This is a genomic window from Streptomyces bluensis, from assembly GCF_014650715.1.
Taxonomy (GTDB): domain Bacteria; phylum Actinomycetota; class Actinomycetes; order Streptomycetales; family Streptomycetaceae; genus Streptomyces; species Streptomyces bluensis.
Genome location: NZ_BMVM01000009.1, coordinates 227785 through 284092, shown reverse-complemented (window position 1 = coordinate 284092; position 56308 = coordinate 227785). Strand labels below are relative to the sequence as shown.

Annotated in this window: 49 protein-coding genes and 2 pseudogenes (2 of these 51 running past the window's edge); 24 read left to right on the top strand and 27 right to left on the bottom strand. The window is 68.7% G+C overall.

Annotation, left to right across the window (positions count from 1 at the left end; genetic code table 11):
- Positions 1-2213, bottom strand: the 5' portion of a protein-coding gene (locus tag IE262_RS23185) for a transglycosylase domain-containing protein (RefSeq protein ID WP_373305111.1). Its footprint begins 157 nt before the window's first position; 2213 of the gene's 2370 nt are visible here — the first part of the coding sequence; it begins with the start codon at positions 2211-2213; the stop codon falls past the left edge of the window.
- A gap of 857 nt (positions 2214-3070) precedes the next feature.
- Between IE262_RS23185 and IE262_RS39575 the strand changes: the two are divergent.
- Positions 3071-3208, top strand: a pseudogene (locus tag IE262_RS39575) (ABC transporter permease); the annotation flags it as partial.
- 69 nt (positions 3209-3277) lie between these two features.
- Positions 3278-4162 carry a DUF1707 SHOCT-like domain-containing protein gene (locus tag IE262_RS23180; RefSeq protein WP_134035511.1) on the top strand — a complete coding sequence of 295 codons (885 nt, stop codon included), beginning with the start codon at positions 3278-3280 and terminating at the stop codon, positions 4160-4162.
- Positions 4163-4260: 98 nt separating this feature from the next.
- On the opposite strand, the gene IE262_RS23175 is transcribed toward IE262_RS23180, so the two are convergent.
- The gene (locus IE262_RS23175; RefSeq protein WP_134035513.1) at positions 4261-5592 is read right to left on the bottom strand and encodes an SGNH/GDSL hydrolase family protein; all 1332 of its coding nucleotides are present in this window, start codon (positions 5590-5592) and stop codon (positions 4261-4263) included.
- Positions 5593-6068: 476 nt separating this feature from the next.
- Here IE262_RS23175 and IE262_RS23170 point away from each other — a divergent pair, with 476 nt between their 5' ends.
- Together IE262_RS23170 and IE262_RS23165 are read left to right on the top strand one after the other, a co-directional pair.
- Positions 6069-7331, top strand: coding sequence for a DUF445 domain-containing protein (locus IE262_RS23170; protein WP_134035963.1), 1263 nt, complete (start codon positions 6069-6071; stop codon positions 7329-7331).
- Between the two features lie 89 nt (positions 7332-7420).
- Positions 7421-7882, top strand: coding sequence for a hypothetical protein (locus tag IE262_RS23165; RefSeq protein ID WP_189876175.1), 462 nt, complete (start codon positions 7421-7423; stop codon positions 7880-7882).
- A gap of 38 nt (positions 7883-7920) precedes the next feature.
- On the opposite strand, the gene IE262_RS23160 is transcribed toward IE262_RS23165, so the two are convergent.
- Entirely contained in the window at positions 7921-8508 is a 588-nt protein-coding gene (locus tag IE262_RS23160; RefSeq protein ID WP_189876173.1) for a protease, read from the bottom strand.
- A 208-nt stretch (positions 8509-8716) separates the two neighbouring features.
- Between IE262_RS23160 and IE262_RS23155 the strand changes: the two genes are divergently transcribed.
- The 6 genes from IE262_RS23155 (at position 8717) to IE262_RS23130 (ending at position 14885) form a co-directional block, all read left to right on the top strand.
- Positions 8717-9712: a GlxA family transcriptional regulator gene (locus IE262_RS23155; RefSeq protein WP_189876171.1), complete on the top strand. Its 996-nt coding sequence runs from the start codon at positions 8717-8719 to the stop codon at positions 9710-9712.
- Between the two features lie 55 nt (positions 9713-9767).
- Complete coding sequence (locus IE262_RS23150; protein WP_189876169.1) at positions 9768-12176, top strand: serine/threonine-protein kinase; 2409 nt, start codon at positions 9768-9770, stop codon at positions 12174-12176.
- Between the two features lie 122 nt (positions 12177-12298).
- Positions 12299-12568 (top strand): hypothetical protein, encoded by a 270-nt coding sequence (locus IE262_RS23145; protein ID WP_189876167.1) that lies wholly within the window; start codon positions 12299-12301, stop codon positions 12566-12568.
- Positions 12561-13304: a DUF6879 family protein gene (locus IE262_RS23140; RefSeq protein WP_229877407.1), complete on the top strand. Its 744-nt coding sequence runs from the start codon at positions 12561-12563 to the stop codon at positions 13302-13304. The genes IE262_RS23145 and IE262_RS23140 overlap by 8 nt, the downstream gene beginning before the upstream one ends.
- A gap of 106 nt (positions 13305-13410) precedes the next feature.
- The gene (locus IE262_RS23135; RefSeq protein WP_134035533.1) at positions 13411-13620 is read left to right on the top strand and encodes a hypothetical protein; all 210 of its coding nucleotides are present in this window, start codon (positions 13411-13413) and stop codon (positions 13618-13620) included.
- 74 nt (positions 13621-13694) lie between these two features.
- Entirely contained in the window at positions 13695-14885 is a 1191-nt protein-coding gene (locus IE262_RS23130; protein ID WP_189876164.1) for an MFS transporter, read from the top strand.
- A gap of 151 nt (positions 14886-15036) precedes the next feature.
- Here the strand turns inward: IE262_RS23130 and IE262_RS23125 are convergent, their stop codons facing one another.
- From IE262_RS23125 to IE262_RS40565, 3 genes are read right to left on the bottom strand one after another with little or no spacing between them, the layout of a single operon-like run.
- Positions 15037-15939, bottom strand: coding sequence for a MauE/DoxX family redox-associated membrane protein (locus tag IE262_RS23125; protein WP_189876163.1), 903 nt, complete (start codon positions 15937-15939; stop codon positions 15037-15039).
- A gap of 28 nt (positions 15940-15967) precedes the next feature.
- Positions 15968-16585, bottom strand: a complete 618-nt coding sequence (locus tag IE262_RS23120; protein ID WP_189876161.1) for a cell wall protein — start codon at positions 16583-16585, stop codon at positions 15968-15970.
- A gap of 14 nt (positions 16586-16599) precedes the next feature.
- Positions 16600-16770 (bottom strand): RlpA-like double-psi beta-barrel domain-containing protein, encoded by a 171-nt coding sequence (locus tag IE262_RS40565; protein ID WP_351079790.1) that lies wholly within the window; start codon positions 16768-16770, stop codon positions 16600-16602.
- Between IE262_RS40565 and IE262_RS40560 the strand changes: the two genes are divergently transcribed.
- Entirely contained in the window at positions 16763-17047 is a 285-nt protein-coding gene (locus IE262_RS40560) for a hypothetical protein (RefSeq protein WP_351079792.1), read from the top strand. The genes IE262_RS40565 and IE262_RS40560 overlap by 8 nt on opposite strands.
- A gap of 351 nt (positions 17048-17398) precedes the next feature.
- On the opposite strand, the gene IE262_RS23110 is transcribed toward IE262_RS40560, so the two are convergent.
- Positions 17399-19030 carry a DEAD/DEAH box helicase gene (locus IE262_RS23110; RefSeq protein ID WP_229877406.1) on the bottom strand — a complete coding sequence of 544 codons (1632 nt, stop codon included), beginning with the start codon at positions 19028-19030 and terminating at the stop codon, positions 17399-17401.
- Between IE262_RS23110 and IE262_RS39570 the strand changes: the two genes are divergently transcribed.
- Entirely contained in the window at positions 19029-19169 is a 141-nt protein-coding gene (locus IE262_RS39570) for a hypothetical protein (RefSeq protein ID WP_229877405.1), read from the top strand. The genes IE262_RS23110 and IE262_RS39570 overlap by 2 nt on opposite strands.
- 146 nt (positions 19170-19315) lie before the next feature.
- Here the strand turns inward: IE262_RS39570 and IE262_RS23105 are convergent, their stop codons facing one another.
- Positions 19316-19519, bottom strand: a complete 204-nt coding sequence (locus IE262_RS23105) for a cold-shock protein (RefSeq protein WP_023544341.1) — start codon at positions 19517-19519, stop codon at positions 19316-19318.
- A gap of 218 nt (positions 19520-19737) precedes the next feature.
- A complete protein-coding gene (locus IE262_RS23100) occupies positions 19738-20340 on the bottom strand; it encodes a hypothetical protein (protein WP_189876157.1) in 603 nt (200 codons plus the stop codon).
- A 235-nt stretch (positions 20341-20575) separates the two neighbouring features.
- On the opposite strand from IE262_RS23100, the gene IE262_RS23095 reads away from it, so the two are divergent.
- A complete protein-coding gene (locus tag IE262_RS23095; protein WP_134035553.1) occupies positions 20576-20875 on the top strand; it encodes an NIPSNAP family protein in 300 nt (99 codons plus the stop codon).
- Positions 20876-21068: 193 nt separating this feature from the next.
- On the top strand, positions 21069-21599 hold the full coding sequence (locus tag IE262_RS23090) for a flavoprotein (protein WP_229877404.1): 531 nt from the start codon (positions 21069-21071) through the stop codon (positions 21597-21599).
- A gap of 156 nt (positions 21600-21755) precedes the next feature.
- Here the strand turns inward: IE262_RS23090 and IE262_RS23085 are convergent, their stop codons facing one another.
- The 8 genes and pseudogenes from IE262_RS23085 to IE262_RS23050 all read right to left on the bottom strand — a co-directional run bounded on the left by IE262_RS23085 (position 21756) and on the right by IE262_RS23050 (position 27049).
- Positions 21756-22313, bottom strand: a complete 558-nt coding sequence (locus tag IE262_RS23085; protein ID WP_189876154.1) for a class IV adenylate cyclase — start codon at positions 22311-22313, stop codon at positions 21756-21758.
- A 138-nt stretch (positions 22314-22451) separates the two neighbouring features.
- Positions 22452-23624, bottom strand: a complete 1173-nt coding sequence (locus tag IE262_RS23080; protein ID WP_308432779.1) for a methyltransferase domain-containing protein — start codon at positions 23622-23624, stop codon at positions 22452-22454.
- Complete coding sequence (locus IE262_RS23075; RefSeq protein WP_166681621.1) at positions 23625-23762, bottom strand: hypothetical protein; 138 nt, start codon at positions 23760-23762, stop codon at positions 23625-23627.
- A 551-nt stretch (positions 23763-24313) separates the two neighbouring features.
- Positions 24314-25205: pseudogene (locus IE262_RS23070) on the bottom strand (helix-turn-helix domain-containing protein).
- Positions 25183-25626 (bottom strand): DUF6879 family protein, encoded by a 444-nt coding sequence (locus tag IE262_RS23065; RefSeq protein WP_229877403.1) that lies wholly within the window; start codon positions 25624-25626, stop codon positions 25183-25185. Before IE262_RS23065 ends, IE262_RS23070 begins: the two are co-directional and overlap by 23 nt.
- Positions 25627-25669: 43 nt before the next feature.
- Entirely contained in the window at positions 25670-25897 is a 228-nt protein-coding gene (locus IE262_RS23060; RefSeq protein ID WP_134035564.1) for a hypothetical protein, read from the bottom strand.
- A 91-nt stretch (positions 25898-25988) separates the two neighbouring features.
- Complete coding sequence (locus IE262_RS23055) at positions 25989-26204, bottom strand: DUF397 domain-containing protein (RefSeq protein WP_189876149.1); 216 nt, start codon at positions 26202-26204, stop codon at positions 25989-25991.
- Positions 26201-27049 (bottom strand): helix-turn-helix domain-containing protein, encoded by an 849-nt coding sequence (locus IE262_RS23050; protein WP_189876147.1) that lies wholly within the window; start codon positions 27047-27049, stop codon positions 26201-26203. The genes IE262_RS23055 and IE262_RS23050 overlap by 4 nt, the downstream gene beginning before the upstream one ends.
- Before the next feature lie 226 nt (positions 27050-27275).
- Here IE262_RS23050 and IE262_RS23045 point away from each other — a divergent pair, with 226 nt between their 5' ends.
- Complete coding sequence (locus tag IE262_RS23045) at positions 27276-27965, top strand: ATP-binding protein (protein WP_189876249.1); 690 nt, start codon at positions 27276-27278, stop codon at positions 27963-27965.
- Positions 27966-28110: 145 nt separating this feature from the next.
- Here the strand turns inward: IE262_RS23045 and drmB are convergent, their stop codons facing one another.
- The 4 genes from drmB to IE262_RS23025 are packed head-to-tail and all read right to left on the bottom strand — an operon-like array spanning position 28111 to position 39897.
- The gene (gene drmB, locus IE262_RS23040) at positions 28111-29976 is read right to left on the bottom strand and encodes an MrfA Zn-binding domain-containing protein (RefSeq protein ID WP_189876146.1); all 1866 of its coding nucleotides are present in this window, start codon (positions 29974-29976) and stop codon (positions 28111-28113) included.
- Entirely contained in the window at positions 29973-33239 is a 3267-nt protein-coding gene (locus IE262_RS23035) for a helicase-related protein (RefSeq protein WP_189876144.1), read from the bottom strand. The genes drmB and IE262_RS23035 overlap by 4 nt, the downstream gene beginning before the upstream one ends.
- A complete protein-coding gene (locus IE262_RS23030) occupies positions 33236-35140 on the bottom strand; it encodes a UvrD-helicase domain-containing protein (RefSeq protein ID WP_189876142.1) in 1905 nt (634 codons plus the stop codon). The genes IE262_RS23035 and IE262_RS23030 overlap by 4 nt, the downstream gene beginning before the upstream one ends.
- Positions 35137-39897, bottom strand: coding sequence for a DEAD/DEAH box helicase (locus tag IE262_RS23025; RefSeq protein ID WP_189876140.1), 4761 nt, complete (start codon positions 39895-39897; stop codon positions 35137-35139). Before IE262_RS23025 ends, IE262_RS23030 begins: the two co-directional genes overlap by 4 nt.
- Before the next feature lie 609 nt (positions 39898-40506).
- On the opposite strand from IE262_RS23025, the gene IE262_RS23020 reads away from it, so the two are divergent.
- The 3 genes from IE262_RS23020 to IE262_RS23010 are packed head-to-tail and all read left to right on the top strand — an operon-like array spanning position 40507 to position 44518.
- A complete protein-coding gene (locus IE262_RS23020; RefSeq protein WP_189876247.1) occupies positions 40507-42654 on the top strand; it encodes a helix-turn-helix transcriptional regulator in 2148 nt (715 codons plus the stop codon).
- Positions 42651-43646, top strand: coding sequence for a hypothetical protein (locus IE262_RS23015; protein ID WP_189876138.1), 996 nt, complete (start codon positions 42651-42653; stop codon positions 43644-43646). The genes IE262_RS23020 and IE262_RS23015 overlap by 4 nt, the downstream gene beginning before the upstream one ends.
- On the top strand, positions 43643-44518 hold the full coding sequence (locus tag IE262_RS23010; protein ID WP_189876136.1) for a DUF6339 family protein: 876 nt from the start codon (positions 43643-43645) through the stop codon (positions 44516-44518). Before IE262_RS23015 ends, IE262_RS23010 begins: the two co-directional genes overlap by 4 nt.
- 9 nt (positions 44519-44527) lie before the next feature.
- On the opposite strand, the gene IE262_RS23005 is transcribed toward IE262_RS23010, so the two are convergent.
- The 4 genes from IE262_RS23005 to IE262_RS22990 form a co-directional block, all read right to left on the bottom strand.
- Positions 44528-46069, bottom strand: coding sequence for a DNA cytosine methyltransferase (locus tag IE262_RS23005; RefSeq protein WP_189876134.1), 1542 nt, complete (start codon positions 46067-46069; stop codon positions 44528-44530).
- A 46-nt stretch (positions 46070-46115) separates the two neighbouring features.
- Positions 46116-47102 carry a DNA cytosine methyltransferase gene (locus IE262_RS23000; RefSeq protein ID WP_189876132.1) on the bottom strand — a complete coding sequence of 329 codons (987 nt, stop codon included), beginning with the start codon at positions 47100-47102 and terminating at the stop codon, positions 46116-46118.
- A 10-nt stretch (positions 47103-47112) separates the two neighbouring features.
- On the bottom strand, positions 47113-47541 hold the full coding sequence (locus IE262_RS22995; RefSeq protein WP_189876130.1) for a very short patch repair endonuclease: 429 nt from the start codon (positions 47539-47541) through the stop codon (positions 47113-47115).
- A gap of 294 nt (positions 47542-47835) precedes the next feature.
- Positions 47836-49038 carry an IS110 family RNA-guided transposase gene (locus IE262_RS22990; RefSeq protein ID WP_189876245.1) on the bottom strand — a complete coding sequence of 401 codons (1203 nt, stop codon included), beginning with the start codon at positions 49036-49038 and terminating at the stop codon, positions 47836-47838.
- 491 nt (positions 49039-49529) lie between these two features.
- Here IE262_RS22990 and IE262_RS22985 point away from each other — a divergent pair, with 491 nt between their 5' ends.
- A complete protein-coding gene (locus IE262_RS22985) occupies positions 49530-49835 on the top strand; it encodes a hypothetical protein (protein ID WP_189876128.1) in 306 nt (101 codons plus the stop codon).
- Positions 49836-50031: 196 nt separating this feature from the next.
- On the opposite strand, the gene IE262_RS22980 is transcribed toward IE262_RS22985, so the two are convergent.
- Both IE262_RS22980 and IE262_RS22975 read right to left on the bottom strand, forming a co-directional pair.
- The gene (locus tag IE262_RS22980) at positions 50032-51042 is read right to left on the bottom strand and encodes an SEC-C metal-binding domain-containing protein (RefSeq protein WP_189876126.1); all 1011 of its coding nucleotides are present in this window, start codon (positions 51040-51042) and stop codon (positions 50032-50034) included.
- A gap of 154 nt (positions 51043-51196) precedes the next feature.
- Positions 51197-52756 (bottom strand): glycoside hydrolase, encoded by a 1560-nt coding sequence (locus IE262_RS22975; RefSeq protein WP_189876124.1) that lies wholly within the window; start codon positions 52754-52756, stop codon positions 51197-51199.
- A gap of 312 nt (positions 52757-53068) precedes the next feature.
- On the opposite strand from IE262_RS22975, the gene IE262_RS22970 reads away from it, so the two are divergent.
- The 5 genes from IE262_RS22970 to IE262_RS22950 all read left to right on the top strand — a co-directional run.
- Positions 53069-53872 (top strand): class E sortase, encoded by an 804-nt coding sequence (locus IE262_RS22970; RefSeq protein WP_189876122.1) that lies wholly within the window; start codon positions 53069-53071, stop codon positions 53870-53872.
- A 76-nt stretch (positions 53873-53948) separates the two neighbouring features.
- The gene (locus IE262_RS22965) at positions 53949-54254 is read left to right on the top strand and encodes a DUF6412 domain-containing protein (RefSeq protein WP_229877401.1); all 306 of its coding nucleotides are present in this window, start codon (positions 53949-53951) and stop codon (positions 54252-54254) included.
- A gap of 126 nt (positions 54255-54380) precedes the next feature.
- Positions 54381-55163, top strand: a complete 783-nt coding sequence (locus tag IE262_RS22960; protein ID WP_189876120.1) for a YidC/Oxa1 family membrane protein insertase — start codon at positions 54381-54383, stop codon at positions 55161-55163.
- Between the two features lie 131 nt (positions 55164-55294).
- Positions 55295-56152 (top strand): fumarylacetoacetate hydrolase family protein, encoded by an 858-nt coding sequence (locus IE262_RS22955; RefSeq protein ID WP_189876118.1) that lies wholly within the window; start codon positions 55295-55297, stop codon positions 56150-56152.
- A gap of 118 nt (positions 56153-56270) precedes the next feature.
- Positions 56271-56308, top strand: the start of a protein-coding gene (locus tag IE262_RS22950) for a Uma2 family endonuclease (RefSeq protein ID WP_189876116.1). Its footprint extends 589 nt past the window's final position; the window shows 38 of its 627 coding nt (coding positions 1-38); the start codon lies at positions 56271-56273; the stop codon falls past the right edge of the window.

Sequence of the window (56308 nt, the reverse complement as noted above, 5' to 3'; positions counted from 1 at the left end):
CCGTCAGTGGGACCGCCGCCTGCGGTGGTGCCTCCGTCCGCGCCGGGGGTGCCGCCGGTCTGGCCGCCGTTGTCCTGGCCCTGGCCGGCCGTGGCGCCCTCGGTGTTCTCACCGCCGGTGGGGGAGCCGTCGCCGTTGTCCTCGTCGCCCTTGCCGGGGGCGCTCGGCTCGCCGGTGTCCTCGCCGGGCGGGATCACGACCTCGCCGGCGCCCTCCTGGAGCTCCAGGTCGAAGTCCGTCACCGGAGTGCCCTTGAGCGCCGCCTTGGTGAACTGGGCCCAGATCTCCGCGGGCGCGCCACCGCCGTTGATGCGGGGCAGGCCCATGGCGCCGTACAGCGGCTTGTGCACGCCGGTGTCGGGGTCCTGGCCCATGACGGCGACCACGGTGGCGAGGTCGGGCGTGTAGCCGGCGAACCAGGCCGCCTTGTCCTCCTCCGCCGTACCGGTCTTGCCGGCCGCGGGGCGGCCCGCCGCCTGCGCGGCCGTGGCCGTGCCGCTGTCCACGACGGACCGCAGGACCGACGTGGTCGTGTCGGCGGCCTCGCGGGTGACGACCTGCTGGACGTTCTGCTGGGGGAGGCCGATCTTCTCGCCGTCCTTGGTGATCTTGTTGACGAGCGCGTACGTGCCGTGCCTGCCGTGGTTGGCGAGCGTCGCGTACGCCTCCGCCATGTCCAGCACGCTCGCGGTGGCCGTGCCGAGGGCGATGGACGGGTACGGCTCCATGTCCGGGGTGGACTCCGGGACGCCGAGGTCGATGGCGGTCTGCTCGACCCGCTGGGGGCCGACGTCGACGGCCATCTGCGCGTACACCGAGTTCACGGACTTGTCGGTGGCCTGGCGGACCGTGACGTCGCCGTAGGAGACCTGGTCCTCGTTCTCGGGGGCGTACGCGCCGCCGCTCCAGCCCTGGACGGGGCGCACGTTGGAGCCGTCGTAGACCGTGTTGGGGGTGATCGGGGTGCCGCTCTGGGTGACCGAGTTGTTCTGGACCGCGGAGGTGAACACGAACGGCTTGAACGTCGAGCCCACCTGGTAGTCGCGTCGCGTCGCGTTGTTGTAGTACTGCTGGGTGAAGTCGATGCCGCCGTACATGGCGAGCACCTTGCCCGACTTGGGGTCTATGGAGACGCCGCCCACGCGGACGTACTTGTCGACCGAGCGGTTCTTCTTGTCGAGCTTGTCCATGACCTGGTCGTCGACCGCCTTCACGAAGGCGTCCTGCTTGCTCTTCTGCAGGGTGGTCGTGATGCGGTAGCCGCCGGCCCGCAGAGTGTCCTCTTCGATGACCTCGCTGTCGTACAGGTACTGCTTGACCGCCTCGACGAGGTAGCCGCGCTGGCCGGACATGCCCGCCGAGACCACGGTCTGCTTCGGCGTCGGGAACGTGGTCTTCGCCCGCGCGGACTCCGACAGCCAGCCCTCCTTGACCATGCCGTCGAGGACGTACTTCCAGCGGGCGAGGGCCGCGTCCTTGTTCTCGGGGTGCGCGACGACGTCGTACTCGCTCGGGGCGTTCAGCAGTGACGCCAGGTACGCGCCCTGTCCGGCGGTGAGTTCGTCGGCGTCGACGCCGTAGTACGCCTGGGCGGCGGCCTGGATGCCGTACGCGTTGCGGCCGAAGTAGCTGGTGTTGAGGTAGCCCTCCAGGATGTGGGCCTTGGTCTCCTCACGGTCCAGCTTGATCGCGATGAAGAACTCCTTCACCTTGCGGGTGACGGTCTGTTCCTGCGCCAGGTAGTAGTTCTTCACGTACTGCTGGGTGATCGTCGAGCCGGACTGTTTGCCCTTGCCGGTCGCCGTGTTCCAGGCGGCGCGGAGCGTCGCCTTGGGGTCGATGGCCGACTCGCTGTAGAAGTCGCGGTCCTCGGCGGCCAGTACGGCGTGCTGGGCCGCCTTGGACACCTGCGCGAGCGACACGTTCTCGCGGTTGACCTCGCCGTCGCGGGCCAGTTGGCTGCCGTCCGCGTACAGGAAGACGTTGCTCTGCTTGGTCGCGGCGGCGTTCGCCTCCGGGATGTGGACCATGTTGTAGCCCAGCACGAACAGCCCGGCCAGCAGCAGGATCCCGAGCACGAAGGTCCCGAGCACCATCCGCCAGGTGGGAACGATCCGCCGCCACCCGGTGCGTGTGCGCTTGACCCGCTTGGCCTTCTTGGCCTGCTTCCCGGAGCCATCGGCGACAGCGGCGGCGTCCACACCGTGGCCCACACCCTGGCCCACACCCTGGCCCACGGCCTCGCCGGCCGTGGCGGCCGGGCCGTTGCCGGGGGTGACGGTGCGGAGTTGGCGGGTGCTGTCGTCCAGAGGGGCGTTGGGGGAGCTGCTCTGCTCGGCGTCGACGACCTTGCCGGCGTCGACGACCTTGCCGGTACCGACGACCTTTCCGGCGCCGCCGGCCGAGGCCGGACCGGAGGTCGTGCCTGTGCGGCTGGTGGGTGCCGGGTCGGGGTTCTGGCCGGGGTTGGGGTCCTGTTCGGGGCTGGAGTCCTGGTCCGGGGCGGGGCCCTGGACGGGGTTGGACGCCTGGCCGGGGTTGGGCTCCAGTTTCTCCTCGGGGTTCTGCTCGGGGTCTTGGTCGGGGCCCTGGTCCGCGTTTGCGGAGGACGGTGCCGAGTCGCCCGGAGCCTTGCCGGAGTCCTCTGAATCCTCGTCAGGGTCGCTTGCACCCTTGCCGGGGCTGCCCGGAGGCGGAGTCGCCTCGGGCCCGTCCGCAGCTCTGCCGGGGCCGCCTCTGCCGGGGCCGCCCGAAGTCGCCGGTGCGGAACCCCTCGGGGCCTTGCCAGGGCCGTTGTTCGAAGGCGTGGTCGGTCCCTCCTGTGGGGTCCGGCGCCGGGCGGGGCCCGGTTCCGGTTCTCTGGGTGCCCAGCCCTGGCGGTCCTGCTTCGGCTGCGGCTCGTCGCTCATGGTGCTGCCATGCTCCTGTTTCGCGTCGTACGTTCCCGTACGCCCTCGTGCGCCTTCAACGCCCCCGCATGAAGACTGTTGCACCACCTGTTCCGTTCCCGGTGCGCGGCACACGCTGCCCCAGAAAACACACAACTCTTCGCAGCGGACGGAGGTTCCTCGTGGGGACAGGGCGGTTGTACGCCGCTGTCGCCGCCGGTGGCTTCAGGCGGTATGCGACGTATCGGGTGGCCACCGCGGCAGGGGTGTTCACCAACACCGTCTTCGGCTTCATCCTCGCATACACCTGCATCGCCCTCGGGCCGAGAAGCCTTCAACGTCCTTCGACTTCGTAGCCCGGCGGGCGGGTTGCTCGTAGGCTGGCTCCCATGAACGACGCTGCGTCTTCCGAGGGCCCCGAGGGCCCCGAGGGCCGGCCCTCCGACGGCCTGCGGGCCTCGGACGCCGACCGCGAGCGAGTCGCCGAGCAACTGCGGGACGCCCTGGCCGAGGGGCGTCTCGACATGGAGGAGTTCGGGGAACGTCTGGACGCCACGTACAAGGCCCGTACGTACGGTGAGCTGACGCCGATCACCCGCGACCTGCCGGGTCAGGGCGCGGTGGCGCCGCAGCCGGTGTCGATGGTCAAGGGGCCTGCGGAGCAGGGGAGTTGGGCCGGACGGATCGTCGGCGGCGAGGGGTCGTCCACCTGGGGTGTGGCGGTCATGTCGGGCTTCGAACGCAAGGGCCGCTGGACCGTGCCCCGGCGGTTCAACTGTTTCGCGTTCTGGGGCGGCGGCGTCATCGACCTGCGCGACGCGAACTTCGCCGACCGCGAGGTGACCGTCAACTGTGTGGCGATCATGGGCGGCCTGCAGGTCATCGTGCCGCCCGGCGTCGAGGTCGAGGTCCGTGGTCTCGGCATCATGGGCGGCTTCGACCACCGCGAGGAGGGCGTCCCGGGCGACCCGGGCGCGCCCCGGGTGATCGTCACCGGGTTCGCCTTCTGGGGCGGTGTCGGCGTCGAGCGCAAGCTGACCAAGGCGGAGCGGCAGCGCCTGAAGGAGACCCGCCGCCAGGAGAGGCTGGAGCGCCGTCAGGCGCGCGGGGAACTGCCCGCCTCACACCACGATCACCCGCACGACCTGCGCGACGCCCACCGTGAGGCGATGGAGCAGGTCCGCGATGCCCTGGACCACCACCGCGAGGCCCGCCGGGAGGAACGCGAGGCCCGCCGCGAGGAGCGGGAGAGGCGACGGCGCGGGGACTACTGACTGCTGACCCCACTGATGGCCGTACGCCTCATACCCCGACTCATACGGCTCATACAGCCCATGCGGCTCATACGGCCCATGCGGTCCATACGGCCCTCTCAGAGCTCCGCCGGGGCCGCGCCCTTCAGGCTCTGCAGGTCGAAGACCTCGCCCATCCGCGCGTACCCCTTGTCGCTGGGGTGGAGGTGGTCGCCCGAGTCGTAGTCGGGCCGCAGCCGGCGCGGGTTGTACGGGTCGCGGAGCGCCTGGTCGAAGTCCACCACCGCGTCGTAGACGCGGCCCGCGCGGATCTGGGCGTTCACGGCCTGCCGTACGGCCTCGCGGTCGTCGCGGTAGCCGCGGTGGCCGTGGAAGGGCATGAGCGTCGCGCCGACGACGCGCAGCCCGCGGGCGTGGGCCTGGGCGACCAGCTTGCGCAGCCCGGCCACGATCGTGTCGGGGTCCACCTGCCGCGGGTTGCGCAGGATGTCGTTGACGCCGAGGTCGATGACGACGGCCCGGACACCCGTACGGCCGAGCACGTCGCGCTCGAAGCGGGACAGGCCGCTCGGGTTCTCGGCGGGGCGGCCGAGGCCGTTGGCGAGGACCTGGTTGCCGCTGATGCCCTGGTTGACCACGCTGTAGCGCGGCACGTCGGCGGAGCCCGCGGCGTCACGCAGCCGCTCGGACAGGACGTCCGTCCAGCGACGGTTGGCGTTCACGGTCGAGGTCACGCCGTCGGTGAGCGAGTCGCCGATCACGACGACCGTGCCGTCCGACTCGTTGCTGAGGACGTCCAGCGCGGTGACGTAGCGCCAGTACAGGGTCTGTGTGGTGTACGGCTCCCCGGTGACGTCCTCCGTGCGGTCGCCCTCGGCCGTGTACGAGATCTGGCGGGCCTGCGGGTGGTAGGTGACCGGGCCGGACGGGGTGGGGGAGTACGTGGTCACGAGCACGTCGGTGTTCGGGGGCACCGGGACGCGTACGACGTCGCTCAGGACCTGCCGGCCCGGAGGGATGACGACGGAGGGGTTGCCGCCGAAGGTGAGGCGGCGCATGGTGTCGGCCGCGGCGGCCGGGTTGTTCGCGGCGGCGGCCACCGCGAGGGAGGCGTGCGTGATGGAGAGCGACTGCTGGCCGTAGAGGTTGGACAGGGTGACGCGGGCGCTCGTACCGCCGATGCCGGTGTGTACGACGTTGCGGATGGAGCGGCCCGCGAGGCCGTTCCTCTCCGTGCCGGGTTCGCCGCCGACGGGGGAGGCGGACCAGGCGCCCACCCAGGTGCCGGTCGAGGCGGGGGCCGCCGAGTTGTGCGGGGTGCGGCCGCCGGTGAACGTCTTCTCCGTCTGGCGGCCGTCGTCGAAGCCGACGCCGACGTATATGGCGGCCGAGACGGCCAGGACCACTGCGCAGATGGCGGCGAGCAAGGCATAACCGTGGCGCCTGGTCATGCGGTGCGTTTCTCCTCGGGCGAAGGGAGCCCGAGGCTCCGATGTGATCACCCCATGATGCGTCATGGAGGAGGGGAGACCGGTCAGGACCCCCGTCGTTCCCCCGGTCGGTTCCCCCGGTCGATTCGCCGGTCGATTCCTCGGTCGGTTCGCCGGTCGGTTCCTCGGTCGATTCTCCCGACCGGACAGACGCCGGGAACTCCTGTTCCGTTCCAGGAGTCGTTCAGGAAAAGGTCACACAGGGCCACATGGTCGTTGAGCGGAGCCGGGAAGGGACAATGGGGTACGGGGGACACGAACGGGTGGAGTGAATGAACCGCACGAATCCGAACATGCCACACCAAGAGGGCAGGCACTCCCTGCCCGAGGGCTCCCTGTCCGAGGGCTCCCTGCCCGATGGCCGCCTGCCTGCCGGGGCCGCCGGTGACACGGCCTTCTCCGTCAAGCCTCCCGCCCCTGCCTCCTCCTACCGCTCGATGACCGCCTTCAGCCCCGCGGACGAGGAGAAACGCAGGGGCGTGCGGCGGATGAAGGTCACGGCGACCGGGCTGCTGCTCTTCGTGGCGCTCGTGTACGTGCTCGCGAAGTGGGCCTCGCACGAGGGCGCCGGGGCCTGGGCCGGGTACGTGGCCGCGGCCGCCGAGGCCGGGATGGTCGGCGCGCTGGCGGACTGGTTCGCCGTCACGGCACTGTTCCGCCACCCCCTCGGCCTGCCCATCCCGCACACCGCGATCATCCCGAACAAGAAGGACCAACTAGGGGTGTCGCTGGGCGAGTTCGTGGGGGAGAACTTTCTCTCTCAGGACGTCGTACGGCAGCGTCTGCGCTCCGTGGGCATAGGCAGCCGCCTCGGCGCCTGGCTGGCCGTACCGGAGCACGCCGACCGCGTCACCGCCGAGCTCGCCACCGCGCTGCGCGGCGCCCTGACCGTGCTGCGCGACTCGGACGTCCGGGCGGTGGTCGGCGAGGCCATCACCCGTCGGGCCGACGCCCAGGAGATCGCGCCCGGCATCGGCAAGATGCTGGAGAAGGTCGTCGCCGACGGCGGGCACAGGCGGGTCGTGGACCTCGTCGTCATCCGGGCTCATGACTGGCTCGTGCTGCACGACGAGCAGGTCATGGACGCGGTACAGGGCGGCGCCCCCGGCTGGACCCCCCGCTTCGTCGACAAGAGGGTCGGCGAGCGCGTCTACAAGGAGCTGCTCCGCTTCGTCACCGAGATGCGCGACTCGCCCACGCACCCCGCCCGTGGCGCCCTCGACCGTTTCCTCACCGACTTCGCCTCCGACCTCCAGTCCGACACGGACACCCGGGCGCGTGTGGAGCGGCTCAAGGGCGAGGTGCTGGGCCGGGGCGAGGTCCAGGACCTCATCGCGTCCGCCTGGACGGCCGTACGGTCCATGATCGTGTCCGCCGCCGAGGACGAGCGCAGCGAGCTGCGCCTGCGCGTACGGGCCTCGCTGCTGTCGCTCGGTGCCCGGATGGCCACCGAGTCGAAGGTCCAGGGCAAGGTCGACCGCTGGGTGGAGGACGCCGCCGTGTACGTCGTCACCACGTACCGACGCGAGATCACCTCCCTCATCACGGACACGGTCGCGAGCTGGGACGCCGAGCACACGACGCGGAAGATCGAGGCGCACATCGGCCGTGACCTTCAGTTCATCCGCATCAACGGCACGGTGGTGGGCTCGCTGGCCGGCCTGCTGATCTACACGGTGTCGAGGGCGATCGGGGCGTAGGCCGAGCACGGTCCCGGCGTCTCTGAGTACGCGTGCCTGAGTACGCGTACTCTGTCGGGCCTCACCCCGCGCCCGGCACCCTCGTACGCATGACCGAGAAGCTGCTCCGCCCCTTGCGCACGCGCCCCTGGCCGGAACGCTGGCTGACCCGTCTGCTCGGCGCCGCCGTGGCCATGGCCGTGTACCTGCTCTGTCTCCCGTGGGACCTGCGCGACCGCGTCGCGTTCCCCGGTTCCCTCAGCGAGACGACACCGGTGGCCGGCCCCGGCCCGGCGGTCCTCGGTGTCGTCCTGATCGCCCTGGCCGCCTACTTCGGCCACCGGGACGCCCTGGCCTGGCCGCTCCTCGTGGTCGCGGTACCGCCGGCCGCGCTGATGTATGTCTCCTTCCGCAGCCACCCGGAACCCCCGGACGCCGAGGTCTGGCCGCTGACCTGGGCCTTCTTCACGCTCGTGATCGGCGCGGGCGTACTGGTCGCGGCCTCCGTGGCCCGGAGTCTCCGGGCCGAGGCGGTCGAGGACGGCTGGGTGACCGGGGCACAGCGGTCATGAGCCGGTGCCTCCGTACGGGCGGAGGCCCAGCCGTGCGGTCAGGCACCCGTGGTGGAGCCGGGCCGCACGATCATGAGGACGGTGACCACGGCCCAGAGCACGTTGAAGATCCCGGTGAACATGGCCAGCTGAACGGTTGCCTTGGGGTTGGTGACGGTGGCCGTACGCGGAGGAACGGGATCGGAGGCGGAGGCAGAGGCGGAGGCGGAGGCAGAGGCGGAGATGGCACCGGCACCGGCACCGGCACCGGCACCGGCACCGGCCGTGGCGGTGTCCCCCAGCCCGTCGAGCAGCCCGTCGAGGATCTCCTCCTGCCGGGGCAGCACCAGAACCACCAGCACGATCGCCGCGATCACCGTCAGTGCGATCGACACGATCAGCCAGGGGTCCCCCATCACCCCCATGGCCCCCGCCGTGGCCAGCCCGAACACGGGCACGGCGATGCCGAGCCCCGCGTACACCCGGCAGATCCGGTGCAGCAGCCGCACCGTCGAGACGGCCCGCTCACTTCCGGGCTCGGCCAGCGCCTGACGCGCACTCGGCGGGAACATGCTGGCCGCGACCGTGACGGGCCCGATGGCGACGATGGCGGCGATCACGTGGAGGGAGAGAAGGAACTTGGTCACGGGGCGACGGTAGGAGACGCCGGGGAGACGCGGAAGCGGCGGGATTGCCAGGGGTCAACGGATTCTCGCCAAGCAGGATTCTCGCCAGGTAGCGGCCGACCCGTGCGGGTCCGCACCGGGGTCCGCACTGGGGTCCCCACTGAGGTCCGCCCCTGGCGAGAACCCGGCGCATACCCGATCACTCGCCACCCACCACTACGCTCCAGTCATGCACACCGTGGCCGTACTCGCACTCGACGGAGTCATCCCGTTCGACCTCTCCGCCCCGATCGACACCTTCGGCTGGGCCCGGCTCCCGGACGGCCGCACCCCCTACCGCGTCCGGGTCTGCTCGCCGGCCGAGGAGGTGAGCGCGGGGCCGTTCACCGTGCGCGCCCCCTACGGTCTGGACGCGCTGGCCGAGGCGGACACGATCATCCTGCCGGGCACGGCCGACCCGACGCTCCCGCTCCCCCTGGGCGTCGCCGAGGCCCTGTGCGCGGCGGCGGCGAACGGCACGCGCATCGCCTCCATCTGCGTCGGGGCGTTCATCTTCGCCGCCACCGGCCTGCTGGACGGACAACGTGCCACCACGCACTGGATCGCGGCGGACGACCTCGCGGCCATGTACCCGAAGGTGACCGTCGACCCGAACGTCCTCTACGTCGACAACGGCCAGTTCCTCACCTCGGCGGGCGCCGCCGCGGCGATCGACATGTGCCTGCACATGATCCGCATGGACCACGGCTCAGCGGTCGCCGCGCACACGGCCCGCATGTCGGTCGTACCGCTCGAACGGGAGGGCGGCCAGGCCCAGTTCATCGTCCATGCCCCGCCGTCCGCCCCGCCCGCCCCGGCCGGCGCGACCCTGGAGCCGCTGCTGCGCTGGATGGAGGAGAACGCGGAACAGGACCTCACGCTCGACGACATCGCGGCCCACGCGGGCACCAGTTCCCGTACGCTCAACCGCCGTTTCCGCGAACAGACGGGCACGACGCCGTTGCAGTGGCTGCACCGGGCCCGGGTCCGTCGCGCCCAGTACCTCCTGGAGAACACCGACCACGCCGTCGAACGCGTCGCCCACCAGGCGGGCTTCGGCTCCCCGACGGCGTTCCGCGACCGCTTCAAACGCGTGGTGGGGATCAGCCCGCAGGTGTACCGGCGAGCGTTCCGGACCCGGGAGTCGGCGGACAGGGACAGAGACCGGCCACCGCACTGGCACTAGTGTGGTGCCCCTGAACGGCCGTGCGACACAGGCAAATGGGGAAGGTTGACCGGCGATGCCGCTGAGCACCGGGGAATCGGGGTCCACAGGGTCGATAGGCGGCTATACGGTCGTCGACCGGCTCGGCAGCGGCGGCATGGGGGTCGTCTACCTGGCCCGCTCGGCCTCGGGACGGCAGGTCGCGGTCAAGCTCATCCACGCGCAGTACGCGCAGGACGAGGAGTTCCGGGCCCGTTTCCGCCAGGAGGTCGCGGCGGCCCGCCGGGTGAGCGGGGCGTTCACCGCGCCGGTCGTGGACGCCGATCCGGACGCCGAGCAGCCATGGATGGCGACGCTGTACGTCCCCGGCCCCGCGCTGTCCGACATGGTGGCCAAGGAGGGGCCGTTGGGCGGTCGCGCGCTGCGCACCCTGGCCCTGGGGCTCGTCGAGGCGCTGCGGGACATCCACCAGGCCGGTATGGTCCACCGGGACCTGAAGCCGAGCAACGTGCTGATGGCCGAGGACGGGCCGCGCGTCATCGACTTCGGCATCTCGCGCGCCGCCGACAACCAGGCCCTCACCGTGACCGGACGGCTGATGGGAACCCCGCCCTTCATGTCCCCGGAGCAGTTCGCCAGGCCCAAGGACGTCACCGCGGCCTCGGACGTGTTCTCACTCGGCTCACTGCTGGTGTACGCGGCCACCGGCCACGGTCCCTTCGACGCCGACAGCCCGTACTTGACGGGCTATCAGGTGATGCACGAGGCGCCGAGTCTGTACGGAGTCCCGGAGCCCCTGCGGAGCATCGCCGAGCGCTGCCTGGACAAGAACCCCTACGCCCGGCCCGAACTCGCCGAGCTGCAACGGCTGTTCGAGTCCCTACCGGACACGCCTGCGCCCCCGGCCTGGACTCCGCCCCCCGTCCCAGCCCCGGCCCCAGCCCCAGCCTCAGCCCCAGGGACGGTCCAGCCCCCGACCCCAACCACAAACCCGGCGTCAGCCCAGACCCCGACCCAGACCCCGGCCGCGCCAAGCGCGCCCACCGCTCCCGGAGACGGCAGCGACCCGGCCGAAGCAGGCTCCGGCTCGGACGGCCGGAGCCCCCGCCGCCGCGCACGCCGCATCCTCGCCGCCGTCGGGACGACCCTGGCCGTAGCCGTGGTGGTCCACCAGGTGGGGAAGGCGGACAACGAGGACGGGCCCGCCGACACCTCCGAAATCCCCACCGCCGACCTCCCCAGCGGCTGGCAGCCCTGGCAGGTGAACCTCACCGGCGGCCCCGCGAAGGACTCCCTGGTCAACAACGTGGACACCGTGGAGTCCGGCTGCGTGCCCGGCGGGTCGGCGGCGTCCGGCGGGTCCTCCAAGTCCGGCGCCTCCGTGTACTGCGCGGGGACCGGCTTCACGGTCGCCCGGATCGACGCGGCATCGGGCCGCGTCGAGTGGCGCTTCGGCAGCAACGCGCAGGCCGCCGAGCGCCCCCTCGGCGTACGGGACGGGCTCGTGTACGCACACGTGCAGCCGAACGAGGACACGGTGTCCTCGACCCAGCAGCTGGTCGCCCTCGACACCGGCACAGGGAGACGGGCGTGGTCCAGCAAGATCGACGCGAGCCGTCCCGCCGCCCTGTTCAACGGCGGTGTCCTGGCCATGTCGGGCGAGGGGACGGAGTTCGTCGCCCTCGACGCGAAGACGGGCAAGGCCCTGTGGCGGACACCGGCGAAGTCGTCGGCCGGCACCGCCTGCGCCCCGGCCGTCCTGGGCGGCGCCCCCTACGGCATCTGCGTCAGCGACATCGACCCCTTCAAAGGCCCGGCCGGCTTGCTGCGCCTCGACCCCGCCGACGGCACGGCGCGCGAACTCGCCGAACTGCCCGTGACGGCGGAGCCGCTCGGCGCGGTCGGCGGGCAGCCGCTGTTCGCGGTACGGCAGAGCCTGGACTCCGAGTCGAGCAACGGGCAGGACGAGCCGTACAAGGAACTGCTACGGGTGAACCCGACCAGCGGCGCCGCCAGCCGAATCCCCCTGCCGGACACCTCGCGCGCCACGGACACCTCACGTGGCTCGGAGGCCTCTCGCGGCAGGTCCACCCCGCGCGGCACGCCCACCCTCGTCGACAACGCCGTGTACTTCGTCCGCCCCGACGGAACCGTCACTGCGACGAGCGCGGCCAAGGGCACCCTGCTGTGGAAGGCGAGCACCCAGATCGAGAACCTGTCGGCGCCGATCCTGTCGAAGACGTACGACAACATCTACTTCGTCAACCGTTACGGCCGACTCCTCGCCCTCGACCGCTGGACCGGCACCGAACAGTGGAGCACGGACAAGCTGGACGACCCGGGCACCTCGGCGGAGGACCGGCTCCCGAGCGCGCTGCTGGTGAAGGACGCGCTCGTCGCGGTGGCGGGGGACACGGCCTTCTCCGCGGACCCGGACCACCCCGACGAGCGCCCGTCGGGTGCCGCCACCGCCGCCACCAACTGACCGAAGGCACGCCGAGAAACCCCACAAGGCGGCGAAATCACACGCTGCGCACCGCCCAGCACGCTCGGTATCGTTGACATGTGAGGCGACTGTCAGTGACGCCGGGGAAACTGGAGGCTGCCATGGCCCGTATGTGGGAAGCCGACCCGTCGGCGTCATTCGTCAAACGGCTCGGCAAGTCCGCGGCGGAACTCGGCAATTCCAAGGACGACGACGAGTGCCCGGACATCTGGCAGTTGAGTAACGGCGACGTCGCCGTGATCGGCCGCGATCTCACCGTCCATTACAGCTCGCACCTGCCAGGGGGAGTGAGGCTGGGCCCGGACGAGCGGTTGGTCGTGATCCCCGGGAACATGCTGAGCGCGGCGAAGGAAGACATTCCCGATGCTTGATCTCCGTATCCCCGCGCTCCCCGACGAACTGGGTGAGCGGCTCACGCGCCAGGACTACAAACGGGACTTCCGGGAGCGCCGCACGGCGATCCGCGACGGGGAATCCTGGAAACTGGAGCGCTTGCAGCACTTCGAGGAGACGAACGACGACAGCCGGGACGCGCTGCGCAGGGGAGACTGGCCGCAGGTGTTACGCCTGTTCGAGGCCGAGCGTGATGCCCTGCGGCGGAAGGCCCGGGAAGAGGAGGCGCGGGGCGCGGTCTTCCACCGCATCCGCGTGGTCGAGGAGCCCCTGACACCGTACGTGCAGTGGGAACTGCACTGGCTCCGCCTGAGTGCGGAGTGCGGCCATTCCGTCCGTGTCCTGCCCGCATCCGCGATCGCCTCCGCCGAGGCGGACGGATCGCTCCCGGAGTTGAACCTGCTGGACGGCCGGACCCTCTTCCGCGTGCTGTACACCGATACCCGGGCAGCCGGACGGAGCGATCCGCTTCACCGATCCCCGGACCGTTCGGCACTGGACGGACTATCTGCGGTACGCGTACGAGGCCGCCGAGGATGTCCGGGCGTACTTCGACCGAGCGGTGGCCCACCTGCCTCCTCCACCACCGGCTTGATCGGGTCGGATCGGATCAGATCGGGGTACAGCGATCGACACGCCAAGAGACGACAACGACGACAACAGGGGCCGGCGTCCCGGGGACTCGCAGAACGATCTCTCCGGGTCCTCCCGTGATGTCGTACAGGCGAGGAACGTCAGCGGCGACATCCATTTCCACCAGGCCGCCGCTCCGGACCCGTCCAGCCGGCCTCGACCCGTTCCCCGCCAACTCCCGGCGGATGTGTACGCCTTCGTCAACCGCACCGACGAACTGAACCAACTGGACGAAGTGCTGAGAGGCCGCGACGACGGCCGCCGCGACGACAGCCACGCCGTCGTCCTGGTCCACGTGGTGGCCGGCACCGCGGGGGCGGGAAAGACCTCGTTGGTCCTCCACTGGGCGCACCGGGTCAAGGACCGCATCGAGGGGCTGCTGCGGCAGCCGCTGTGACCCAGAGGGGCCGTGCCCGTCCCGGTGGCGCGCCGGGCCCGGCCGGGGCGGCACGCGGAGTTACCGTCAGCGGCATGGACGGTGATCGCCGAGGGTGGCGCGAGTGTCTGCTCAGCGGAGCGGTGTTCGCGGTGTGCATGACCGGCACCACGCTCCCGACCCCGCTCTACCCCCTCTACCAGGAGAAATTCGGTTTCTCCGAGTTGACGGTGACCGTCGTGTACGCCGTGTACGCCTTCGCGGTCATCGGCGTGCTGCTGCTGGTGGGCAACGCCTCGGACGCCGTCGGCAGGCGTCCGGTGCTGCTCTGGGGCCTGGGCTTCGCCGCGGCGAGCGCCATCTGCTTCCTGGGCGCCACCGGCCTGGGCTGGCTGTACGCGGGGCGGCTGCTGTCGGGACTGTCCGCCGGTCTGTTCACCGGGGCCGCCACGGCGTACGTGATGGAGTTGGCGCCGTCCGGCGGCGCCTCCCGGGCCACGTTCGTGGCGACCGCCGCCAACATGGGCGGACTGGGCTGCGGCCCTCTGCTCGCCGGGGTGCTCGCACAGTACGCCGCCTGGCCGCTGTACCTGCCGTTCGCCGTGCACCTCGCCCTGGTGGCCGGCTCGGTCGCCGTCGTGCTGCGCCTTCCGGAGACCGTGGGGGAGCGGCTGCCGCTGAGCACCGTACGGCCGCAGCGGCCCGGACTGCCGCCGCAGGTACAGGAGGTGTTCGGACCCGCGGCGACCGCCTCGTTCGCGGGGTTCGCCCTGTTCGGGGTGTTCACCTCGGTCAGCCCGGCGTTCCTCGCGCGGTCCCTGCACGTGACCGACCATGCCGTGAGCGGACTGGTCGTCGCCCTCGCCTTCTTCGCCTCGACCGCCGGGCAACTGGCCGTCGGCCGGTTCGGGGTGAGGCGCTCGCTCCCGCTCGGCTGCGCCGTACTCCTCGCCGGGCTGGCCCTGCTCGCGGGCGCGCTGTGGTGGGACCTGCTGGCGCTGGTGGTGCTGAGCGCGCTCGTCGGCGGGTGCGGGCAGGGGCTGTCGTTCCGCGGGGCGCTGTCCGCGGTGGCCGCGGCGTCCCCGGCGGACCGGCGCGCGGCGGTGATCTCGGCGCTGTTCGTGGTGGCGTACGCCGGTATCTCGGTGCCGGTGATCGGCGTGGGCGTACTGACGGGCCCGATCGGCCTGGAGGGCGCGGGGCTGGTCTTCATCCTGTGCATGGCCGTGCTGGTGTCGACCGCGGCCGTCTATCTGCTCCGGCGGACGGTGGCGGAGAGGACGTGAGCGAGTACGAACGTGAGCGTGGCGGACATGGGCCGGGTCCGGGAGCGTGCGTGACGCCCCCGGACCCGTCCCCGGACCCGTCCCCGGACCCGTCCCCGGACCCGTCCCCGGACCCGTCCCCGGGCCCGATCCTGACCGCTCGCGGGCCGCGTCAGCCCGCCAGCGGCAGCGCCTTCCGGGACGGCACCGCGCTCAGCAACTCCGCTCCCACCGGGTCCCCGCTGTCCGCGTCGAGGAAACTGACGCGGACGACGGGCTCGCCGGGAGTGTCGCGGCTGGACGTGGCGTCGAGTGCGAACACCACGGATACCGGCCGGGCCTGTTCCGCTGTCTCGTACACACCCGAGAACAGGAGAACGCGCCAGCCGTCCTCGTCCCAGTGGTCCAGCAGACCCGATCGGACCACGGGCGAAGCGGCTTGCCAGGCAAGGGAGTTCTCCAGCAGCTCGACGCTCGCGGCGACCGGCACCCGGTCTCCCGGCCCGGCACCGGAGAGCGGATGCCCGAAGACACGCAGCCTCGTCCGACGCAGCGGCAGCAGCCACCACCGGTCGAGGTCGGCCGAGAGCGCGATCACCACGACCGCTGCGGCAGCCAGGAATCCGAGCGACCCGGCGGGCCGCCCGGAGACCGTGGACCACCAGCTGCCGTGCGCCACGGCCGCCGCCACACCGCCCACCAGCACCACCGCGGCGCGTGCGAACGCGCGCCAGGTGATCGGCGTGTCCTCATTCGCCGAGCAGCCGCACGAGGACTCCGGGGCGAGCGCCCGCCCGTAGCCGAGATAGCCGAGAAAACCCGCGCCGAGAACGGCGGCGGCCGCCCCCGGTACCGGGTCCGCCGGTACGGCCAGCAGCCCTGCGGCGATGAGCAGTTCTCCGGCGCCGACGCCGCGCAGCACCAGCGCCGCTCGCTCGCTGCTGCTCAACATGCGGGCCAGTGCCGTCTTCGGCGCCTGGAGCACGGTGCTGCGGCTGAACAGCTTGACCGCGCCCGTCCAGCCCAGCAGACCGGCAAGGACCAGCGGGGCGAGGCCCGTTGTCAGTGAGAGCATCTCTGCGTCTTCCTCCTCGGTCCCGCTGTCAGTGCCCGACCGAGATACGGACGACATCCACGGAGTTGTCGGACGGCCGCCAGGCCCCGAGGACCTGGGCACTCTGCCCGATGCGCAACCGGGACAGGTCGGACGTGAGCGCGCGCCCCGCGTACGAGGCGTTCGTGGTGTCCGGAAGGACGTTGCCGACGATCTCGTGCTGACCGTGGGCGAGGTGGAGCCGGTTCTTGGCGATGCCGCGGATCCGGGTGTCGAGGTTCACGATGTTCACCCACACCGCGTCGGCGGCGACGGTGCCATCGGGCATCGGTACACCGCGGGCGTACAGCCCGTCACCGATCTCGATCTCCGCGGCGGTCGTGGCACGGACCTTCCACACGCTGGTGGCGTTGGTCATCTGGACGCGCGCGTGGTCACCGTAGGAGCCGGCGACCTCCAGGATGCTGCCGGTGATGCCGGTGATCCGGCCCTCCACGAAGGAGGACTTCGCGATCGCGGGGTCGAGTGACGGCTCGGCGGCGAAGGCGGCGTCGGCGTCGATGCCGCCGAGCGCGGTCGCGCCGACGATCGTGGCGCCGCTGAGGGCGGCGGTGGTGAGGAAGCGACGGCGGCCCAGGCCGCCATGGTCGTCCTGACGAGAGGTCATGTCCGCGTCCCTTCTCACTCGTAGATGTAGACCGGCAGCTTGCCGGAGCTGAGGTTGCCGATGGCCGAGAAGGCGGCCGGGGTCAGGTCCAGGACGCGGTTGGTGCGGCAGGCGCCGTTGCAGCAGGTGGCCTCGCCGCACCATTCCTTGGTACGCGGTCCGCAGTCGGTGATGGTGATGCACACCGTCGCGCCGGAACACTGGTGTCTGACGTTCATCACGGCGCCGCAACCGCGTCTGGGGATGTTCTCGCCGCACAGGTCGGGCCGGGTGATGTCCCAGCATGCCTGTGACGCGTTGGGCCAGGCGCCGTGGTTGGCGCTCGACCGGCAGTTGCCGCAGGCACCGCCGCCGGCGCTGCCGCACGGTCCCCACGCGGAACCGCAACAGAACCAGCTCGTTTCACCAGCCCACAGGCTGTTCGATCCGCAAGCCATCGTGCACCTCTCTCAGTTGAATTGACGAGTTCATGTCAAGCCTCGGAGAAGGATGTGCGCTCGGAGCATCCCCCATGATGCTGATGTCTACGCGCGTTGGCTAGAGGGCACCACTAGAGCGCACCATGACAGCCCGTCAGGTGACCGCTGATCAGACGGCCACGGTATGGCAGGCGCCTTCCCGCGTCGCCGGGACGCCGCGTCGCCGGGACGCCGGGACGCCGGGACGCTGAGAGGCCGAGACGCTGAGAGGCCTTGGCGTCGCGGCCGCCGGGGCGACAGGGCTGCCACTGGCAGTTCCAGGAAGCCGAGGGCGCCGACGAGGTACATACCAGCGATGAGCGCCCGTCCCGTCAGCCGTTCCCGCGTCCTGGACCTAGGTGGCAGAGGTACGGCGGCCGCCCCGGCGGTCGGAGCCGCGGCCACCGGTCCCGGCAGCGCCGCCCGTGGCTCCGCCGCCAGTCGTTCCGCTGGCCGTGGCTCCGTTGCCCGTGGCTCCGCGGCCCGTGGCTCCGCCGGCCGCCGCCCGTCGGCCGGATCCGCGAACGGTCTTGCCGGAAGCAGCGCGGGTCGCCGCACCGCCCGAGGACCGCCGGTCGGAACTGCGGCCGCCTCCTCCGACGGCACCGCCCGTGGCCCCGCCGGACCCCGCCCGGCGGGCAGAACCGCGCCCGCCGCTTGCGGAGGTCGCGGACGTACCACCAACTGCTGCGGCCCCGGCCCCGGCCCCGGCCCCGGCGCTGGCGCCGTTTCGGCGTCGGGGGCCGGATCGCCTGCCGGTCTTGGTGCCCGCCTTGGCGCCGGTCTTCCGGTCCAGGCCGGACGCCGTCGCTGTCGCCGGTTGGGGCACCTCGATGGTGACGGCCACGCCGGAGGGCTCGCGGGCGCCGGTGATGGTGGCCAGTTCCGCGTCGCTCGACGTGACGCGGGCCGTCCGCGGCCGGATGCCCGCGTCCGACATGAGCCGGGTGACGTCCCGTTTCTGGTCGGGCAGAACCAGCGTGACCACGCTGCCGGAGCCGCCGGCGCGGGCCGTGCGGCCGCCCCGGTGGAGGTAGTCCTTGTGATCGGTGGGGGGATCGACGTTCACGACGAGGTCGAGGTCGTCGACGTGTATGCCCCGGGCCGCGACGTTCGTCGCCACCAGGGCGGTGACCTGGCCGTTCTTGAACTGTTCCAGAGTGCGGTTGCGCTGCGGCTGGGAGCGGCCCCCGTGCAGTGCCGCCGCGCGGACACCCACGGCCAGGAGCCGCTTGGCGAGCCGGTCGGCGGACCTCTTGGTGTCGAGGAAGAGGATGACCCGGCCGTCACGGGCCGCGATGCGCGCGGTCACGGCCTTCTTGTCGGTCTCGTCCTGGACGTGGAGCACGTGGTGCTCCATGGTCGTCACCGCTCCCGCGGACGGGTCCACGGAGTGCACCACGGGGTCGGTCAGGAACCGCTGCACCAGGCGGTCGATGTTGCGGTCCAGGGTGGCCGAGAAGAGCATGCGCTGTCCGTCGGGCCGTACTTGCTGGATCAGCTTGGTGATCTGCGGCAGAAAGCCCATGTCGGTCATCTGGTCGGCTTCGTCCAGCACGGTGATGCGTACGCTGCCGAGCACGCAGTCACCCTGTGCCACCAGGTCGTTGAGCCGGCCGGGGGTCGCCACCACCACCTCGGCGCCGCGCCGGAGCGCACCGGCCTGCTTGGTGATGGACAGCCCGCCGACGACGGTGGCCAGCCGGAGGTTCACCGCAGTCGCGTAGGGGGTCAGCGCGTCCGTCACCTGCTGGGCGAGTTCCCGGGTGGGCACCAGCACGAGGGCGAGGGGCGCCTTGGGCTCAGCGCGCAGTCCGGCCGTACGGGCCAGGAGCGCCAGCCCGAACGCGAGGGTCTTGCCGGAGCCGGTGCGTCCCCGCCCCAGCAGGTCACGGCCCGCGAGCGAGTTGGGCAGCGTGGCGGCCTGGATGGGGAAGGGGGTGGTCACGCCCTGCGCGGTGAGGGTCTTCAGCAGCCCCGCGGGCATGTCCAGACCGGCGAAGTCCTCGACAGCGGGAAGTGCGGGTGTCGTGCTCTCCGGCAGCCGGAACTCGCTCGGTGACGCCGCGGAGGGGCGGGACGACGCGGACGGCCGGGACGACGAGGCGCGCCGGTCCGGCTTCTGAGACCTCTGAGACCTCTGAGAACTTTGAGACCCCTGAGACATGTGAGCCCTGCGGGACATGCAGTTATCTGCCTTCCTGGAAACAGCACAAACCGGGGTCCGCACCATGACGGTGCGGACCCCGGTGAGCGGATACGCGTCCGGCGATCAGGCGGGGACGATGTTCTCCGCCTGCGGACCCTTCTGGCCCTGCGTGACGTCGAAGGAGACCCGCTGGCCCTCCTGCAGCTCACGGAAGCCCTGGGTCGCGATGTTCGAGTAGTGGGCGAAGACGTCCGGACCGCCGCCGTCCTGCTGAATGAAGCCGAAACCCTTTTCGGCGTTGAACCACTTCACGGTTCCCTGTGCCATGACCTTCTCCTTCTGTAGGCAGAGGCCCCATCCGGAGATGCCGGAAAACAACTAATGCGCCTGATGGAACATTCCCGTCAGGCGCACATAGGTTCTATGGGTACCACAACTGCAACGCAGCAACTTTAGCACGGCTCGGCGGGCCGTGGTGGATCACCGAGGCGCGCCGGGGTCCTGACGCGTTATGTCCCCGCTACAGCAGCACCGAGCTTCGTACCTCACTGTCCGGAGATCTTGGCGCGGGCATCGGCCAGCAGTTGGAAGGCGTGCTCGCGGTCCTGCTTCAGCGTGGCGTCCACGCCGTGGACGGTGACCGTGATCAGCTTCCTGCCCTCGCCCGCGTAGGCGTCCACCCTGCCACCGACCAGGAACTCCTCGGGAGGGTCGGCCCGGTAGGTGCCGCATGCCTCCTTGGGGCCCTTGAAGCTCTCGGTGACTCCGTCGGCCGACGTAGCGTGACACTTCCCGCCGACGTACTCGGCCACCTGGGCGGGATCCTTCCAACTGAGGATCTCCAGGGAAAGCTTCACATTCCTGTGGAGCGGCCCGCTCGTACCGAGGCCCGCCTCCCTGACCGAGATATTGACCAGGCACGACCCCTTGCCGTCCTGGAAATGCCCGTTGACGTCGGCGAACTCGTTGTCGCCAAGCGCCGCGGCGACCGTTTCCGGCTTCAGGTAGTGGCCACAGCCCGTGTTGACCCCCTTGGTCAGCGCTCTGGTCACCGAGGGGCCGGTCTCGCTCCTGCCGCCTCCTCCGCACCCGGTCATCAGCAGCAACGCCACGATCAACCCGGCCCCAGCAAACTCGCTGCGACGCATCTCCGCCCCCATCACCCTGGCACATCACCGCCACCCGACACGGCGGCGGGACCTTAGCAGGTACGCCGGAGGCCGAGGTTGAGCAACCGCGACTCGGTGGGGGCGCAGGCGGGGTGACCGCGTACAAGGGCGTCGGTGGCCCCGGTGCCCTTCGTGGTGTGATCTCGCTTCCTGTCGCTGCCTCTTCACCGGCACATAGCCTGCTGTACGAGAGCTACGACCCAGGAGGGCCCGCATGCCCAAGACGACTCAGCTGCGCACCTACACCGTGCGAGAGGGACTGCTCGACGAGTGGGTGGAGCGGTGGCGTACAGAAATCGTGCCGCTACGCCTGGCGCTGGGCTTCACCATCGATGGCGCTTGGGTGGACCGCGCGCGAAACCAGTTCATGTGGCTCATTTCCTACGACGGCCCGGAGCCGTTCACCGACCGTAACGCGCTCTACTGGGCTTCGCCGGAGCGGAAGGTGATGAACCTGGATCCGGGCGACTACTTGCTGCACACCGATGACCGGACGGTCGAGCCGCAGTTGTGATCACGGTCCAGCGGGAGCATGTGGTGTCGGCGTTCGCCATTGCTGCGGCGCAGCCTCAACGTCCGGTGCGCAGGCACAGTGGCCGGAGCCACTCGAACCGAACGTTGTGCGATTGTCCTTCAGTTCGTTCTCTTCAACCCTCGGTGTGGAGGGTGATGCAGTGAGCGTAAGCAAGAGCCGGACGTTGGGAGTTGTGGGCACCAGCGCCGGAGGCGTCGAGACCTTGCGGACCGGACTCGTGGAGCCGGCGCTGGCCCGGGGATGGCGAGTGGCCGTGACACTCACACCGACCGCCGGTCACTGGCTTCGCATGAGCGGCGAGGCCGACCGCTTGGAGGAGCTGACAGGGTTGCCTGTCCGTCACGAGGCACGACTGCCCGGTGATACGAGTCCACATCCGAAGGTGGACTGCTACGTGGTCGCCCCCGCGAGCGCCAACACGGTGGCCAAGCTCGCGACCGGCATCGCCGACAACCAAGCGCTGACTCAGGTTGGGGAAGCCATCGGCACCCACGGCCTGCCCGTTGTGGTGTTCCCTCGGATCAACGCTGCCCACGCCCGCCACCCCGCATGGAAGCGTCACATCGCAGCGCTACGAGACGCCGAAGTCCATCTCGTCTACGGGCCGGAGGCCTGGCCGCTGTACGAGCCACGGGAAGCACCCGCCGGGCGTCAGTTGCCGTGGACGGCTGTGCTAGACACGGTCGACCGAGCTATGGAGTGACACCCGTCCTGCGGCGTACGAGAGCTACGACCCAGGAGGGACCGCATGCCTAAGACCACTCAGCTGCGCACCTACACCGTGCGGGAGGGAGCGCTCGCCTGAGAGGCCCTGCCCTTCAGGGCAGGGCCTGCCCTGCGGCATAGCTACAGAGGGTCCTCAGGCCTTGTCAGCGTCGGCGAAGAGGAGAGTGGGCTCGGCCAGGATGTCGCGGCCGGCCTCACTCTTGTAAATCTCGTCGACGCTGCCGAACCGGGCTTCGGTGTAGTCGAGGTCGAGCAGGGCCGCCGCCTGGCGCACCGACGCCTCATCGGGTCCTTCGATCTCGACGAAGGTGGGCAGGTCGGGCCAGGTGTCGAAGTCGAAGGCGACCTCGCCCAGGCGCCACTCCTCGCGGTAGTTCTCCTGGTAGCGGACCTCGCGCAGGCCGAGGCGGCGAAGGATGTCAGCCGTGGCGTGCAGATCGGTGACCTCGGTCTCGATCTCGATCGTGCCGTCGATCGTGGTGGGGTCGGTGACCTGTTTGAGCGTCAAGGTTGAGCGGGTGCCTTCGTCGCGGAGGCGGAGCCACTGGCCGTTGTCGAGTGCGTCGTTCTCGAAGATCTTGCGAGTGAGCAGCGTTCGCGGGAACGTCTGCGTGGCGCCGAGGGCGGTGAGCTTTGCCTGGAGACCGGTCACGTCGACGGACAGGAACTTGGCTTCGTACTCGTGCTTCATGATCCTCTTCTTCAGTTGCTGTTTCGGCTACTTGGCGGTGCGGACCGCGAGGAGCAGGCCCATGCGATGGGTGTGGTCCTGGAGTCGGCCGACGTGGGCACGCTCGGTGAACTCGTTCGCGGCGTCAAAAGCAAGTCCTCACCGTTCCGTAACGGGTACAGGGCTGTCTGGGGAATCCAGCCACGCCGTTTCGCCGTCCGGAGTGACCGTGAGCCCGAAGCGATCGAAGCCCGGGCGGCCCCGGCCGTCCCACCAGCGCCACGCTGTCTCCAGCTCGTCCCACAAGTTCCGCGGGCCGTACTGTGCGACGTCGTACTCGATCCGACCCTTCTCGTAGTCGGCCACGGCCCAGGAGGTCACCTCCGTGTCGTACAGCCACAGCCGGTAGGCCCCATCGGCTCCGGATTCCACGCGGCAGAACAGCGCAGGAACCTGAAGACCGATGACGAACATGTGCAGCCAGTCGCCCACGTCGTCGGGCGACAGCGCCGTCCTGGAGCGCGTGCCGCCCGCCCCGGTCAGGTAGGCGCTCTTCGGAGGCAGACTCTTCCGCTGCTGCCGGAGTCGCATGAACGCCGACGAGCCGATGAACGGGCCGGACGCCGTACCGCCGTCAGCGACCGTGAGCCGAGCGACAGCTTCCCCGCCGTACGTCGGCCCCCAGGGAGCCACGATCACGCCGCCGGGACGTGTTTGCTCGATCCATGTGAGCGGCACACTGCCGATGGAACAGGTCGCGATGACTCGGTCATACGGTGCTCCGGGTGGGTACCCCTCGGCGCCGTCGCCGACGATGCACTTCGGATGGAAACCCGCTCCGCGGATGCGTTCTCGTGCGTCTCGGGCGTTGGCTTCATCGACCTCGACCGTCATGACGTTCTCTGACCCGAGCCGCTGACACAGGAGAGCGGCGTTCCAACCAGTGCCCGTGCCGATCTCCAGCACGCGTTGTCCCGTGTCGACGCTCAGAGCGTTCAGCATCGAGAACACCATGGTCGGCATGGAGTTGGAGCAGGTGGGCATCCGCCCCTTGCCGGGGCCGGTGTACGCACCGTCATCCCATTGCGTCGTGATCGGCGCATCCCGGTAGACGGCCGCCCACCAGTCGTCGGGCTCATCGGACCGAATCACGCGATCATCCTGCCGATTCATGCCGGCGCGCCCAGGCCAGATCACATCAGGCACGAAGAGATGCCGGGGTACGGCCTCGTACGCAGGCAGCCAGTTGCTCTGCAGGGCACCAGATTCCATGAGCGAGGAGGCGAGCGCTTGAGGGCCCGCCTCCTGCACGTCGACGTCGTACGCGTTCACTCAGCGACCGTCCGCCGGGCCCTGTCCGTCATTGGTGTTGCCACCCTCGTCAGACCCGCCTCCGCCGTGCTTATTGCCGCTGTCGCTGTCGTCCTGCGGGTTGCCGCCGGTCGCCATGGTCAGCCACCACGTGCGCATGTCTCTGTCCTCCTGGTTGTAGATGGTGCTCGTTGAGTCGTTTCGCTCGCAGGCAACGGATGTCACGGGGTGCGCGAGGGCTGGTCTCCCTTGGCCACGCCACCGCCCGGCGGGACAGGGTCGGGGTTCGGTGGGGCCGGTGGCGTTGCGCCAGTGTTCATGCTGTTTCTCCTTCCTTGCGTGAACGCACACGTCTCGCAGTCCTCGGAGCCACCCCAGACGGAATGCGCCTTGCCGGACGCCGCGCAGCGGGTCTCTGCATCTGTGGATGCAAGGGGGTAGCAGTCAACGGGGTCACAGCACCTCGCCGCGGCTCCGAGTATTGGCCTGTCGGACACGATCACGGAGTGTGGGGCGACTGTTCAGCGGCGCTTTCAGAGCGGAGTGCGGGGAAGGGCCTGCCTCTTCTTCGCCTCGTTGGCCTGGTGAATCCTCAAGGATCCGTGCCTCGTTTGCCATGGCTGGTCACCTTTCCTGACTGCTTGCCAGGACAGACACGCTAGAAAGGGCGACAGTGTGGTCTCAACGAACGTGCGCGGACTTGCACGCGGTCACTCAAGAGAGTCAATGGCTGATGTGATCAGCGTCCGGGCAGGGGCGCCGTACACCGCCAAGTCGGCCAACGCGGCAAAGGTTTGGGCGTACATGTGGATCTCGTGGGGCTGCGCGATCGTGAGAAATGCGGAGACCAACTCGACGTTGACCTGCGCGTCATCGAAGATCCAGAAGTCTTCCACGGGCCACAACGCCGTGCGGTCCGCACTGAGCGGGATCACGCCCAGGCTGACGTTCGGCAGCGTTGCCAGAGACAGCAGGTGACCGAGTTGTCCGGCCATGGTCTCGGCGCCGCCGATACGGTGCCGTAGTGCGCTCTCCTCAAGGATCACCGCGAAGCGACGGGTGCTCTCGTACAGGACGCGCTGCTTGTCCACGCGTACCCGAACCGCTTTCTCCAAGTCGTCGGGCAGCGCACGCCGGTCACGAATCGACGTGAGCAGTGCCTCGATGTAGGCACGGGTCTGGAGCGGCCCAGGAATGAGCCAGGACGAGTAGGCCCTGAAGTGCCGAGTGCGTTCCCACAGCGGGATGACCGACTCCTGCGCACGACGCAGCCCGGAGCGCTCCATGCGCCGCCACTCGACGTACGCGCCATCGATGTTCCGCGTCGTGGCGATCAGGTCGGCTGCCTGGTCGGCGACGCCACAGTGTGTGGCGTACACGTGCAGATCATCGTCCGACGGGGGTGTACGACCGTTCTCGATGCGGCTGCACTTGCTCTCGTGCCAGCCGGCCCGAGAGGCAAGCTCGCGCGCCGTCAGCCCAGGAGTCTTTCCGGATCTCGCGCAGTCGCTTACCCAGGGCCTCTCGGGCTTGCTGGACGCTGGACGATGAAGTCACTTCGACGGTTCTGTGTGTGCTGTCAGGCGGGCCGGTACTCCTCATGCGGGGTCGCGCGTTCCCACACCGCAGTGAACGCGGAGGCACACAGCGACACCACGGCGGGGTCGGTCACGAGTTCCTCGCCAGTCATCGTCCCGTCGCCGGCGAAGTGATTGAACAGTACCGACGTGCCGTCGAACAACCAGAAGTCGTTGCCGGGCAGTGCCACTCCGGAGGCCTGCCTGCGGGACAGCCAGCGCACGGCCTCACCGGCCTTGACGTTGTGCCCGCTCGTGAGCTCGTACTCGTATCGCACGTACGGGGAGATCGGTTCGGACACGATGCGTGCACGGTGAACCGCCACGCCACGGGCCACTGCCGTGGAGACCAACTCGATCCACCAGGGCCAGCGCTCCGCAGGATCGAACCTGTCGCCCGAAACCCACTCGCGGTAGTCATCGTCGAGCCCGTACGCGTCCCTCATTTCCAGGTGAAACGCGCTGTGTTGGGCGGAGCGGAAGAGATCTTCAAACGCCGACTCCGTCGCCACCGTTCACCTCCGGGAAGAACTGCATCATGCGCCTCGGGAACTCGATCACCGTCTCATGGTCCGGGATCTCCATCTGAGCCAGACGCTCGGCGTCCGTGACGCGCCATCCCTGCAGGATGTAGTTCCCGGTCTCGTCGTCCAGGTACACCGTCGGAGAGCCGTTGTTGGGACTCTCCGGGTCCTTGCCCAGCCGGTGCAGTGTCATGGTGTCCTCCCGCCTTCGGTGACGATCGACGTGATCAGGCTTGCGCCGGATCATCCGTGCACGCCAGCGACTTGCACGAACTTCTACGAGATCAGGGTGCGGACTGCCCATGCTTCAAGTTCTGCACGAAAGAGCGCCAAGCGTCGCCTCGAACGCTGATCGCAGACTCTCCCGAGCCCTTCGAGTCTCGAACCAGGACGCCGCCACTGGTCCAAGCACACTCGACACATTCACCCCCTGCACCGTTGCTGTACGACGACGTGAACCACTTCAGGCGGTCACCGCGCCTGGACTCTGCAATGCTCACTGTGCGTATTCCTTCAGGATGGACTTGATCAGCTGGCTGGAGCGTTGAGGACTCAGAGCCGCGGCTCGCAGGCCGTCGAAGGCCCTGGTGTACTCACGCACATGATGCTCGCCTTCGAGGTAGACGGCATCGGTGATGCCGTCTCGGTACACGATGTCCGGGTCTTCCTGGTCAGGGAAGCCGAGCATGGTGAAGGACCCTGTGGCCGGATAGGTGCCCGAGTCGAAAGGCAGAACTTGCAAGGTCACACTCGGCAATTCAGCTGACTCCACGACGCATTCGAGTTGTTCGCGCATCAGTGCCCGATCCCCGATCATGTTGCGCAGAGCACCCTCGTTCATGACGAACCAGGCGTCAGGCGCATCAGGCCGCAGCAACATCGTCTGGCGCTCCATACGTACACGTACGGCTCGGTCGATGTCCTGGGCGGACATGTGCGCGCCGGTCCTGTGGAGTTCGCCGGCATAGGACGCGGTCTGCATGAGACCGGGGATCACCTCGCACTGGTATTGGCGGAACGTAGAGGCGTCCTGTTCCAGGCCGATGTAGATGTTGAACCACTCGGGGACACCAGCGCCGTGCACCTGCCACCAGCCCCGTGTCTTGGCTTGTCGAGCCAGTGACTTCAGGAACTCGCGCAACTCGTCACTGGTTCCGTAGAACCGGCACAGGGCGTCGATGTCGGACGGCTGAATCCTGCCGCTGCCCGTCTCCATCCGGTTGACCTTGGAGCCGCTCCAGTCCAGCGCCTCACCGACCTGGGCGCAGGTGAGCGCGCTCTTCTCGCGGAGCTTCTTCAGCTCGATCGAGAGACGACGACGGCGTGCCGTCGGTGAACCAGCCATCTCAACCATCCTTCGAATAACGGACGTTCAGTCTCGTGCCAAGGGGCGTGCTTGCCAATCACTCGGTAGTGGGAATCCCTTCGTGCACATTGCACATCGGGATACGCGGACGCCATGCTAACCAGCAGCGCGACTCACAGTGAGTGTGCGTAACGCTCCGCTAGCCGCCACGGATCGGTGGAGCCGACATGCGACGAGAGGGGTCTTCGTGATCCAGGAAGCGTGTATGTCACGGAAGCCGTGGGACTTGGCCTTCACGGCTGAGCCCGAGGAGGTGGCCGGGCTGCGTCGGATCATGCGGTTGCATCTGGGGCTCTGGGGCTTGCATGACGTGACTGACAGCGCCCAACTCTGCGTGAGTGAGCTAGTGTCCAACGTCATCGCGCACGTTGGCCCCGGCACACCTGCCACTCTTGCCGTCTCCATCACCGGCACCTACCTGCGTATCGAAGTCCACGACCCCGACACGCGCGCCCTCCCCACCCTCGTGGATGCGGCGGTCGATTGCGAGGGCGGTCGCGGCATGGCACTCGTCGATGCCCTCGCCGACCGCTGGGGTGTTCAGCTCCATCCCGATCGGAAAGTGACCTGGTGCGAGCTGGCCACCGCTCTCACCTCACCGACGGGCCACGTCGGAGGCCCCGGCGTGAGGCGGGCCGAGACATTGCTCGACATCTACGCGACGACGAAGCTGGTTTGCAATTCAAACTCGGGCAGGTTGAGCACGGCCGTGGCCGAAGAAGCGGTGGTCGACGTCATCACAGACTTCCTCCACTGGCTTCGAGCGCATGGTTGTGACGTGGACGAGGTCCTTGACCACGCCCAGATGCACTTCGAGGCAGAGCTGTCCGGCAGTGAGTTCGCCACCAAGAACAGCTACACCACACCGGGGGACGCCATCCGTGCCAGCCGGTGAACGAGCCGGGAAGCCCTGTGCGAGGCCACTGCAAGCATGGCTGAAGCGGCGGGGATTGGAAACGGAGCGTCAGCTACCGTGCCAGTCCCCGCCACTGGCGGTATCGGTGGTGCACGACTGCCGCTCTGTATCGGTGTCCCGGATGCTAGTGGTCCAGTATGTGCGCGAAGAATCCAACGTGAGGATCGTCCGGGGCGCCGACGAGCAGCGCGCGGTCGAGCAGGATGTTGTTGTGCTCGCAACTCGTCTCGGGGAGCATCACGCAGGCGTGGCAGGCAGCCAGGTTCGTCCCCCCTGTGCCCGACGCCTCGGTCTCCATACAGAGCGGGTCGGAAGAGCACCACTCGGCGCGGTGGACTGCAGAACGCAAAGTGCGATCGAGAAGTTCCGGTTCACCCTGTGCGACGAGACCGCCGAGACTGCCCGCCGAATCGCTCGTCGCCGTATAGACGAGTACTCCGGCCATGTCGTCGGCGGCGTACAGGCGCTCGCGCAGGGAAGCGGCCGGGTAGCCCGCCTCCAGACTCCACTCGTTGATGAGGGCGTGGGCCAAGGTGTGCAGCAGCACCATGCGGGGGGTGGCCGGGGAGGGGACGACCCGGCTCGGGTCGCCTGCCCGCTGCTCCAGCACCCGCTGGTGAGCGGTGCGTATCCGCTCGATCCGGGCCGCCACCGCCGTGGCCTTCTCCCAGGAACCCAGCCGGTCCTCATCCAGGCGGAGGAAGACTCCCTCGCCACGGACCTCCATGGCTGGAAGCCAGCGCAGAGGGCTTTCAGAGAGGGGCATCTCCTTCGAATCGGTCGTCGACTCGGCGTCGATCAGCCGGGTGAACGCCTTCAGGGCGCGCACCTCGCGGAGTTTCTTGACCAGCATCGGGCCGGTGACACCGAGCGGACCGAGCACTCTCTGGTCGCCCAGCGGAGTCTCACAGACGAACTGCTCGTCGCGGGAGTGCTCACTCTCGTCGTTTCCGGAGCGGAGACGCTCGTACTCCTTATTGCGCAGGGCGCGGTACCGGTGGTCGAAGGTGGGGGCTGCCTCACCGTCGGAGTCCTCCTCGCGCTCCGCGTCCAGCAGCGCCATCACCTCGTCCAGTGGTACAGGACATACGCCCTTGAAAGCTCCCTTGAGGTAGATCTCGACGTGCTCGCGGCTGTCGTACTGGCGGAGCGCGTCCCAGTGTTCGGCGAGAGGGTCCGCGCGGCCGTCGCTCCACGGCGGAATGGACAGCGCTGACTTCAGCACCGGCTGCCATACCGACGAAGAACCACGCTGGAGCGTGCGCAGAAGGAGCCCGCACTCCTGAGCCGCCGCGGACGTACCGAGCCACGGTCGGGTGCCCCGGCACGTGAGGCCAAGATCCTTCAGGGCGTTCCTGCGGAAGGAGCCCTCCATCGAGACCTCCGGCGCCTGCCCACAGGTGCACGAAACGAGAATCGAGCGGAGCGAGGACGTACGCCCGGAGGAACGCAGCTTGAGCTTCCCGCCGCACTGTCCAGCCGCCGTGGCGCCGCGGTTGGTGGATCGGTGCACCCACTGCCAATACGGGAACTCGCCGAGATGTCCGGCCTCGCAAGCGACGACGAAACGGGAGGGGACGAGGTCGACCTCACACGTGCCGCAGATGCTTCGACCGCCAGGCGGGTTGAAATCGCGGTGTCGCTGGAGCTCGGTGCACTCGGGACAGGAGTGCATCAAGGGGAAGCGTCGAACCCGGAGGCCGTCCTTGCTGTTGTCGTCGGACGCGGGCGGCAGCCGGAAGTAGTCGACGCCGAGCACGCGGGCCAGGCGCCGTTCGTGAATCCGCGGGGACTCGTCGAGGCTCCAGTTCTCATCGGCCCCGTCCATACCCGAGACGATGAAGGACTCGTGGTCGACGGCGATGAGCGATCCGACGCCGTACGTGGTGATCGCCTGGGCCCGGCGAACCGCACCGCGCCGCGGAAGGTTGTGTGCGGGAACGGCGCCTTTCACGCCGGTCCGGCGACGGCGGGCGGGGGGCGGGGTCATCGGGTTCCCTCCATGAACAGGGCGGACTCGGCGTCGACGTCGCGCAGGCTCCACAGCGTGGACCACGCCCTGGCCTCCTCGGACTCGTCGTCGTACGCCTTCAGGAGCGAGGGGGCACGACTGCCCCTGCGTGGTTCGAAGAGCAGGTCGTTGCGGATGTCGGCTGCCTTGCACCACCACTCGACGAACTCGTCGAAGTCCTGGGACACGGCGTCGATCTCCTCCGGTGTGACCTCGCGGACGCGGTCCAGGAGCACGGACTTGATGTCGTCGCGGAGGATGTGTTCGTAGGAATCGACCTTGCTGGCACCCTCGTTGGGCCGGGCGGCCGGAATCATGATGCGGGCGAGGGCGACGATCACCGCGTGCAGGCCCCGTTCGCGGGCGCGGGCGGAGAACGGGGTCACGGAGGTGGACTCGACCTCGCGGTAGAGGGCCGAGTGGAAGTGCTGGAAGCTCTCGTAGTGGGAACGGTCGCGGGATCGAGCCGAGTTGAGCATGACCGCAACCAGGCCGGGATGCGCTCGGCCGACCCGGCTCGTGGCCTGGATGTACTCGGCGGTCGTCTGCGGCTGACCCATCACGGCCATGAGACCGAGGCGGTCCACGTCCACGCCGACCGCGATCATGTTGGTGGCCAGGAGGACATCCACGGTGTCCTCGTCGGGGAGCCTCTTCTCGATGCCCTTGAGGCGAGTGGGGATCTCGCTGGCGTCCACACGGCTCGTCAGCTCCGAGTAATTGGCGACCGAGCGGACCGCCACGCCCTTCCGTTCGGCGAGCAGCTCCAGATAGGCCACTACGTCGTCGTGTACCTGGAGTTCGGCTGCGGAAAGTAGCCGCAGGCTGTTGAAGTAGCCGACGAGACTCCAGTATGCGTCGCGCACCTTGTCGTTGGTGTCGGCGTGCTTGGCGCGGTGCAGCAGAGTGGCGTACGTGCGGATCAACAGCGTGGACTGGCTGGTACCCGGGGCCAAGAGGCCGACATAGCGGCGGCTCGCCTTCTCCTCGCGCGGGGTTTCCACGGCGAACCACGAGTCGCGGGAGTCCAGACCGGCCGGCGGGAACTGCCGTACTTCGCGGGCGAAGAGATGGCGACCCTGATCGGCGGCGCGACGGATGGTCGCGGTGGAGGCGATCACCTTGGGGCAGTCGGCCAGCGCGTCCACGGCGGTCTCATAGAGGCCGGTGAGGGTTCCCAGCGGTCCGGAGATCAGGTGGAGTTCGTCCTGGACGATCAGTTCCGGGGGAGGCGTACCGTCTTCCGGGTCGTCGAGGTTGAAGAGCGCGGAGGTCGCCGGACGCCACGGCATCGAGGCGAACTTGTCGACAGTGGCGATCACCAGCGTCGGTCGGGCGTTGTACACCGCCTCGTCGATCAGGTGGACGGGCAGGCCGTCGGCGAAGTCGCAGTCCGCGCTGGGGCAGCGGACGTGCATCCGCTTGACGTCCTCGTCGGCCTCGTAGTCTCGGGCGTCCAGTCGGGTCCCGCACCAGGGGCAGGCGTGCAACTGAACGGGATTCTCGGTGGCGAGCCGCTTGTCGAGATTGGCGCGTAGCTCGTCGAGCTTGGCGCCGGCCTCGGCCAGCGTGTTGGGCGTGGCTGAACGCCCCACCCACATGCCGACGGAGAACTCCTCGCGGCCCAGCTCCGGAGTGCGGCGCCGCATGTGCTCCATGGCACAGAGCAGGATCGCCGCACGCTCGAACTGCTGAAGCGTGAGCAGCCGCAGCGTGTAGCGCATGAGGACAGTGACACCGCCGCCGTGTGTGCCCTTGCGGATCCGACGCAGGAACGACGTGAGGGCAATCAGCCCGAGGTAGGCCTCCGTCTTGCCACCACCGGTGGGGAACCACAGCAGGTCGGAGACCCGCCGGTCGCGGTGCTCGGGGTCGTCGATGCCGGCCAGGCAGAGCAGCACGAATGCGATCTGGAAGGGTCGCCAGCGACCGGCGGCCGGGTCGGGGGCGCCGACGCGTCCGCTCTTCACCCAAGCGCTGCGGGCACGCTGGTCGGCCATGGCGCGGTTGGCAAGCCGGAACGCCTTCATCAGATCGGGCTTGATCCGCAGCAGCTCGATGCCCTCGCGGATCCGGTCGAGCGCCTCGCGGCAGGCCTCCACTTGGTCCCGCGCGGGCTTCTCGTGGGTGCCGCCCATCAGAGCATCCGCCTCGGCCGACTTCCGGTCGATCCAGCGCTCGTAACCCGTGGCGAGCCCTTCCAGGCCGGCCAGGACCTCGGCGTCGGACTTCTCTGCCAGCCCCAGCATGGACAGCGTCGAGCTGTCGATCTCCGGGTTGGAGTCGGTGAGCAGTACCTCCACGCTGGGCACGAACTCGCTCCGCACTTCGGCGACAGCGGCCAGGACGGTGTCGGTCATGCCGATCGGAGGCGGGGTCCAATCCCATGCGGCGGCGCAGCCGTGACCCACCGCGAAGGTCGGGGCGTGGCGGTGCAGTAGCCGACTTGTGGCGATCTCCGGGTCGTGGGCGACGGCCGGGGCGGGACGCTCGACGAACGTGGTGGAGCCGTCGGCGGCCCGAACCGTCAGACCGCACTGGAACAGGGAAAAGGCGTCCTGGAGATCCCGTTCGCCGACCTTCTGAGCGTTGACCAGCGTCACCGTGATCGTGACCGTGCCGCTGATCGGATCCAGGCTTCGGACATTGACGTGCAGCCGGACGCCGTTCGGGAACTCCTCGTGCAGTTTCTCCCACCTGTTGCTGTCGGGCGTGGTGACGTCGACAGAAACGTCCGGAAGCTGGAGTTCCCTGCGCCGCCACTGCTCCCGCTGCTCGGCGGTGGTGCGGGCCTCGGCACGGCGGGCCGGGATCGGGTTGCCGTCGACGTCGGTGGCCTCGTAGACGGCCGCACGCGCCGAGACCACGATCGTGTCGCTTATGGCAGGGTCGACCGCGAAAGTCAGACCCATGGAGGAGGGACGCCTGTCCCCCGCGGCCCGGATCTCCTGCGCGGCGTCGGACTCCTCGACGTCTTCGCGGGGGAGCTGCGGGGCGACATCAAGGCCGTCCTGTTCGGCGGCGTCCTCGTCCTTCCGCTCCTTCGCGGCCTTGTCAGCGGCACGCGGGTACAGCACGCCGGTCAGATAGCGGTCGATCGGCGCGTCGTGCGTGAGGACCTCGTGCCGGTCCTCCGGCGAGGCGTCTTCGCAGGGGCCGAAGAGTTCGCGGCGGAGCCCCATCAGGAGTTCCTCGTCCCGGACCCGATAGTGCTCGGAGTGCGGACCTGCTACCTGCGTCATGGGCGCTGCTCCTCGTCGTTGTTGGCCCGCAGATACCTTCCGATGCCGGTGATCCGGGGGACGATCCACACGCCTCGATTGCCGAGACCTGCGTTGGCGCCCGCGGCGGTGCTACCCGTCACGGTCTCCAGGGTGTCGACCCGTATGCCGTGGATCTCCTCGGGCCACCAGGGATCCCACGTCCGGTTCACCTTCTGCACCTGGAACAGCTCCGCGCGGAACCGCTCCGACGCCTCACCGATCTCCCGTCCGTTGTGCACCAGGGCGTACGGTGGGCTTTGGTACTCGCCCATCGGCAGGTCGTGGCGTTTGCGCAAGACCACTTCCTGCCCGGGGCCTACCTGTTCCAAGAGATACGCCTGGGTCGCCACGGCGTCGGTCTGGTGGCCCGGCGGGTTGTCCCGGCAGATGTCGCTCGCCTCGGCGACGACGCCGAACCGGTCGTACGACCGCCACCCGCCGACGTACCGGCGACCGTTCCTTCGGCCCCCCGCTCTCTTGAGGATCGGCAATTCGGGGGACTGGGCGTGGTAGAGGTCCTGGCGGACGCGCGTCATCGCCACGTACAAGGCTCGGGCCTCGGCGGGGAGGTCCAACTCGTCCTTGTGTTGCTTGTGGAGCTCGGCGATGGTCGGCGGGGTCAGAACGATCACCCGGTCGAACTCGAGGCCCTTGGCACGGTGCACGGTGGAGACGACGATTCGTGTGCTCTCCGGGTCGGCTGCCTCGTCGGGGAACCTGCCGTCGGCGATGGAGCGGCGCAGCCGCTCCAGATCGAGCACATTGCGCCCGGTCCCCTGTGCGGCGCGACGCAACACTGTCCACAGGGCGCTCGGATTCGGCTCGTATGGCAGAGGGATCTCTGTGAGCAGAGAGCGGAATCGGCCCTCGGTGAGGCCGGTCGCCTCAGTGCGGCGCAGCAACTCGGCCACCCAGTACGGCACCGGCCGCTCTTCAAGAGGGGGCCGCAGCCGGTGTGCAATGCCGTGCTCGTGGAGTAGTCCGGAGACCACCAGGGCCTGACGGTTGTCGCGAGTGAGGATCGCGCACGTGTCGGAGAGGTTCCGCAGCCCGTCCAAGGCGAACTGATCGGTGAGGTCGCCCATCCCGTTCGCCGGATCCAGCAGCAGGTCGCGCAGTTCGTCGTAGAGTGTCGCCGCCTCATCCGTATCGCTGACCTGCTGGAGCCAGGGACCGTGCCTCAGTGCGATCCGGGCCTCGGGGGTGCCGGCCCGGAAATTCTCAGTGAGGCGCAGCTCCACAAGATCGTCGGGATAAGAACAACGCAACCACTCGAAGAACCTGCCGGTCTCGTCCTTGCGTTCGGTCAGGTCCTCGATCTGGAAGCCGTAGACGGACTGGGCGGCGTCGCCGACCACGGTGAAGCCGCAGCTGTCCTGGTAGCGGTCGAGCAGAGCCTCCACCAGTTCCCGGCGGTCACCTAACAGGTCCTGCACCTCGTCGATCACCACATGGGAGGGCGGGACGGCGTCGCCGGACTCCAGCGCGCCCTTCTCGATCGCTTCGACTGCGGACTTGATCCGCTCGTCGAAGGAGGCCGCACCCCAGTCCTGGTCCGGGTATGCCTGAACGAGCACCCCGTAGGCCCAGGCGTCGAAGGTCTGGGCTCGCACCCGGCGGGCCCGCTCCCCATGCCGGGCGATCCGCTCGCGTAGCTCGCGGGCGGCTGCCCTGGAGAAGGTCAACACAAGGATCTCGGCGGCCTCCAACGCCTCGTCGGTGTCCTCGTGACCGCACAGCGCATCGAGGCGGCGCACCAACGTGTGCGTTTTTCCCGCCCCGGCACCGGCGGTGACGAGGACACGCGCATCCCAGGGCTGCTCGACCACGGCCCGCTGCTCGGCGGTGAGTGGGGGGCTGTCGAGGTAGGTGTCGGTCACTTACCACTCCAGAGGTGCTCGAACTGGGTGAAGGCGAGCTGGGTGTCGAAGTTGGCGACGTTGTCGCTGACGTTGAGGATCAGGCAGGTGTCCTTGCCGCCGTTCTTGGGGCCGCGCAGGCCACGACCGATCATCTGTTGGTAGACGTTGGTGCTGTAGACCGGGCGGGCCACCACCACGACACGGGTGGCGGGCGCATCGAACCCCTGGGTGAGGACACCGTAGTTGGTGAGCACCCGGATACGGCCCGTACGGAAGTCCTCGATCCGCCGACGCCGGTCCTGAGGGCTGGTGGTCGCGTCCACAGCAGAGGCAGGCACCTGACGGTCGTTCAACATCGCTGCCAAGTACTTCGCATGGTCCACTGACGTGGCGAAGAGCAAGGTCGGCCAGTCCTCCGGAAGCTTGCTTACTTCGTCGATGATGCGGCGGCTGCGCGCGTGGTCGTCGGCGAGGCGCTGTTCGGCGGCGCGGGAGAGCACCGCCATCCGGTCGGCCTGCGCCTTCTCGTCGCGGGTCAGTTCGATTCGGCCGCCCTCCAGCGTGCGGTGCTCCACCTGGGCGAGCATTCTCCATTCCTGGAGATCCCGGTACGGATCACCGGACGGGAAGACACCCTCGTCGAGCCGTCGGTTACCGAAGCGGTTGACCAGTCGACGGGTTTCCTCCTCGTTGGTGTTGCGGAACGGAGTGGCGGTCAGACCGAGCAGATGCCGTCCGGTCTCGTACTGGGTGAGCCCCAGCTGTCCCAAAATCTCGGTGTACCGCTTGGAGATGGCGGTGTGCGCCTCGTCCACGATCACGAGTGCAGCCTGTCGCAGCCAGGCGTACTGATCGGTGTCCAGACAGCGCTCCAACTTGGCGTCGGTAGCGATGACCAGGTGCGGGTGTTCGACGACGTTCCCCACCTCGTTGCTGCTCCACAGCCGACTGATGGTGAGCGGCCGTTCCGCCCCCACCTTGCTCCACACGAACTTCCAGCCCTGTACTGCCTGCTCGCAGAGCTCCTCGGTCTGCGCGATCCACAGCAGAGGCCCCTGCAAGTCGCCCACCCGCTTCACCCAGCGGATCACGGCTTCGGCGGTGACCCGGGTCTTGCCGGCGCCGGTGGGCAGGGACAACATCCCGCGCTGTGGGGCCAATCGGTCGAGAAGGGTGGAGATGTTCCGGACCAGATCCTCCTGGTAGTTGTGCAGCCGTGGGAAGTCCCGCGGGCCGTCCACGGTTTCGAACGCGGGCGGTGACGGCATCCTGGAGCCGGCGAAGGACACGGGCAGCTTCAGGTCCGACACGAAGGCGACGGCGGCCGACGAGCCTCCGTACGCGACCGGCGCGTTGGGGAATTTGGCCTGGATGTCCCGGGCGTGCTGTTGAAGCACGCCGTCCCCGTGCGCGTTAAAGGCCATCTGCGCGATCCGGTGCCCGGACGGTTCGGCACCGTCGGTCTCCTGCAGCTCGGCCTCCATCAACCCTTCGGGCAGCCCCGACCGCAGGCCTTCCGCGCCGATCAGCATCTCGATCTTGGCGACCACGTCCTCGGCGTCGCGCACGGCCTTGAGCGCCGCCTTCGTCTGGCTGTCCCGTGCCATGCGCTCCTGGTGCTCCAGCACCGCCCGGCAGCCGGCCGGGCCGAGCCCGAGCTCCAGCTCGCGGTCGATCAGTCGCAGCATCGGCTCGGGGTCCAGCGGGACGCGGACCTTGATGGTGCTGCCGTGGCGCACGGCGTCCAGGGTGGCGTGTTGCGTGCCCTTGGGGGTGCGGGTCACCTCCTCCAGCTCGGTGCACCGCTGCACGAGGCTGTTCCGGTTGGCACTGTTCAACCGTTGGCGCAGCGCGGGGTACAACTCCACCAGGAGGACCGGGTCACCGTCCGGGACTTCGCGGGTTTCCTGGCTGATCACGTCCGAGTAGCGAAGCATGCCCCACTTCTCGACCATCAGCTCGGCGTCCTGGGGTGTCGCCACGAGCAGCGCGGGAAGCTGCTCAGCCCGCAGCGCCCGATACTCGGCGGCGTCGACTGCGAGGGTGATCTCGTCATCGGGACGCGCGCCCCAGATGTCACCGATACGGCACCGGGTGAGAGTGTCCTCGGGGAAGTCCGCGCCGAACCTGGTCAGCATCACGTAGGTGGCGCCGACGAAGGTGTCATCCTCGCTCTGGGACACCTCGGCGAGAAGGGTGTCCCAGCGGTCGGACGGAACCTCGTCGACCGTGGTCGGCAGACGCAGCTTGCGGGCTTTCTCCGGGGAGATGTCGGCGACCGGCAGCACGTCGCGGTAGGCGGCCAGCTGCGGTCCGACAGCCTCCTTGAGGGGCTTGATCCCCTGGGAGGTGGCGACCGTCCCGTACTTCTTGAGCATCCAGCGGATCGGAGAAATCACGGCCTGCCGAGTGCTCGACTGGGCACCGATCCGACAGGTCCAGTTGTCCACCACGTCGTCATCGGCCAAAGCCTTCAGAAAAGCGGCGCGAGACTCCTCCGAGAGGGATCGGAACAGGTGCAGCGGTCCACCGATCGCGGAGCCCTCTACCTTCATCCGACTCAGGGACGGACGGGGGGCGCGCTCGTCCAGACTCCTCAGAAGGGCGGAGTGGACCACCTCCCGGTACTCCTCGAACCAGAGCTCGCCCTCCGGCCGCACCCCGGTCGAGGGACGCTCGCGCAGGCCGATCTCCGGGAAGAAGGAGAGGTCGTCAGAGTGGAACTCCTTGTCGACAGCGATGCTCGGGTCACGCCGGGCGTCGACCACCGCTCCCGGAAGCATGCAGTCTCGCACCGGCCGGAATTTCCCGTCGGCGGTCCGCACGTGCAGCGTCTCGCGAGGCGTCGGCACCCGTTCCAGAACTCTTTGGGCCAGCCGGCGCCCCCCGGCCTGTCGGAACAGCTCCCAGAACCGCTCCCATTCGTTGTCCCGGTAGTCGTCGAAGCCTTGGTCGAGGACGCTCACGAAGCGCCCCTCGACGTCCGCCTCCCGGATACCGAGTACGTTGAGAGCGTGAGCAAGCGACGGATCCTGGGCGATGCCGTCGACCACGTACACCAAGGACTCACGCAGTCCTCCCTGGTCCGCGCGGCGGAACACTCGACCGTGCACAGGGGCGACGAGACCGTGCTCCTCCGTGAGCACGATTCGAGCCTTTCGTGCCTCCTCCACGTACGGGGACCCAGCCTCGATCATGTCCGCGAGAATGCGGATCGCCACCGCCGACGCCTCGGCGGTGCCGCACTCGACGAGTGCCTCCAGCCACTCGCGGACGTCGGTCCGCCCGTGCCCGGCCGCGCCGAGGATGTGCTCGACCTTTCCGGAACGCAGCGAGTCCGCCTCGACGCTGGGGTGCAGCCAGTTCGTGGGGCGACCAGGGCACTCGTGCCACATGCGTAGCCAGCCGGCGAGGCGTTTCTGGTCCTTGTCGAACCGAGGGTGGACGCGCAGCTCGGTCGGTACACGCAGCACCCCCTCCTGGTCGGGCAGCGACGGACGGACCGCGGCCCGCGCCCAAATTTCCCGGGTCAGGAACTCGTCCGCCCAACTGATCGCTTCCTTCACACGCCCAGGCAGCAGAGGAAGGTACGCGGCCGGGTCCGCGCTGGGGGTGAGAGCGGGAAGGGAGTCGACGACCAGCGTCGCCGACACCCTGATCATTTCCTGATTGAAGGGCGAGGAGTCGAGGAGGTTTTGCCGGTCCTCGTTGGTCTTCCAAGCACCATTGAGGATCCCGCTCAAGGAGATCTCGTACTTGGTCGGGAAGAAGGACCAGAAGCGTCCCCGGCCACGAGACCTCGGGCTGACGTACAGTCCGCTGTCCGTATCCTTCTCCAACTCGGGTACGGCCCAAGCGAGATCGAGCGAGAGCCGGTCGTGAAGCTCACCGGCATCGGCTCGGGCGGCCGGGCCGGGCTCGTGGGTGACGGTGAAGACGCGCCAGCGTTCAGCGGCCGTGGGCTTTCCGGTCCGCTCCTCGACCACGGTGTGCAGATCACCGCTCTGCTCGGTGGTCAGCACCCGGCGAGCGAGCGGACGAGGCCGATGGTCCTCCAGGACGACCTTCGCCACGTGAGGGGAGAAGAGCTGGAAGCCGACCGGGAACTCCTCGCGCTGCTCGCCGGGACGGCGCGCGCGACCCCCATGCATGTCCAGACCTAGCCGATCGTCCGCTCCCACAAGAAGCGGCAGCCGTACCACGGTGGTTGCCCAGGTGAGCAGTTCGTCGAGGACCGGGTCGGCTGCGCGCTCCAGACGCTCGTCGAGCGGGCGGGCCATCCGCAGCACGGGAGCGTCGAACTCGGGTCCGTACCGCTCCACGACTCCAGGTACGGACCTAATCTGTCCGTATGACCATGCGCGATCGAAACCGAAGCTGCCGGATCGGCTGAAGAATTCCGGGGTGTCGGTGACCACGAGGACCGACTTCACCCCCACGCCGAACCGGCCGATCTGCCCGCCTCGCTTGCGTGACATGCTCATTCGGAGAATGGTTTCCGCGCCCTCGGGGGTGACCGGAGTTCCTTCGTTGGCGCAGTAGAGATGAGATTCGGTGAGGACGACGTGGATGGAGCCACCGGGTTCCGCGGCGATTTCGTCGGCCGCGTTCTGGACGAGTTCGAAGAGCTGACGGTCGCCGTATCCGCCTTGAGTGATGCGCCGCTCGCCGTTCGAGTGTTCCGCGATCAGTCCAGGGTCGACCTCGTATGTCTGCAGAACCCGGGAGGACTGCTCGATCACCGTCTTCACTACGGGGGTCTGTTCAGCGGACACGGGTCTCCGATCCTCGGCACGGGTGGGGCGGGTGATGTCACGGACGCGGTTTCCACCCAAGCGGTTCCACGGAGAGTCAAGGTGCACGGGAAGGGCAGATAAGCGGTCGTATTCGCTCACGATCTTGCACTTTCCACGATTGTGAGCCTCGGGTGCGGCGTCAAGGGCTGCCTGCTCTTTCAGGGAGAGCGGATATGTGTGTGCGGCGGAACGAAGAAAGGAGTGGAAGTGTGCATCGTGAAGGCAGCGAAAGGGCCTGTTCCCCAACAAGACACACCTGTGGGCGGATCGGAGAAATGTTTCTTCCGAGGCATGTGGGGCTACCAGTGAAGGACCGTAGTGGATTCGAATCGGCGTGCGCAAGTGCCCTGTTCCTAGGGTCTGTTGGGGGCGGAGGCGGAAGATCTCGGTCCGCTTTCCCGGGAGGTAATTGACCCTCTCGACATCGCAAACAGTAGATACCAGGCAAACCGGCAGTTGTCCGGCGGTCCATCGATTCGGAGAGCTTTGATAGAGGTCAAACTTCCTTTGACAGTCGCCGCTCGTGTCAACCGTGGGGGTAGGGTAAGGACGTCGTAGGAACGAGCCGAGAGCGGAGTGCAGGTGACCGTGGAAGCAGGCGAGGACTTCGGCCCTTGGTTGGCACGGCAGTTGAAGCTGGCGCGTATGACCCAGACGCAACTGGCACTGGCGGTGGACGTGACGCGTGCGGCGGTCTCCGCCTGGATCACTGGGCGAGCCACCCCAAGGCCGGAGACGATCGAACGGATCGCCCAGGCCCTGAACACCGACCTGGCCACCGTGCACACGCGCACCACCGACACCCTGGCCGGCCTACCTGTCGGTTGGTACCACCGTCCCGGACACGCCGACGGTGGGCGCGAGTTGGGCAACGCCGCTGCATTCGCCTTCGATGCCGACGTGGGGGTGTTGGCGCGCGAGACCTGCCAGAACAGCCTCGACGAGCGGCTCGCGGAGAACGGCCGCCCGGTCCGCGTGCGGTACACCCTCCATGAGCTCACCGGTGAGGCCCTGGGCGCCTTCCGAAAGGCGATCCTTTGGGACGAACTTCACCCGCATTACATGGCAGTTTCGAAGGCCGCTTCCCAGCAGAAGGTCGGACGTGTCGTGGACGCCGGTGTTCGCGACATGTTCGAGAAGGGCCGATTGGTCCTCCTCCGGATCGACGACTACAACGCATCCGGTCTCACCGGGGACGACTACGGCGACGGCAAGTTCTCAGCCGTCGTCCGTCGACAGCTGGAAAGCCTCAAGTCGGGTCGCGGGGCGGGTGGTTCCTACGGCCTCGGCAAGGCGACTCTGTGGGCGACCAGTGCGCTCGGCATGGTCCTGATCAATTCCACGCTCTCCGTACCCCACGAGGGCCGGACCGAGCGCCGTGTCATCGGACGACTCGAGCTGCCGTGGCGTTTCATCGAGGGTCGCCCGTACGCGGGCCCCGCCTGGCTGGGGCGCCCCGACCCCGATAGCCCGGGTGCAGAGGTGGCTCGTTCTTGGTGGGCCGACGAGGAGATGGTCGAGCGCCTCCATCTCGCCCGAGACAGTGACGAGCCGGGCACCTCCTTCCTAATCGTAGGTGCCCACGACGTGGCAAGCCTCGACCAGAGCACTCTCGACCTCGATGCTGACGAGGAGGACGGGAGCGACGACGGGACGCGCGACATCCGAGCCATGCACCGACGGCTCGTCGAGGCACTGGGGCGGGACTTCTGGGCAGCGATGACCGGTGGCGGAAGTCGACTCCCTCTTCTCGAGACCTCGGTCCGCACGCTGCGTAACGGTGAGGTCGTCATAGAGGAGGAGAAGGTCGACCCCACCGACGCCCAGCCCTCTCGAACCCGGGCGCTGCGTGCCTTCTACGACGGGACGACCGTGGACCGGCTCACCGAGGCCGGTCAGGTCGCTCTCCGCACGGTCCCGCTCCGGCTGCCTCTCTCCGGCGGGCGTCGTGGCACGCTCGGCACGCACCCAGCGGTGCTTCTGGTCACGGACGCCGAGGATGCGGATGGCACCTCGAACCAGGTCCACTCGCTGCGCGGGAATCGGATGACCATCAAGAAGTCCGGTGTCGCCGGCCTGCCCCTGGGCGTCAACGCCTTTCAGGCCGTACTCCTGGTGGGGCAAGCGGCCGGGGAGTCGGCTCCCTTCGCCGAGGAAGCCGAAGAGTTCCTGCGTGCGGCCGAGCCCCCCGAGCACGACCGCTGGGGCCAGACCGAGGAGTTGACCCTCCGCTGGTCGCACACCGCGCACCATCGCATCGCGCGGTTGACCACCGAGGTCAACGCCGCTGTGAAGGATCTGGTTGCCCGGCCGAAGCGTTCCGGCGGCCAGGGAGGCGCGAAGCTGCGGAAGGCGCTCACGGTCCCGCGAAAGACTGCGCCCAGGCGTCACTCCGGTCCTGTCCTGCCGGAGCTGGACGGACTCGACGCCTCGATCGGCGCGTCCGGGGAGTGGCAGATCACCGCCGAGGTGAAGCTGCCTCGTGGTGGTGACGAACTACCCGCCATGACACCGGTAGTTCTGCTCGATGTGCGTTCGGGCAGTCGTCCCAAGCTCGACTGGGCCGAGCTCGTAGCCGTGGAGGGCTGTGAGGTCGAGGACGGCGTGCTCCGCTTCACGCCTCGCGCCCGGCGAGCCATCTTCCGGGGCTCCACCGATGTCGCGAGCCATCCGGTCCGTACCGCGCTCACACGGCTCGTTCTCGAACTGCGTGCCGGCAAGGGGAGTGAGGCATGAAGTTCTACCCCTACAAGCGGCTCAACCGACCAATCATCCTTCGGGTGACCTCGGCGTCCCTCAAGTTGCCCGACGGTTCCAGGGACCACCTGGACACCTCGGCGTACTCCACCCCGCAGCGGACCGTAGCTCTGGGCGTGCCGCAGCACCAAGACTGGGTCTCGGCCAGGATCGGTCTGTCCGCCACACTGCCGCCCGGCGCGAACGCCCTCGATGTCCCGTGGAGCGACCTGCGCGTCCTGGCGGTGCTCACCGACGGCGAGACCAATGTGCGTACCGTCGTCGACCTACGGCAGGACGCCCCGGAGAGCAAGGAATGGTCAGGCAGCATCGAGTTGTTCCGTGACGATCACGTGGGCCGTGCCACCCTTGCGGCTCATGCTGTCGCCACGGTCGACGACGTGCCTGGCCGGGCGATCGCCGAGACCGACGACCACTGGACCGTCGACGTGGCTGCCGAGGAGCCGCTCGGTGGCCTGCGCCTCGACGTGAAGCAGATAAGTTTCTCGAATAGCGCGCGGGAGTGGCTGCGCGCCTACCCCGACGCACCCTGGATCGTTGATGCCTCGGGCCGTTTGCCGACGGTACTGGTCAATACAGACATCGAGGGTTTCTCCGATCTCCTGGGCGGCGACAGCGGGGGCCTTGAGAACAAGGTCCACGAGATGTTGGTCTCCCAGATGGCCACCGATGTGTGGACCGCGGTGTTCCACAGTTCTGTGGGCGACCTGGAGGTCGAACCCGACGGCGCCCCGGTCTTCCCCACGGATTGGCAGGGCGAGGTGCTGCGGGAGATGCTCCCCGACGTGGTCCCGGGCGTCCATGTCGAGGAGGCGCTCCGTCAGGTCCACCGCCGGCGCACCGGCGACGCGGGATGGGTGGAGCTCCAGACCCGCATCCACTACGCGGCCGTTCGGCGTGCCGGGGCGAGCAAGGCGCTCGCCAATGCCCTGCGTGGACTCCAGCAGATGAACCGAGGGGACGGAGCATGATCGAGAAGCCGCACCACCTTCCCCAGAGGCTCGGCTTGTTGTCCGCGACGGCGGCTGACCCCTTCCTCACCGAGGACCTGCTCAAGGGGATCCAGGGGCACGGAGGCGTCGACCTCGCCAAGGTCGTCGAATCGTTGCCGGAAGACGATGCCCGGTGGGAGGTCGAACCACTCAGGGAACTCGTGGAGGACGCGATGCACGAGTTCCGGGACAAGCGGACCGAGGCCGACGCTTGGCTCGCACCCAGGCTCCACGCAGCTCTCCGCATCACTCGGCGGGAGGCTGCGGACCGAAGGCTCTGGAACCATCTCGCGTTGGCCGTCGCCCCGGACTACGTGGCCTGGCGGCACCTCTTGGCGACTGCGTCGAGCGAGCGCGAGCCGCGCGTCAGTCCTGCCCGCTTCAAAGGCGCGCCCGATCGTCAGTGTTTCTCGCGCCTGTGGTGGGTGGCGGAGATGTTCCGCAACGGCAGGGACTACTCCCCTGTGGTGGCGGCCTGCGGCAACCAAGAGCTGATCCACTCCGCGCTGAAACGGGAACTGATCGACCACCGCCCCACAGCCCAGGCCCTGGTACGCATCTTGGGACGCGGGATTGCCAGTACCCGTGACATTGAGGGCCTCATGACGGCGATCAACGCCGCCGGCGCGACCCTGATCTATGACGTGCTGGCCCCGGACGAACCACGCGACACCGAGGCGCTGCGCCAGTGGGTTGCCGAGGCCCAGTCAGCGCCTCCCGTACCGCGACACTCCCTACCAGTGGGGCCCGATGAGGAGCCCGTCCCGGAGGAATCGGTGGTCGCACTAACCGACTTCTTCGCCGAACTCTTCGAGACGGCCCCAGTGAGGGGCAGAAAGCTTCAGACATGAGGGCAAGGGTCACCTGCCCGTGAGCGGGTGACCCTTCCAATCACCGTGCTTGCGGACCTCCACCGGCTTGCCGGGCTGCCAGGCCTCCAGGTCTGCGACGGCCTGCTCCAGACGCACCCTGGCCTCATCGTCGCTCAGTTCGGGTTCGAGTACCTGCCGCAGTACGTGCAAGGCGAGCCTGGGCGGTACGGCATTGCCGATCTGCTGTGACACGTCGTTGCCGCTCCAGGGGTATTCGACGGGGAACGTCTGGAGGACTCCTGCCTCGGCATGGTTGAAGCGCTCGAAACGGTCAAGGTCCTTATCCGTGCCCTTATGGACCACGCGGTTCCGTGACACCTTCCCGGTGATCGTGGCGGAAGGGGCGTCGTGGTCGCGCCGCCCCCGTGCCTCGGGGACACCACCGGTCCCGTAGTTCGAGATGACGGTGAATGCGGGACGCTTGTGCACCTTTGACGGTGAGATCTTCCGTGCCCTTTCAAGCGCCTGTTCCATGGAGATCCAGGGCACTGCGGTCTCCAAGGGGAGGGTGTCCGCGTGGCCTGCCTTCGGGAGCCGGGCGGGGGAGGCCCCTCGGTAGTAGTGCTCGTGGGTTTCAGGCACCTTCGGGAGACGATCAAGGCCGGGTCCGTTCGGGAGGCCGGTCCGATCGAGGCGGGCCATCAATACCGCGCGCCGTCGGGTCTGAGGAACGCCGAAGGCCTCGGTGTGCATCAGTTGTGTCCTGGTTCGATACCCGAGAGACACCAACACCTCGGCGTACTTCTCCCACACCGGCATCACCGCCTGCACCTGCTCCAGGATGACGGCTTCGTAGGGCTCCGACCCGGGTCGCCTGCTCCGCTCGATCACCCACCACAGAGGTTGCAGGACCAATCCCGTCCGCTCGTCGCCCAGCTCCTCAAGCTTGTCCTTCAACTTGTTGAGCTGGTGGTTCAGGTCGCTGAACTCCTTTAGTAGGCCATTGAGTTCTTCGTCCGGGAACTCAAGGCTCTGCGGATCCTTGAGTTTTTTCATGACCTTCTTGACTTCGTCCGATGAATTCCCGAGTTCCTCCAGCCTGTTCCTCATGGCCTTGCGCCTCTTGGCTCTGAGCTCCTCGACCTTCCGCTTCTCGGTCTTGACCTCTTTGGCTTCGAGTTCCTTCTGCCTGAGCTCCTCGGAGATCTTTCGCCAGGTCCGGAAGGTCTGGTTCCAGTCCTGGCGGTTCTCAGGACGTACGGCCGCGTGCAAGCGCTCGATGTACTGCAGCACTTGGTCCAGTGCTCTGCGGCCCGCCCCATGACCGGCGACGGTGAAAGTCTGGCAAGGAGGCCCACCGGTCAGCACCTGGGCGTATGGGAAGAAGGACGCGCGGAACTCGCGGACATCGCCTTTGAAGCTGTCCATCCCCGCTGCTCTGCGGGTCGCGCAGGCTCCTGCGTCCCATTCGATGCCGGTGACCCGGTGACCCAGCACATCTGCTGCCACATCCAGCCCACCCGGGCCCGCAAAGAGGTCCAGGATGCGGAAAACCGCAGGTGGGGAGTATACCTTGTCGATGTGGTTCATGGGCGTGAAGTTTAGACGGCGGTCCGCGGTGCGTTCGAAGTATCGCCTAAGTGCAGGTGGGGGAACGTAGAGCAGTCGCGATGGCGGCACCGAGGGCTTTGCCCACCGGTGGGGGAGTGGCGTGACCGATCTGCCGGTACCGGGCCGTCTTACGTCCAGTGATGCGCCAATCCGCGGGGAACGCCTGCAGTAGGGCCGCCTGGTCCACAGTGATTTTCACCATCTGCGCTGGGTCCGCCGAGCGCGGCCAATCGTAGTCCGCCCCTGGCACCTCGTCTGCCAGCGCGCCGGCGTTCACCCCCATACGCGCCCAGGCCCGCTTCGTGCCGGATGGGCCGAGATCCGCGCCGCCACGATTCTCCGAGCCTCCGACCAGAGTGGGTGCCACGGACGACGCCTGGGACGCCCAGGCGTCGGCGTCACGCCAGCCCCGGGCCCTCATGGACGGGAGCAGCGCCCGACCGACCGGGACATGCTCGTCCACCGTTGGCACCGGTGGGGTGAAAGCGCGGGACCGCTGTTTCCTGAGAGCTACGAGAAGGCCCTGTCTGCGTTCTTGCGGCACACCGAAGTCCGCTGCGTTCAGAACGAACCAGTAAAACCGGTAGCCCAGATGCGCCAGTTCCTCCTCGACGAAGTCGCGAATGCCGGTGTACGACGGCGACTCGACGAGAGCAGGCAGGTTCTCCAGTAACAGAGCCCGCGGCTGGATCGAGTGGACCAGGTAGATCGTGGCGGTGAGAAGTCGCAGCTCCTGGTCGCTGTCCGAACGTCCCACCGCAGCCCAGGATTTCACACGCGGCAGGCCGGCAGACAAGAGATCGACGTCCAGGGTCTCCGGATACTCGTCCGGGAGGAAATCGTTGAGGTCTTCGCAGACCACGTTCCAGTGCGGCCGGTTGGCCCGGAGCGTCTCGCATGCCTGGCGCTTGTTGTCGAGCAGGAGCACCGGTGAGAAGCCCGCGCTTTCCAGCCCCGACGCCAAGCCGCCCGCGCCGGAACAGACGTCTACGAAACCGAGTCGATCAGCCATCCGCTCCCCCTCAGATCATCCGGCGACCTTGTTCTCGTGCTCTTTGCTTCCGCCGGTCTCGATCCCGCTTCTCCCGGTCCACCGCCGCACCTACCGTCGCCGCGATCTCTTCCGCCGGCATGTGCTCCCAGAACCGCAGCACTGTCCACCCCGTCGAGCGCAGATGCTCGGTCGTCTGGTGATCGCGTGCCATGTTCTTGTCGAGCTTGGCTCGCCACCACTCCGCATTCGCCTTGGGCTGGGTCGCATGCTCAGGGCAGCCGTGCCAGAAGCAGCCGTCCATGAAGATGGCGATCTTGGCCTTGGGGAAGACGATGTCGATCGTGCGGCGGGGCATGCCTGGAACTGGCACATTCACGAGGTAGCGCCTGCCCGAGGCGTGCAGGAGGCGGCGGACGGCGACCTCGGGGGCTGTATCGCGTGAGCCTTGCCGGCTCATGCGGGCGGAGACTCCGGGGGAGGATGGAAGAGCACCAGGCACAAGTGCATTCTGCCAGTGCTTCGCACGCCTCTGTGAGTGTGGTCGTAGCGCCGGGCACCCCTCGGGAGAGATGAGCCGGGTAGCAGTGCGAATCCGCACCGTACGTCGTCACGGTTGCCGGGAGGGCCGTCCGCTTCTTGGTCAGTGTCGTGCTTCCGCGGCCCGCGTCAATGGCGCTGCGCGTCGCCTTCGGCGATGGCCCTGCGGGCCACCCGTGATGGGGAAAGCGGGGGGGTGCCCCTATGGGTTTCGTCAACCCGTAGGGCTTGGGTGTGGGTCGTAGAAGGTGCCGTCGCGGAGCATCGCGAAGAGCACGTCGGCTCGTCGTCGGGCGAGGCAGAGGAGGGCTTGGGTGTGGTGCTTTCCCTGAGCGATCTTCTTGTCGTAGTAGGCCCGCGAGACCGGGTCGGCCAGGGCCGCGAACGCGGACAGGAAGAAGGCCCGCTTGAGCTGCTTGTTTCCTCGCCGGGAGGGCTGTTCACCGCGGATCGAGGAACCAGAGCTGCGGGTCGCCGGTGCCAGTCCGGCATAGGCAGCCAGATGGGCGGCGGACGGGAAAGCGGTGCCGTCTCCGACGTCGATGAGGATCCTTGCCCCGGTCCTGACACCGATCCCCGGCATGGACGTCAGGACCTTGGAAAGAGGGTGGTTCTCCAGCAGTTCCTCGATCCGGACCGCGAGGAGTTTGCGCTGGTCGAGCACCGCCTGAAGCGAGCTGGCGAGGCCGGGAACGATCAGCGCGGCGGCGTCCGTGCCAGGAACGACGACGGTCTGCTCGTCGAGCGCGGTGAAGACGTCGTCGATCAGCCGCTCGGCCATCCGCGGGGCCGTGGGCCGTATCAGGTTGATCAGCCGACGGCGTCCGGCCTTGCGGATCTGGGCCGGGGAGCCGAACTGGTCGAGCAGTTTGAGCACGGCCGGGTGCTGGATGCGTGGGCCGACAACTCGCTCCAGGTGCGGGTGGATCTGCGTGAGCAGGCCGCGCAGCCGGTTGCTGATGCGGGTGGCCTCGCCGGCCAGGTCGTCGTCGAAGCCGACGATCATCTCCAACTCGGCGACCGTCTCGTCCTCCAGCTCGATCGAGCGGAGGGTGTGCGGCATCGACCGGGCGGCGTCCGCGATGACGAACGCGTCGTGGGCATCGGTCTTGGCCTCGCCGGGATAGAGGTCAGCGATGCGCCGCATCGTCAGACCCGGCAGATAGGCCACCGTGCAGTCCATATCCCTCGCGACCGCGATCGGCAGGGCGCCGATCGAGGCGGGCTGGTCGACGACCACGAGGACCGTGCCGTGCTTGGCCTTCAACTTGCCGAAGACCTCACGGAGTTTGGGTTCGCTGTTGGGCAGCCGCTTGTCGAAAGCCTTCTTCCCGGTCGGAGTGACGGCGGTGGCATGGTGTTCGCCCTTGCCAACGTCCAGGCCGAGGAAGGCGCCGATGTCGCTGGTGTCGATCACGTGCAGTCTCCGGTCGTACTCGCCCGGCCCTGGCACGGCACCGATCGCCACATCCACATTACGAAGAGCCTCCCTGCCTCTGGAGAAGCCGGTGGTCATGCCCCTAATCAGCGGTCTGTCGATGCCGCCGGAGCCGGTGACACCACCCCCCAGGCCATGCGATCGACAGGGGGAGAAAGTCATGCCAGCTCCAGAGGCCGGGAGCCCCATTGCGGGGCCACGAAGAAGGTAATGGGGGGAGGTGTGTCGGTGTGGGCGTGGGCTGGATTGCTGGTCGGAGTTGGGGGCGCGTGAGCGGTTTGGGGGCATGCCAGGATGGCTTGGCGGCTGGCGACCGGTGGGGGGCTGTGAATGGTCGGCAGGTTGGTAGAAGTAGAAGCTCGCTGTACCGATCATTTTGAGAAAGGAGCTTCGATGAAGGTCTCGCGTACTGCGATGCTCACCTTCGCCGTGCTCACTGTCGCCGGCTCCGCCGTTGGAATGGTCGGCTCTTGAGCGCCCGCCGGTGGATCATCGCCGTCTGGGCGGGGCTGTGCCTGGCCGGCATGGCCGCCACCTCCGCCCTCAACGACGGGCCGTACGCGGACACGCGGGAATCTCCCACCGAGGAGCCAGTACGGACGGGCCCGTACGTCGCTGATTGCAAGGCGATCGCCGACTACATCGAACAAGCCCGCGCCGAGGCGGAGCGGGAGTTGCAGGAAGATCCTTTGAAGGGCAGAGCCACCGCGAGCGTTGTGTCGGTACCAGAGGAGTGCGCGGACGAATTCGAAAACCGTGGCCTGGAGGCACGCTGAGGATGGCACCTCCCACGAGCGTGCGTCCTGGCGCCTCCTGCGCAAGCCACGATGCGGCACCGACTAGATCGCAGACATGGGCAAAGCCGCCCTCACGCTGCACCTTGCCAGGTTTAGCGTGAGGGTGGAAAAGGGTCCATGGGTCCCGTCTCCTGCGGCCCCACCCGTCGGTTCGTACAAGGTGGGCTGTGGGCTCTTACGCCCCGTGGCAGTCCTCGTAGACCTGGCCTGAGGCGCACCAGCACGCCGTCCCCCTCTGCGGAGGCCAAGCCACCGCCCGCCCCCGCGCAGCCAGCGTCGTCGCGTACTGCGGCAGCAGCGACACCTCCGCCGGAGACGTCCCCTCCGAGGCGGCGAACGCCTCGTACGACGGGACGGTGCCCGTCACGATGCCCAGGTTCGGTGTGCCCGAGGCGGCCAGTTCCCGCAGTGACCCCTCTATCGTCGTCAGGTGCTCCCCATGCGACGGGTACTCCTCGACCAGTGACGGGTACGCCGCCACCAGCTCCTCCAGCTCCCCCGTCGGCCAGTGCAGGACCGCGACCGGGAACGGGCGGGAGAGGGCCTGGCGGTAGGCGCCCAGTTCGGCGTGGAGGCGGGAGATCTCTGCCTCCAGTTCCGCCGGGTTGTCGGAGCCCAGGGACCAGACGCGTTTGGGGTCGTGGAGTTCGTCCAGGGAGACCGAGGACGAGTGGAGGGTGTCCGCGAGGGCGTCCCAGTCGTCGTGCGGGGCGCCCAGCATGCGGCGTACGCGGTGGCGGCCGAAGAGGAGGGAGTGGGTGGGGTAGGGGGGTTCGGAGACGCCGGTCAGGAGCAGGGTCGCGCCCTCCGTGAAGGTGTCCTGGGCCGCCTCCAGCTCGTCGTGGGCCTCCAGGGCCTCCGCCGCGATCACCCAGGGGGCCGGGTCGCGGGGAGCGGACACCCGGAGGCCCTCGATGATCGCCCTCGCCTCCGCCTCGTGGCCGTACTCCCAGAGGTTGGACGCCTTGAGGGCGCGTACAAGGTGGGGGTTCTCCAGTGTGTCAGGGGACGACAGCAGGCGGTCGTAGAGGGCCGTCGCCTCGGGTCGGGCGCCGGCCAGTTCGAGGTGGGCCGCAGCCAGCTGGAGAAGCTGTTCGGCGTCCTCGGGGTGGAGGCCGGCGGTCCGCTCCAGGCGGGCCGCTTCGGCGTGGTGGTCGACGTTCTCGGCGGAGGTGTCGGGGCGCATGGGGGACACCGTACTGCCGTTGGATGACAAGCATCAGATATCCGCAGCGTAGTAGGCGTGCTACCTGGCCTTCCTGCGAGGGCGAGGTCTGGGGAGCACAGGGCCCTGTCCTGGGCGGTGGATTCCAGGGCCCTGCGTGGAGTGGGCCCGCTGACTACACCGCCACCCCGTCCACCTGCAACGTCTGCACCGCCCCCGCCGCGAACGGCACCGCCACCGTCTTGCCGCTCAGGCGCGTGTCCGAGTACGAGCGGTAGCGGTCGCTGCCGCTGGAGGTGTGGGTGTTCCAGCGGGGGACCAGGCCGCCCGAGCCGCCGGTGACCGTGCTGAAGCGGGAGAGGTCGAAGGTCAGGGTCTGGGCGGAGGACGACTTGTTCACCGCGACGATCACCAGGCGGCGGGCCGAGCGGTCCAGGGCCGCCGCCGCGTAGTCCACGCCCGTGTCCAGGATCGTCATCCCGGGGCGGATGTGGCGGCTGAACTGGGCCATGACGTAGTGCTTCGTCTGGACGGTCGTCGGCTGCAGCGTGTTCGCGTCGTACGCGATCATCGCCCAGCCCGCCGACGGGTCCATCACCTGCCAGTAGACCCAGGCCGTCGGGTGCAGCCAGCGGAAGTCCTGGCAGAGGTTCGAGGCGAGGGTGAGGCCCGTGCCGTCGCTGTCGCCCGTCTCCGAGTTCCAGAGCTTCTTGCCGGACGTCGTCACCACGTCCGTGTAGAGCAGGTCGCGGCGGCCGCCGGAGCCCTGGTAGCCGTGCACGTTGACCTGGCTGACCAGGGCCTTTGTCGAGGAGCCGAAGGAACTCCAGGTGCTGCGGGCCGTGTCGTAGTTCGTTTCGTCCGATGCCGAGATGCGGACGCCGGTCAGGCCGCGCTTGTCCAACTCGCTGCGCATGTACGGCAGTACGGCCGCCTGGACCGCCGGGTCCATGTGGCAGCCCTCCTGCGTGCCGGTGTCGGTCCACCAGGTGGAGGCCGGCTCGTTGAACGGGTCGACCGTCGCGAAGTTCACGCCCCAGTTGTTCTTCGCGTACAACGCCACCGCCGCCAGGTGTGAGGCGTGCTGGCGGTAGTTCCAGGACTGGAGGTTGTTGCCGCCGCCCGAGGCGCCCGACGGGTTGTGGTTCACGCACATCCACCACATGGGGGAGTTGGCGAACAGCTCGGTCGTCGCGCCCCGTTGGACCGCCTTCTGCAGCATGGCCCGCTGCGTGGCGTCGGCCGTCCAGTCCCAGGCGGAGGACGTCGGGTCCTCGTTGTTCCAGTCCTGCCAGTAGCCCTCGATCTGCTTGAAGGCGGGGACGTTGGGCGACTTGACCATGGTCTCGCCGCCCACGCTGTTCCAGCTGCACGCGCCGAGGTTGTAGCGGGCGATGGTGAGGCCCAGGCCGGGGAGCGATGTGCCGTTGTACGTCACCGAGTTGGTGGTGAAGAAGAGGTCGGCGAAGTCGTTGCGGGTGCCGAAGACGTTCGCCCACCAGGCGAGCGAGGTGCCCCAGCCCTCCCAGGTGCCGTACGTCGTACCGGGGTTGATCGCGATCGTCGCGTCGGCGCGCGCGACGCCCGTACCCAGGGCGCCGCCGAGGAACGCGCCTCCCGCGGCGGCCAGCAGGGCTCTGCGGCGGAAGGCTGAGGGGCCGCCGCCTTCGGGTGTCTGCGGTGTCTGCGGTGTCTGCGGTGACTGCGGCGTCTGGGAGTTCTCTGGTGTGGACATGCCAGCTCCGTGGATGTGGGGGGACTGGGGATCAGGAAGGAGGAAAGAGGGGAGCGCGTGCTGTCGTCGTCCATCGGAAGGGTCAGGGGTGAACGGTGGTGTTGTCGAGAGGTGTGACAGCGCTTTCCGGGGTTTCTTCCAATGGTTGTGAGAAGGGGAGTTGGAAGGGGAGTTGGAAGGGGCAATGGGCAAGGGGAGCTGGAAGGGCAGTTGAAGGCCGCAGTGGGCCGTCCCTCTGGTGAGTTGCGGGAAGGCGCCCTATCGTGCGGCCCCCGGCCAAGCAGACGAACGGAGACGAACGGAGGCGTACGCATGCGGGCTCCCGCCGTCGTCCACCACGGCACCCGGCGCCGGCGTGCCGCGTACCGCCGCCTGCTGTGGACCTCCGCCGAACTCGCCGTCACCCTCGGCGTCGTCCTGCTGCTCCTCGTCGTCCACCAACTGTGGTGGACCAACCGGCAGGCCCGCGAGGGCGCCGAGCGGAGGGTCGAGGCGCTGGAGCGGGAGTGGGGCGCGGGCGGCGAGGGCCCGGACACCGGCACGGACGACGCCACCCCCGCGCCGGGCCCCGCACCCGAGCCCACGGCCACCGATGCCGCGAACCCCGACGACGGCACCCGGACCCGGCGGGCGGCCACGAACCGCCCGCCCACCCGCCCCGACCCCACCCAGGCCTACGCCGTCCTCACCATCCCCCGGCTCGGCCTCCGCGTCCCCGTCGCCGAGGGCATCAGCAAGCAGAACGTGCTCAACAAGGGCTACGCCGGTCACTACCCAGGCACGGCCCAGCCCGGCCAGGCGGGGAACTTCGCGCTCGCCGGGCACCGCAACACCCACGGCGAGCCCTTCCGGTACATCAACCGGCTCCGGCGCGGCGACGAGGTGCGCGTCGAGACCGAGACGGCCCGCTACACGTACGTCGTCGACCGGACCCTCGCGCGGACCACGCCCGGCGACGGCGGTGTCATACGGCCCGTCCCGCGCAGCAGCGTCAAGCCGTCGTACGGGTACGGCGCCCCCGGCTACTACCTCACCCTCACCACCTGCACACCCGAGTACACGTCCACGTACCGCCTTGTGGTGTGGGGGAAGCTGCGCTCCATGCACGCCCGATGAGGGCGTCCTGTATATCTGTAGGGGACAGGTGCAGGAGAGAGCTGTGGGTGGCCAACGGAAGGAGGGCGCGCAAGTGATGCGGACCTGGACCACGCTGCGCCCCGTCGCCGTCCTGCTGTTCCTCCTCCTCGAAGTCGCCGTCCTCGACGCGGGCAGCCTCTCCGCCGCCGTCGCGTTCGCCGCGACCGCCGCGGCCGGTTCCGCCCTCGTCGCCGGCGCGCTGATCGTCTCGCGGTGCGCGCCCGCCGTGGCGCCCACGCGCGTACGGACGGCCATCCGCGACCGTGAGCGCCGTACCGCCTTCCTGCCGCAACGCGATCCCGACGCCTCGGGGCGTACGCGGCCCAGGGCGCCCGGACGGGTCCTCCTGACGGCCGCGTAGGGTGCGCACGCCTCTGTCCGCGTGATCCCGCGCGGTTCGTCATGCCGAATTCCCAAGGCCAATGGCCACATTCGCCGCGTTGGCCCCATCCCGGCACGACGAGACCCCAGGAGGGCTCACCCACCCATGTCCGCTGTCATCGCGCTCTTCGCCGACCTGGTCGGCCGACTCGCCGACCTGCTCCAGCCGCTCTTCCAAGCCTCCGCGGCGGCCGCCGCGATCGTCCTGTTCACGGCGCTCGTACGACTCCTCGTCCACCCGTTGTCCCGGGCCGCGGCGCGCGGGCAGCGGGCGCGGGCCGCGTTGCAGCCGCAGATCGCCGAGCTGCGGAAGAAGCACGGGAAGAACCCGGAGAGGTTCCAGAAGGCGCTGATGGAGCTGCACGCCAAGGAGAAGGTGTCGCCGCTCTCCGGCTGCCTGCCCAGCCTGTGCCAGCTCCCGGCGTTCTTCCTCCTCTACCACCTGTTCTCGAACACGACGATCGGCGGCGAGGCGAACGAACTGCTCACCCACACGCTGTTCGCCGCGCCCCTCGGCGAGCGCTGGGCGGACGCGCTCCGCGACGGCGGGGTCCTCGGGGCGGCTGGGCTCGTGTACGTGGGGCTGTTCGTGATCGTCACGGGGGTGGCCGCGTTCAACTTCCGGCGGTCGAAGCGGATGATGGCGGGCACGGCCGCCTCTGCCTCCGTCGTCTCCGCCCCCGCCGCCGGGGCCCCGGGGGAGCACCAGCAGGTGCCTGGACTCGCCTCGGTCATGAAGGTCATGCCGTTCATGTCCTTCCTGACCCTCGTCACCGTGGCGGTGGTGCCGCTGGCCGCCGCGCTGTACGTGGTGACCAGTACGACGTGGAGCGCGGTGGAGCGGGCAGTGCTGTACCGGGACATGCAGGCGCCCGCCACGGCGCTGTAGGGCTCCATGTGCTGGTGGGGCTCCACGCGGGGCTCGCGCCGGTCCAGTCCGTGAACCGGGTATTGCGGACTGAACGCCGACCTTGGACGATCGACCAGTCCTCCGATGGCTCCACCCAGGAGATTGTGATCATGAAGCTGCTGCGAGTCGGTACGGCGGGGTCGGAGCGGCCCGCGCTGCTCGATGCCGAGGGGACCCTGCGGGATCTGTCGGGGGTGGTTCCCGACATCGACGGGGCGCTGCTCGCGGACGACGAGGCGCTCGGCCGCATCCGTACGGCGGCCGAGTCCGGGGAGCTCCCCGTACTGGACGGGGACGGGCTGCGCGTCGGGCCGCCGCTCGCCCGGATCGGGAAGATCGTCTGCATCGGGCTGAACTACCACGACCACGCCCGCGAGACCGGGGCCGAGCCGCCCGCCGAGCCGGTGATCTTCTTCAAGGCGGCGGACACGGTCGTCGGCCCGCACGACACGGTGCTCGTGCCGCGTGGCTCCGCCAAGACCGACTGGGAGGTGGAGCTCGCGGTCGTCATCGGGCGGACCGCCCGCTACCTCGGCTCGACGGAGGAGGCGCTGGCGCACGTCGCCGGGTACGCGGTGGCGCACGACGTCTCGGAGCGCGAGTTCCAGATCGAGCGCGGCGGCACCTGGGACAAGGGCAAGAACTGCGAGACGTTCAACCCGCTGGGGCCCTGGCTGGTCACCGCCGACGAGGTGCCCGACCCGCAGAACCTCTCCCTCAGGCTGTGGGTGAACGGCGAGCTGAAGCAGAACGGCACGACGGCCGAGCAGATCTTCCCGGTCGCGGAAGTCGTGCGGTACGTCAGCCAGTTCATGACCCTGTACCCGGGGGACGTGATCAACACGGGGACGCCGGCGGGGGTCGCGATGGGGGCGCCCGAGCCGAAGCCGTACCTGCGGGCGGGCGATGTGGTGGAGCTGGAGATCGAGGGGCTGGGTCGGCAGCGGCAGGAGTTCAAGGACGCGTAGCGCCTCCGGCGGTCAGGCTATGACGGCGCTCGGCATCCCGACGTGACCGGGGTGCCGAGCGTATCGTTGTACTGCGCGACTGCCCGCGACCGTGCGGCAGCGGGGAGGAGCGGCGACGGTGACTGTTCTCGAAGACAGGGTCGTGATGGCCGAGCT

What these genes read in the sequence shown, in the direction of transcription:
- IE262_RS23130 (WP_189876164.1), top strand. Translation starts at nt 13,695, where the DNA reads ATGGACGGTGATCGCCGAGGGTGGCGCGAGTGTCTGCTCAGCGGAGCG.
- drmB (WP_189876146.1), bottom strand. Translation starts at nt 29,976, where the DNA reads ATGACCCCGCCCCCCGCCCGCCGTCGCCGGACCGGCGTGAAAGGCGCC.
- IE262_RS23000 (WP_189876132.1), bottom strand. Translation starts at nt 47,102, where the DNA reads ATGGCTGATCGACTCGGTTTCGTAGACGTCTGTTCCGGCGCGGGCGGC.
- IE262_RS39570 (WP_229877405.1), top strand. Translation starts at nt 19,029, where the DNA reads ATGTCCAGACCGGCGAAGTCCTCGACAGCGGGAAGTGCGGGTGTCGTG.
- IE262_RS22960 (WP_189876120.1), top strand. Translation starts at nt 54,381, where the DNA reads ATGTCCGCTGTCATCGCGCTCTTCGCCGACCTGGTCGGCCGACTCGCC.
- IE262_RS23095 (WP_134035553.1), top strand. Translation starts at nt 20,576, where the DNA reads ATGCCCAAGACGACTCAGCTGCGCACCTACACCGTGCGAGAGGGACTG.
- IE262_RS23100 (WP_189876157.1), bottom strand. Translation starts at nt 20,340, where the DNA reads ATGCGTCGCAGCGAGTTTGCTGGGGCCGGGTTGATCGTGGCGTTGCTG.
- IE262_RS23150 (WP_189876169.1), top strand. Translation starts at nt 9,768, where the DNA reads ATGCCGCTGAGCACCGGGGAATCGGGGTCCACAGGGTCGATAGGCGGC.
- IE262_RS23075 (WP_166681621.1), bottom strand. Translation starts at nt 23,762, where the DNA reads ATGCGCACGTGGTGGCTGACCATGGCGACCGGCGGCAACCCGCAGGAC.
- IE262_RS23180 (WP_134035511.1), top strand. Translation starts at nt 3,278, where the DNA reads ATGAACGACGCTGCGTCTTCCGAGGGCCCCGAGGGCCCCGAGGGCCGG.
- IE262_RS22995 (WP_189876130.1), bottom strand. Translation starts at nt 47,541, where the DNA reads ATGAGCCGGCAAGGCTCACGCGATACAGCCCCCGAGGTCGCCGTCCGC.
- IE262_RS23045 (WP_189876249.1), top strand. Translation starts at nt 27,276, where the DNA reads ATGTCACGGAAGCCGTGGGACTTGGCCTTCACGGCTGAGCCCGAGGAG.
- IE262_RS23155 (WP_189876171.1), top strand. Translation starts at nt 8,717, where the DNA reads ATGCACACCGTGGCCGTACTCGCACTCGACGGAGTCATCCCGTTCGAC.
- IE262_RS23015 (WP_189876138.1), top strand. Translation starts at nt 42,651, where the DNA reads ATGAAGTTCTACCCCTACAAGCGGCTCAACCGACCAATCATCCTTCGG.
- IE262_RS23065 (WP_229877403.1), bottom strand. Translation starts at nt 25,626, where the DNA reads ATGAGGGACGCGTACGGGCTCGACGATGACTACCGCGAGTGGGTTTCG.
- IE262_RS23110 (WP_229877406.1), bottom strand. Translation starts at nt 19,030, where the DNA reads ATGCCCGCGGGGCTGCTGAAGACCCTCACCGCGCAGGGCGTGACCACC.
- IE262_RS23175 (WP_134035513.1), bottom strand. Translation starts at nt 5,592, where the DNA reads ATGACCAGGCGCCACGGTTATGCCTTGCTCGCCGCCATCTGCGCAGTG.
- IE262_RS23085 (WP_189876154.1), bottom strand. Translation starts at nt 22,313, where the DNA reads ATGAAGCACGAGTACGAAGCCAAGTTCCTGTCCGTCGACGTGACCGGT.
- IE262_RS23140 (WP_229877407.1), top strand. Translation starts at nt 12,561, where the DNA reads ATGCTTGATCTCCGTATCCCCGCGCTCCCCGACGAACTGGGTGAGCGG.
- IE262_RS23125 (WP_189876163.1), bottom strand. Translation starts at nt 15,939, where the DNA reads ATGCTCTCACTGACAACGGGCCTCGCCCCGCTGGTCCTTGCCGGTCTG.
- IE262_RS22980 (WP_189876126.1), bottom strand. Translation starts at nt 51,042, where the DNA reads ATGCGCCCCGACACCTCCGCCGAGAACGTCGACCACCACGCCGAAGCG.
- IE262_RS23105 (WP_023544341.1), bottom strand. Translation starts at nt 19,519, where the DNA reads ATGGCACAGGGAACCGTGAAGTGGTTCAACGCCGAAAAGGGTTTCGGC.
- IE262_RS23120 (WP_189876161.1), bottom strand. Translation starts at nt 16,585, where the DNA reads ATGACCTCTCGTCAGGACGACCATGGCGGCCTGGGCCGCCGTCGCTTC.
- IE262_RS40560 (WP_351079792.1), top strand. Translation starts at nt 16,763, where the DNA reads ATGCACACCGTCGCGCCGGAACACTGGTGTCTGACGTTCATCACGGCG.
- IE262_RS22975 (WP_189876124.1), bottom strand. Translation starts at nt 52,756, where the DNA reads ATGTCCACACCAGAGAACTCCCAGACGCCGCAGTCACCGCAGACACCG.
- IE262_RS23060 (WP_134035564.1), bottom strand. Translation starts at nt 25,897, where the DNA reads ATGACACTGCACCGGCTGGGCAAGGACCCGGAGAGTCCCAACAACGGC.
- IE262_RS23165 (WP_189876175.1), top strand. Translation starts at nt 7,421, where the DNA reads ATGACCGAGAAGCTGCTCCGCCCCTTGCGCACGCGCCCCTGGCCGGAA.
- IE262_RS23050 (WP_189876147.1), bottom strand. Translation starts at nt 27,049, where the DNA reads ATGGCTGGTTCACCGACGGCACGCCGTCGTCGTCTCTCGATCGAGCTG.
- IE262_RS23170 (WP_134035963.1), top strand. Translation starts at nt 6,069, where the DNA reads ATGACCGCCTTCAGCCCCGCGGACGAGGAGAAACGCAGGGGCGTGCGG.
- IE262_RS23035 (WP_189876144.1), bottom strand. Translation starts at nt 33,239, where the DNA reads ATGACGCAGGTAGCAGGTCCGCACTCCGAGCACTATCGGGTCCGGGAC.
- IE262_RS22970 (WP_189876122.1), top strand. Translation starts at nt 53,069, where the DNA reads ATGCGGGCTCCCGCCGTCGTCCACCACGGCACCCGGCGCCGGCGTGCC.
- IE262_RS22955 (WP_189876118.1), top strand. Translation starts at nt 55,295, where the DNA reads ATGAAGCTGCTGCGAGTCGGTACGGCGGGGTCGGAGCGGCCCGCGCTG.
- IE262_RS22965 (WP_229877401.1), top strand. Translation starts at nt 53,949, where the DNA reads ATGCGGACCTGGACCACGCTGCGCCCCGTCGCCGTCCTGCTGTTCCTC.
- IE262_RS23145 (WP_189876167.1), top strand. Translation starts at nt 12,299, where the DNA reads ATGGCCCGTATGTGGGAAGCCGACCCGTCGGCGTCATTCGTCAAACGG.
- IE262_RS23010 (WP_189876136.1), top strand. Translation starts at nt 43,643, where the DNA reads ATGATCGAGAAGCCGCACCACCTTCCCCAGAGGCTCGGCTTGTTGTCC.
- IE262_RS23005 (WP_189876134.1), bottom strand. Translation starts at nt 46,069, where the DNA reads ATGAACCACATCGACAAGGTATACTCCCCACCTGCGGTTTTCCGCATC.